The 56326-nt window shown below is 61.2% G+C and carries 54 protein-coding genes and 1 pseudogene (1 of these 55 cut by a window edge); 33 read left to right on the top strand and 22 right to left on the bottom strand.

Going from position 1 to position 56326, the window contains the following annotated elements:
* From PQQ52_RS26620 to PQQ52_RS26610, 3 genes are all read left to right on the top strand, one after another.
* Positions 1 to 87, top strand: the end of a protein-coding gene (locus PQQ52_RS26620) for an ABC transporter permease (protein ID WP_408217986.1). Its footprint begins 930 nt before the window's first position; 87 of the gene's 1017 nt are visible here — the last part of the coding sequence; the start codon falls outside the window, past its left edge; its stop codon occupies positions 85 to 87.
* 94 nt (positions 88 to 181) lie between these two features.
* A complete protein-coding gene (gene rhaS / locus PQQ52_RS26615; protein WP_408217983.1) occupies positions 182 to 1189 on the top strand; it encodes a rhamnose ABC transporter substrate-binding protein in 1008 nt (335 codons plus the stop codon).
* A 352-nt stretch (positions 1190 to 1541) separates the two neighbouring features.
* On the top strand, positions 1542 to 1901 hold the full coding sequence (locus tag PQQ52_RS26610; protein ID WP_408217980.1) for a host attachment protein: 360 nt from the start codon (positions 1542 to 1544) through the stop codon (positions 1899 to 1901).
* Between the two features lie 80 nt (positions 1902 to 1981).
* Here PQQ52_RS26610 and PQQ52_RS26605 read toward each other — a convergent pair whose 3' ends face one another.
* A complete protein-coding gene (locus PQQ52_RS26605) occupies positions 1982 to 2320 on the bottom strand; it encodes a DUF6566 family protein (protein WP_408217977.1) in 339 nt (112 codons plus the stop codon).
* 226 nt (positions 2321 to 2546) lie between these two features.
* On the opposite strand from PQQ52_RS26605, the gene PQQ52_RS26600 reads away from it, so the two are divergent.
* From PQQ52_RS26600 to moaA, 9 genes are all read left to right on the top strand, one after another.
* On the top strand, positions 2547 to 2798 hold the full coding sequence (locus PQQ52_RS26600) for a hypothetical protein (RefSeq protein ID WP_408217974.1): 252 nt from the start codon (positions 2547 to 2549) through the stop codon (positions 2796 to 2798).
* A 79-nt stretch (positions 2799 to 2877) separates the two neighbouring features.
* Positions 2878 to 3075: a hypothetical protein gene (locus tag PQQ52_RS26595; RefSeq protein WP_408217971.1), complete on the top strand. Its 198-nt coding sequence runs from the start codon at positions 2878 to 2880 to the stop codon at positions 3073 to 3075.
* A 137-nt stretch (positions 3076 to 3212) separates the two neighbouring features.
* On the top strand, positions 3213 to 3593 hold the full coding sequence (locus PQQ52_RS26590; protein ID WP_408217968.1) for a TraR/DksA family transcriptional regulator: 381 nt from the start codon (positions 3213 to 3215) through the stop codon (positions 3591 to 3593).
* Positions 3594 to 4039: 446 nt separating this feature from the next.
* Complete coding sequence (locus PQQ52_RS26585) at positions 4040 to 6838, top strand: ATP-dependent Clp protease ATP-binding subunit (RefSeq protein WP_408217965.1); 2799 nt, start codon at positions 4040 to 4042, stop codon at positions 6836 to 6838.
* A 247-nt stretch (positions 6839 to 7085) separates the two neighbouring features.
* Positions 7086 to 9359 (top strand): FdhF/YdeP family oxidoreductase, encoded by a 2274-nt coding sequence (locus PQQ52_RS26580; RefSeq protein ID WP_408217962.1) that lies wholly within the window; start codon positions 7086 to 7088, stop codon positions 9357 to 9359.
* 1 nt (position 9360) lies between these two features.
* On the top strand, positions 9361 to 10749 hold the full coding sequence (locus PQQ52_RS26575) for a cytochrome ubiquinol oxidase subunit I (RefSeq protein WP_408217959.1): 1389 nt from the start codon (positions 9361 to 9363) through the stop codon (positions 10747 to 10749).
* A 4-nt stretch (positions 10750 to 10753) separates the two neighbouring features.
* On the top strand, positions 10754 to 11761 hold the full coding sequence (cydB, locus tag PQQ52_RS26570) for a cytochrome d ubiquinol oxidase subunit II (RefSeq protein WP_408217956.1): 1008 nt from the start codon (positions 10754 to 10756) through the stop codon (positions 11759 to 11761).
* Positions 11762 to 11798: 37 nt separating this feature from the next.
* The gene (locus tag PQQ52_RS26565; RefSeq protein WP_408217954.1) at positions 11799 to 12710 is read left to right on the top strand and encodes a bestrophin family protein; all 912 of its coding nucleotides are present in this window, start codon (positions 11799 to 11801) and stop codon (positions 12708 to 12710) included.
* Positions 12711 to 12980: 270 nt separating this feature from the next.
* A complete protein-coding gene (gene moaA / locus PQQ52_RS26560; protein ID WP_408218144.1) occupies positions 12981 to 14063 on the top strand; it encodes a GTP 3',8-cyclase MoaA in 1083 nt (360 codons plus the stop codon).
* A gap of 78 nt (positions 14064 to 14141) precedes the next feature.
* On the opposite strand, the gene PQQ52_RS26555 is transcribed toward moaA, so the two are convergent.
* Positions 14142 to 15569, bottom strand: a complete 1428-nt coding sequence (locus tag PQQ52_RS26555) for an aminotransferase-like domain-containing protein (protein ID WP_408217951.1) — start codon at positions 15567 to 15569, stop codon at positions 14142 to 14144.
* A gap of 273 nt (positions 15570 to 15842) precedes the next feature.
* On the opposite strand from PQQ52_RS26555, the gene PQQ52_RS26550 reads away from it, so the two are divergent.
* Entirely contained in the window at positions 15843 to 16832 is a 990-nt protein-coding gene (locus tag PQQ52_RS26550; RefSeq protein WP_408218142.1) for a LysR family transcriptional regulator, read from the top strand.
* A gap of 74 nt (positions 16833 to 16906) precedes the next feature.
* On the opposite strand, the gene PQQ52_RS26545 is transcribed toward PQQ52_RS26550, so the two are convergent.
* Both PQQ52_RS26545 and PQQ52_RS26540 read right to left on the bottom strand, forming a co-directional pair.
* Positions 16907 to 17710: a family 1 encapsulin nanocompartment shell protein gene (locus PQQ52_RS26545; protein ID WP_408217948.1), complete on the bottom strand. Its 804-nt coding sequence runs from the start codon at positions 17708 to 17710 to the stop codon at positions 16907 to 16909.
* Positions 17703 to 18767, bottom strand: a complete 1065-nt coding sequence (locus tag PQQ52_RS26540) for a Dyp-type peroxidase (RefSeq protein ID WP_408217945.1) — start codon at positions 18765 to 18767, stop codon at positions 17703 to 17705. The genes PQQ52_RS26545 and PQQ52_RS26540 overlap by 8 nt, the downstream gene beginning before the upstream one ends.
* A gap of 638 nt (positions 18768 to 19405) precedes the next feature.
* On the opposite strand from PQQ52_RS26540, the pseudogene PQQ52_RS26535 reads away from it, so the two are divergent.
* Positions 19406 to 20296 (top strand): annotated as a pseudogene (locus PQQ52_RS26535) (LysR family transcriptional regulator); the annotation flags it as partial.
* A gap of 126 nt (positions 20297 to 20422) precedes the next feature.
* Positions 20423 to 20875: a DUF1269 domain-containing protein gene (locus tag PQQ52_RS26530; protein WP_408218139.1), complete on the top strand. Its 453-nt coding sequence runs from the start codon at positions 20423 to 20425 to the stop codon at positions 20873 to 20875.
* On the opposite strand, the gene PQQ52_RS34620 is transcribed toward PQQ52_RS26530, so the two are convergent.
* Positions 20839 to 20970 (bottom strand): WH2 domain-containing protein, encoded by a 132-nt coding sequence (locus PQQ52_RS34620; RefSeq protein ID WP_459252559.1) that lies wholly within the window; start codon positions 20968 to 20970, stop codon positions 20839 to 20841. The two genes, PQQ52_RS26530 and PQQ52_RS34620, sit on opposite strands and share 37 nt — an antisense overlap.
* A gap of 58 nt (positions 20971 to 21028) precedes the next feature.
* Here PQQ52_RS34620 and PQQ52_RS26525 point away from each other — a divergent pair, with 58 nt between their 5' ends.
* Entirely contained in the window at positions 21029 to 21469 is a 441-nt protein-coding gene (locus PQQ52_RS26525; protein WP_408217942.1) for an ester cyclase, read from the top strand.
* A gap of 457 nt (positions 21470 to 21926) precedes the next feature.
* On the top strand, positions 21927 to 22109 hold the full coding sequence (locus tag PQQ52_RS26520) for a hypothetical protein (protein ID WP_408217940.1): 183 nt from the start codon (positions 21927 to 21929) through the stop codon (positions 22107 to 22109).
* Positions 22110 to 22116: 7 nt separating this feature from the next.
* Here PQQ52_RS26520 and PQQ52_RS26515 read toward each other — a convergent pair whose 3' ends face one another.
* The 4 genes from PQQ52_RS26515 to PQQ52_RS26500 all read right to left on the bottom strand — a co-directional run bounded on the left by PQQ52_RS26515 (position 22117) and on the right by PQQ52_RS26500 (position 28093).
* A complete protein-coding gene (locus tag PQQ52_RS26515; protein ID WP_408217937.1) occupies positions 22117 to 23268 on the bottom strand; it encodes a CmpA/NrtA family ABC transporter substrate-binding protein in 1152 nt (383 codons plus the stop codon).
* 10 nt (positions 23269 to 23278) lie between these two features.
* Positions 23279 to 23854 (bottom strand): ANTAR domain-containing response regulator, encoded by a 576-nt coding sequence (locus tag PQQ52_RS26510; protein WP_408217935.1) that lies wholly within the window; start codon positions 23852 to 23854, stop codon positions 23279 to 23281.
* Positions 23855 to 24035: 181 nt separating this feature from the next.
* The gene (locus PQQ52_RS26505; protein WP_408217932.1) at positions 24036 to 25865 is read right to left on the bottom strand and encodes a tetratricopeptide repeat protein; all 1830 of its coding nucleotides are present in this window, start codon (positions 25863 to 25865) and stop codon (positions 24036 to 24038) included.
* 77 nt (positions 25866 to 25942) lie between these two features.
* A complete protein-coding gene (locus PQQ52_RS26500; RefSeq protein ID WP_408217929.1) occupies positions 25943 to 28093 on the bottom strand; it encodes a S8 family serine peptidase in 2151 nt (716 codons plus the stop codon).
* A 347-nt stretch (positions 28094 to 28440) separates the two neighbouring features.
* Between PQQ52_RS26500 and PQQ52_RS26495 the strand changes: the two genes are divergently transcribed.
* Positions 28441 to 28752, top strand: coding sequence for a hypothetical protein (locus tag PQQ52_RS26495; RefSeq protein WP_408217926.1), 312 nt, complete (start codon positions 28441 to 28443; stop codon positions 28750 to 28752).
* Here PQQ52_RS26495 and PQQ52_RS26490 read toward each other — a convergent pair.
* Positions 28734 to 29909, bottom strand: a complete 1176-nt coding sequence (locus PQQ52_RS26490; RefSeq protein WP_408218137.1) for a cyanate transporter — start codon at positions 29907 to 29909, stop codon at positions 28734 to 28736. The two genes, PQQ52_RS26495 and PQQ52_RS26490, sit on opposite strands and share 19 nt — an antisense overlap.
* Positions 29910 to 30228: 319 nt before the next feature.
* Here PQQ52_RS26490 and PQQ52_RS26485 point away from each other — a divergent pair, with 319 nt between their 5' ends.
* Positions 30229 to 30972 (top strand): GntR family transcriptional regulator, encoded by a 744-nt coding sequence (locus tag PQQ52_RS26485; RefSeq protein ID WP_408217923.1) that lies wholly within the window; start codon positions 30229 to 30231, stop codon positions 30970 to 30972.
* 330 nt (positions 30973 to 31302) lie between these two features.
* Here PQQ52_RS26485 and infA read toward each other — a convergent pair whose 3' ends face one another.
* The 3 genes from infA to PQQ52_RS26470 all read right to left on the bottom strand — a co-directional run bounded on the left by infA (position 31303) and on the right by PQQ52_RS26470 (position 32741).
* Entirely contained in the window at positions 31303 to 31575 is a 273-nt protein-coding gene (gene infA / locus PQQ52_RS26480) for a translation initiation factor IF-1 (RefSeq protein WP_007177610.1), read from the bottom strand.
* Positions 31576 to 31710: 135 nt separating this feature from the next.
* Entirely contained in the window at positions 31711 to 31992 is a 282-nt protein-coding gene (locus PQQ52_RS26475) for a hypothetical protein (RefSeq protein ID WP_035557986.1), read from the bottom strand.
* A gap of 530 nt (positions 31993 to 32522) precedes the next feature.
* Positions 32523 to 32741, bottom strand: a complete 219-nt coding sequence (locus PQQ52_RS26470) for a hypothetical protein (protein ID WP_028194708.1) — start codon at positions 32739 to 32741, stop codon at positions 32523 to 32525.
* Between the two features lie 384 nt (positions 32742 to 33125).
* Between PQQ52_RS26470 and PQQ52_RS26465 the strand changes: the two genes are divergently transcribed.
* Positions 33126 to 33770, top strand: coding sequence for a helix-turn-helix transcriptional regulator (locus PQQ52_RS26465; protein WP_325046830.1), 645 nt, complete (start codon positions 33126 to 33128; stop codon positions 33768 to 33770).
* A gap of 37 nt (positions 33771 to 33807) precedes the next feature.
* Here PQQ52_RS26465 and PQQ52_RS26460 read toward each other — a convergent pair whose 3' ends face one another.
* Positions 33808 to 34245 carry a YciI family protein gene (locus PQQ52_RS26460; RefSeq protein ID WP_408217919.1) on the bottom strand — a complete coding sequence of 146 codons (438 nt, stop codon included), beginning with the start codon at positions 34243 to 34245 and terminating at the stop codon, positions 33808 to 33810.
* Positions 34246 to 34557: 312 nt separating this feature from the next.
* On the opposite strand from PQQ52_RS26460, the gene PQQ52_RS26455 reads away from it, so the two are divergent.
* Both PQQ52_RS26455 and PQQ52_RS26450 read left to right on the top strand, forming a co-directional pair.
* A complete protein-coding gene (locus tag PQQ52_RS26455) occupies positions 34558 to 34752 on the top strand; it encodes a DUF1653 domain-containing protein (RefSeq protein WP_408217916.1) in 195 nt (64 codons plus the stop codon).
* 80 nt (positions 34753 to 34832) lie between these two features.
* On the top strand, positions 34833 to 35027 hold the full coding sequence (locus PQQ52_RS26450; protein ID WP_408217913.1) for a YqaE/Pmp3 family membrane protein: 195 nt from the start codon (positions 34833 to 34835) through the stop codon (positions 35025 to 35027).
* Here the strand turns inward: PQQ52_RS26450 and PQQ52_RS26445 are convergent.
* Both PQQ52_RS26445 and PQQ52_RS26440 read right to left on the bottom strand, forming a co-directional pair.
* Positions 35024 to 35356, bottom strand: a complete 333-nt coding sequence (locus PQQ52_RS26445; RefSeq protein ID WP_408217910.1) for a 2Fe-2S iron-sulfur cluster-binding protein — start codon at positions 35354 to 35356, stop codon at positions 35024 to 35026. The two genes, PQQ52_RS26450 and PQQ52_RS26445, sit on opposite strands and share 4 nt — an antisense overlap.
* A 79-nt stretch (positions 35357 to 35435) precedes the next feature.
* Positions 35436 to 37475: a sigma-54-dependent Fis family transcriptional regulator gene (locus tag PQQ52_RS26440; RefSeq protein WP_408217907.1), complete on the bottom strand. Its 2040-nt coding sequence runs from the start codon at positions 37473 to 37475 to the stop codon at positions 35436 to 35438.
* A gap of 425 nt (positions 37476 to 37900) precedes the next feature.
* On the opposite strand from PQQ52_RS26440, the gene PQQ52_RS26435 reads away from it, so the two are divergent.
* Positions 37901 to 38191, top strand: coding sequence for a DUF1488 family protein (locus tag PQQ52_RS26435; protein WP_325046338.1), 291 nt, complete (start codon positions 37901 to 37903; stop codon positions 38189 to 38191).
* A 111-nt stretch (positions 38192 to 38302) separates the two neighbouring features.
* Here the strand turns inward: PQQ52_RS26435 and PQQ52_RS26430 are convergent, their stop codons facing one another.
* The 6 genes from PQQ52_RS26430 to PQQ52_RS26405 all read right to left on the bottom strand — a co-directional run bounded on the left by PQQ52_RS26430 (position 38303) and on the right by PQQ52_RS26405 (position 44659).
* Positions 38303 to 38836, bottom strand: a complete 534-nt coding sequence (locus PQQ52_RS26430; RefSeq protein ID WP_408217904.1) for a cytochrome b — start codon at positions 38834 to 38836, stop codon at positions 38303 to 38305.
* A 232-nt stretch (positions 38837 to 39068) separates the two neighbouring features.
* Complete coding sequence (locus PQQ52_RS26425) at positions 39069 to 40370, bottom strand: NCS2 family permease (RefSeq protein WP_408217901.1); 1302 nt, start codon at positions 40368 to 40370, stop codon at positions 39069 to 39071.
* A gap of 320 nt (positions 40371 to 40690) precedes the next feature.
* Entirely contained in the window at positions 40691 to 40948 is a 258-nt protein-coding gene (locus tag PQQ52_RS26420; RefSeq protein WP_408217899.1) for a DUF4148 domain-containing protein, read from the bottom strand.
* 139 nt (positions 40949 to 41087) lie between these two features.
* Positions 41088 to 41861 (bottom strand): slipin family protein, encoded by a 774-nt coding sequence (locus PQQ52_RS26415; RefSeq protein WP_408217896.1) that lies wholly within the window; start codon positions 41859 to 41861, stop codon positions 41088 to 41090.
* Positions 41858 to 43528, bottom strand: a complete 1671-nt coding sequence (locus PQQ52_RS26410) for an NfeD family protein (RefSeq protein WP_408217893.1) — start codon at positions 43526 to 43528, stop codon at positions 41858 to 41860. The genes PQQ52_RS26415 and PQQ52_RS26410 overlap by 4 nt, the downstream gene beginning before the upstream one ends.
* Before the next feature lie 84 nt (positions 43529 to 43612).
* The gene (locus PQQ52_RS26405; RefSeq protein ID WP_408217890.1) at positions 43613 to 44659 is read right to left on the bottom strand and encodes an AraC family transcriptional regulator; all 1047 of its coding nucleotides are present in this window, start codon (positions 44657 to 44659) and stop codon (positions 43613 to 43615) included.
* Between the two features lie 296 nt (positions 44660 to 44955).
* Here PQQ52_RS26405 and PQQ52_RS26400 point away from each other — a divergent pair, with 296 nt between their 5' ends.
* From PQQ52_RS26400 to PQQ52_RS26355, 10 genes are all read left to right on the top strand, one after another.
* Positions 44956 to 46089, top strand: coding sequence for an acyl-CoA dehydrogenase (locus PQQ52_RS26400; protein ID WP_408217887.1), 1134 nt, complete (start codon positions 44956 to 44958; stop codon positions 46087 to 46089).
* Between the two features lie 192 nt (positions 46090 to 46281).
* On the top strand, positions 46282 to 47973 hold the full coding sequence (locus PQQ52_RS26395) for an AMP-binding protein (protein WP_408217884.1): 1692 nt from the start codon (positions 46282 to 46284) through the stop codon (positions 47971 to 47973).
* 59 nt (positions 47974 to 48032) lie between these two features.
* Positions 48033 to 49550 (top strand): CoA-acylating methylmalonate-semialdehyde dehydrogenase, encoded by a 1518-nt coding sequence (locus PQQ52_RS26390; protein WP_408217881.1) that lies wholly within the window; start codon positions 48033 to 48035, stop codon positions 49548 to 49550.
* A gap of 41 nt (positions 49551 to 49591) precedes the next feature.
* Positions 49592 to 50515 (top strand): 3-hydroxyisobutyrate dehydrogenase, encoded by a 924-nt coding sequence (gene mmsB, locus PQQ52_RS26385; RefSeq protein WP_408217879.1) that lies wholly within the window; start codon positions 49592 to 49594, stop codon positions 50513 to 50515.
* On the top strand, positions 50512 to 51327 hold the full coding sequence (locus PQQ52_RS26380) for an enoyl-CoA hydratase (protein WP_408217876.1): 816 nt from the start codon (positions 50512 to 50514) through the stop codon (positions 51325 to 51327). The genes mmsB and PQQ52_RS26380 overlap by 4 nt, the downstream gene beginning before the upstream one ends.
* Positions 51327 to 52475 (top strand): enoyl-CoA hydratase/isomerase family protein, encoded by a 1149-nt coding sequence (locus PQQ52_RS26375; protein ID WP_408217873.1) that lies wholly within the window; start codon positions 51327 to 51329, stop codon positions 52473 to 52475. Before PQQ52_RS26380 ends, PQQ52_RS26375 begins: the two co-directional genes overlap by 1 nt.
* Before the next feature lie 24 nt (positions 52476 to 52499).
* On the top strand, positions 52500 to 54239 hold the full coding sequence (locus tag PQQ52_RS26370; RefSeq protein WP_408217870.1) for a PAS domain S-box protein: 1740 nt from the start codon (positions 52500 to 52502) through the stop codon (positions 54237 to 54239).
* A 294-nt stretch (positions 54240 to 54533) separates the two neighbouring features.
* On the top strand, positions 54534 to 54716 hold the full coding sequence (locus tag PQQ52_RS26365; protein WP_408217867.1) for a CsbD family protein: 183 nt from the start codon (positions 54534 to 54536) through the stop codon (positions 54714 to 54716).
* 81 nt (positions 54717 to 54797) lie between these two features.
* Positions 54798 to 55040, top strand: coding sequence for a CsbD family protein (locus tag PQQ52_RS26360; RefSeq protein ID WP_105506373.1), 243 nt, complete (start codon positions 54798 to 54800; stop codon positions 55038 to 55040).
* 138 nt (positions 55041 to 55178) lie between these two features.
* On the top strand, positions 55179 to 56258 hold the full coding sequence (locus PQQ52_RS26355) for an AI-2E family transporter (RefSeq protein ID WP_408217864.1): 1080 nt from the start codon (positions 55179 to 55181) through the stop codon (positions 56256 to 56258).
* Positions 56259 to 56326 lie beyond the last annotated feature (68 nt).

Raw genomic sequence — 56326 nt, 5'->3', positions numbered from 1 at the left:
GCGTCCGTGCTGATTCCCAATCTGGTTGCCCGCTGGCGGGCGGCGCGTGACCGGCGTTTCATTGCGAAGTCCGCTTCTTCTTTATGAGGTTCTCTTTAAACCGGCTCCAAAAGAAATACTAAATACCAAATACCGACAACCCGGACAGCATGTCGTCCAACAACAAAGCAGGAGACGCCTTATGTTCAATCCTCTACGTCACACCGGCAAGACGGCGCTATGCATTGCGTTAGTCGCGATCAGTTGCGCCGCGTCCGCGGCCGGCTTGAAAAGCGGTCTGAAGATTGCTTTCGTGCCGAAGCAGATCAACAACCCCTATGAAGTGATTGCCGACGATGGCGGCATGGCCGCAATCAAGGAATTCGGCGGCGTGGGCAAGGTCGTTGGGCCCTCGGATGCCGGCGCGTCCTCGCAAGTGCAATACATCAACACGTTGATCACGCAGCGGCAGGACGCGATCGTCATCGCGGCCAACGACGCGAACGCGGTCGTACCGTATCTGAAGAAAGCGATGTCACAAGGCATCAAGGTCGTGACTTTCGACTCGGACACGGCGCCTGAAGGCCGCCAGCTCTTCGTGAATCAGGCAAATGCGGAAGGTATCGGCCGAGGTCAGATTCAGCTTGTGGCAAAGCTGATGGGAGGGGAGGGCGAGTTCGCGGTGCTGTCGGCGACGCCTAACGCGACCAATCAGAATACGTGGATCAAGTGGATGCAGGAGGAGTTGAAGAAGCCCGAGTACGCGAAGATCAAGCTCGTGAAGATCGCGTACGGCAACGACGACGACCAGAAGTCGTTCGTCGAAACGCAAGGCTTGCTGCAGGCCTATCCGAATCTGAAAGCGATCGTCGCGCCGACTACGGTTGGCATTGCGGCGGCGGCGCGTTATATCTCGTCGTCGTCAAGCAAGGGCAAAGTGCAGGTGACCGGATTGGGTACGCCGAACCAGATGCGCGCGTTCGTCAAGAACGGGACGGTTAAAGCGTTCCAGCTCTGGGATCCGAATCAGCTTGGATACCTGGCGGCTTATGCAGCGGCGGCACTGTCCTCGGGGACGATCACCGGCAAGGAAGGCGAGTCGTTTGATGCCGGCAAGCTCGGCAAGCGCACGATCGGACCGCAAGGCGAAATCATTCTCGGACCGCCGACCACGTTCGATGCGAGCAATATCGACAACTTCAATTTCTAACCAGCGAGCTTCACGCCGCGCCGGCGCGCGGCGTGAGGCAGACAGCAATCATCGTACTCAGATCTGCCGCGTGGTCTGGCATTCAGTGTGGTACGGGATATGCATACCGGCCGATCAAGCCAAAAGCCGCTGCGTATACGTGCAGGAGGCTTCGGCGCGAATTTAAGGACCTATACTAAGAATCGGTAAATCGACCGTGGGCGTAGTGGGCCCACACTGCTATCTTGAACGGGAGCCGTTCGGACAGCGGGTAATCATTGATCGAATTTGACGGTCACGGTTTTCAGCGAGGACGGAGGCGAGCAGTCAGAACGGATGCCGTACACGCAGACAAATCCCTGTTTGGAGGTGCATGATGATCGATGTGACGTGGCTTGTTGTGGCTGACGGAGGCCGTGCGCGTGTTTTCCAGGCGCCGGGACTCACGCTCGACTTGCAAGAAAAAGAAAGTCTCATCAACACTGAATATACCGGCACGATGCTGACGGAGAAGGACCGCGAGAAATTCGCAAAGCGCGTTGCCACTTATGTGGAAGACGGCCGGCTCCATCAACTCTACTCCCGGCTGAGACTCGCCATCGAGCCAAAATTTCTCGGCATGGTCAAAGCGAATCTCAGCGAGGAAACCCGTCGCTTGATATTCGAGCAGGTTAGCGAGGATCTGTCGACGCTCAACACCCGGCAGATTGAAGCGCACCTGCAGCGACACTGATCGCTGCCCTCGCTACTTTCACTGCCATAGCGTACTCACAGGTGAATCCGACCTTGCCGTCGATCCTGCTCGCGCAAGTCTTACACACTGGTTTCGGCGCTACCGGGTTCCTCGGTATCACGGAACCAGACTTCCGCGTGAGACCGCTCGACCACCCAGGAGCGAGACTGCGGCGTGTTGAACTCACGATCGACGAAGCGGCGTCCCCATTCGATCCCGTCTCTCACTGCCTCCTCTTCGGTTAGCCACTCGGGTTGGACGGTCATGGGACGAATATCGACGACTGTGCGAGCACCGTGACTCACACTCACACTTGCGATCCAGGCGCCAAGCTTGTTACGTTCAGGGCGCACGGCGATCTCAAACTCGCCGTAAGAAACAGTGCTGGCTGGCATCGTTTTCTCCTTTGCAGCGTTCATGATTGATATCTGTCCGCAATCCAGCGTACATGCTTCTCTCAAGCACCATCATGCCGCAATTCCAGCGTTCCGACACCCGGATATCGAGGTTGAATGGCAAACCGATAGACGTATTTGTCCAATAGCTAGCATCGGAGAAACCCATGTTCACAGGGTCATGACTTGCTCATAGACTTCAATAGGGAAGAATCTCGGGACTTCATTTCATCACGTGGTGGGAGGTTTCATGGCACAAAATGAATTTCCATATCGACGGTTTCTGATCTCCGCATCGATCTCAGCGCTGCAAGGTAACCGGGGGATCGTCACGGTGGATGTCACGACCTCAGATTCGGAGCGCATCGCCGATCTCGGAACGGAACGCTTTCTTCACGTGGAGCGCTGGGTGGAAAGAAATGATCCCGCTTTCCTTCAGGTCGTTGTGGATGAGTGCAAGGTCACTATCGACCATTACGCAGACAACGTTGACGATAGTTGATTCCGCCGTATTCCGTATCCCGTATCCCGTATCCCGTATCCCGTATCCCGTATCCCGTATCTCGCATGAGAGGTTGCAAATGCAGGAATTCGATTTCTACCTCAACCTGAAGAAACCGACACTCGGGCTCTATGTGCGTAAGGGAGCCGGCCTTCCCGACCTCGTCGACACAAGTCAGTGGCAGTTCGACGGACATGTGTGGCAAAGCGAGCTCACGCCGGACATCCTGAAGGGGCTTGAGGCCAATGGCCATGCATTTCAGGAGTTGGGTGCGTGACTTTGATGTAACGGCGGGTGGTGCGCGGTAGTCTGACTATCAGGCTGTCGCATCGACACGCGCTTGTCATTCGACCTCGACAACGAGGTGCTACTGTATCGAATCACATGTCGGCCACGGCGGCGAGGGAGAGAACCATGTCGGAGCAACAGGTCAAGTTGAGCGATGAGTTCATCGCGCAGCAGCGCAAGCGCCTTGAGGCGTTGCGCCAGCAACTGCTGGGCGGAGAGGAGAATACGACCGCAGACGAGCGGACGGCCGAGGAGGAGCATGGCGACGAGGCCGAAGAGTTCGAGGACGCGGCGCAGGGAATGGCACAGAATGAGGTCAACCAGGCGTTACATGACGTGAACGACCAGCGCATCAGCGATATCGAGCGCGCACTGCAGAAGATCGACGAGGGTACCTACGGTATTTCCGATGCAAGTGGTGAGCCGATACCGAAAGCACGGCTCGAGGTCGCCCCGGAGGCTATCCTGACTGTTGAAGAGCAGAGTCGCCGTGAGGCCGGCAAATGACAGCTTCCAACGCCTCAGTGGCGTCGGTAAAGGAGCAGTAAGGGGGCAGTGTGGTCGCTGGGCGACGAGCACGTCAAAGACCCCTATCTTCAGGTTGAGGTGCGTCGGGCAGATGCCGCCAATGCCTATCATCGGAAAAACCAATGTTCCCTTATGCACTGGCCACTCTTAGAATCCATGTGCGGATTCAGGGTTTCGTTATGCTAATCGTGCAGAAGCCGACCTCGTAAACGATCCGTATTTTTCAGTCAGCACTCGTCAAAAACGGACAGGATAGAGAGCCTCGCAACATGCGGCGCTCGATGCGCCGTCGCTATCACGGTTCTCCGCTTATTGAACGAGACAAACGGACCGTGGAGGGCGGGTCCGGAGTGTTCGCTATTCACATGGACGCGTCCTATAACCTTTGAAACAGCGCATGTTTTAACCGAAAAGGTGACTCTACGATGCCAGCCCTCTGCGAAATCTGTAATTCCCGTCCCGCTGTCGCCCGTGTGACCGTTGTGCAAAACGGCGAGCGCAAATCCATGTCGATCTGCGACTACGACTACCGGCAGTTGATGCGACACCAAAGCATGCTCAACCCGTTCGATTCACTGCTGGGCGGAGGCGGTCTGTCGCGCTTCTTCGGCGGCCTGGAGGATGGCGCCGAGGACGAAGACGACGATGCCGGGTACGCCGCCGAGGTGCCGCGTGAATCCGTCGATGCAACCGATGCTTTCAGTGAGCAGACACTCGAATTGCTGCAACGCGCCGCGGAGAAGGCACACGAGCTTGGCCGTACCGAACTCGATACCGAACATCTGCTGTACGTGCTCGCGGACACCGACGTGTGCGCCGCGTTGCTAAAGGAGCTCAAGCTCTCGCCGCAGGACATCAAGGGATATATCGACCAGCATGCGCAAAAGGGAACCGCCGATCCCGATGCGCCGGTCGAGAAAATGACCGTCTCGCCTCGCCTGAAAAAGGCATTCCAGTATGCGTTCCAGGCATCGCGAGATCTGGGGCACTCTTACGTCGGGCCGGAGCATCTGCTCATCGGACTGGCGGCGGTGCCGGACAGCATTGCGGGCGCGCTGCTCAAGAAATACGGCGTCACGCCGGAGGCGTTGCGGCAGAAGGTCGTGAAAGTCGTGGGTAAAGGCGCGGAGGACGGTCGCGTCGATACGCCAACCGGCACGCCCACGCTCGACAAGTTCGGGCGCGACCTCACGGCCATGGCGCGTCAGGGCAAGCTCGACCCGGTGCTTGGCCGCGCACAGGAAATCGAGAGCACGATCGAAGTGCTCGCGCGGCGCAAGAAGAACAATCCGGTGCTGATCGGCGAGCCTGGTGTCGGCAAGACTGCGATCGTCGAAGGGCTGGCGCAGCGCATCATCAATGGTGACGTGCCTGAGGTGCTACGCGGCAAGCGGCTCGTCGAGGTTAACATCAACTCGATGGTGGCGGGCGCGAAGTATCGCGGCGAATTCGAGGAGCGTGCCAAGCAGCTGATCGATGAAGTGACGGCCAAGAAGGACGAACTGATCCTGTTTATCGACGAACTGCACACGATCGTGGGCGCGGGACAAGGCGGGGGAGAAGGCGGCCTCGATATCGCGAATGTGCTCAAGCCCGCGCTTGCGCGTGGCGAGCTCAGTCTGATTGGCGCCACGACACTCAACGAATATCAGAAGTACATCGAAAAGGATGCAGCGCTCGAGCGGCGCTTCCAGCCGGTGTTGGTGCCGGAACCGACGGTCGATCAGACCATCGTCATTCTGCGCGGCCTTCGCGACAAACTCGAGGCGCACCACCAGGTAACCTTTGCTGACGATGCGTTCGTAGCCGCGGCAGAACTTTCTGATCGCTACATTACTTCACGCTTTTTGCCCGACAAGGCCATCGATCTGATCGACCAGGCGGCGGCACGCGTGCGCATCGGCGCGACCTCGCGTCCGGCGGCTATTCAGGAGCTCGAAGCCGAGATCGCCCAGCTCAAGCGCGAGCAGGACTATGCATCTTCGCGTAAGCGCTTCGATGAGGCGAAAGCCTTCGAGGCACGGATCGGTGAGAAGCAGGAGAAACTCGACGAGCAGATGGAGGCATGGCAGCGCAAGACCGGCTCGGAAACGCTCGAAGTGACCGTGCAGTCAATCGCCGAAGTGGTATCGCGTCTCACCGGCATTCCGGTCACGGAGCTCACGCAGGAAGAGCGGCAAAAGCTTCTGGACATGGAGAAGAAGCTGCGCGAGCGGGTGGTTGGCCAGGACGACGCGGTGATTGCGGTGAGCGATGCCGTGCGCCTGTCGCGTGCGGGACTCGGCGAGGCAAACCGGCCAATCGCGACCTTCCTGTTCCTCGGGCCGACCGGCGTCGGCAAGACCGAACTCGCGAAGGCGCTGGCAGAAACGGTGTTCGGCGACGAGCAGGCGGTTATCCGTATCGACATGTCCGAGTATATGGAACGGCATGCAGTCGCACGGCTGATCGGCGCCCCTCCGGGCTACGTCGGGTACGACGAGGGCGGGCAGCTGACCGAGCGCGTCCGGCGGCGGCCGTACAGCGTGATCCTGCTTGACGAGATCGAGAAGGCTCACCCCGACGTGTACAACGTGCTGCTGCAGGTGTTCGACGACGGGCGGCTGACCGACGGCAAGGGCCGGGTGGTGGACTTCAGCAACACGATCATCATTGCGACGAGCAACCTCGGCGCATCGATCATCATGGACAACCTCGAGAAGCCCGAGGCGGATCGCCAGGCTGAGAAAGCGATTCGCGAGGAGCTGATGGGAGTGCTCAAGGGCCATTTCCGTCCTGAATTCCTCAACCGGATCGACGAGATCATCGTCTTCCATGGGCTCTCGCGCGACAACATCCGATCGATCGTGCAGATTCAGCTCGAACGGGTCGTGCGCACCGCGGACGCGCAGGACATTACGCTCAAGATCGACGAATCGGTCGTTGATCACCTCGCTGAGGCCGGCTATCGGCCGGAGTTCGGTGCACGCGAGTTGAAGCGCCAGATTCGCCAGGAACTGGAAACGCGGCTTGCGAAAGAGATTCTCGGCGGCGCGCTGAAGTCTGGCGACAGCGTTGAGGCCAGTTATGACAAGGAAAGCGGCGAGGTGAAATTCACCAGGAGCGAGGCGGCTTCTGCTCCCAAGGCAACGGCCGGGAAGGGGGCGAGCGGGCGCGCAAAGAAAAAGCCGTCCAAAGAGGCCAGCAGCGCCGAGCCAACTGAAAGCGCCACGTCGAAGGAGTGATGTCTGCAACAAGCTTGGAGGCGCCGCCGCGTCATTGCCGACGATGTGCGGACTCCCAGCCCTGGTCGAAATGGCTGGCGGTGTCACTGTACTTGAACTGTGCATGCCTGCCACGGGCCGATCTGTACCTTTCGCAGTGCGTCAACCCACCTAGACTGAACCCGCATCCAGGCTTTATGCCGTGATGCGGCGTAACCCCATACTACAAAGCCCTCAGGTCTCCTGAGGCAGTTCATGGAGTCTCATCATGACCACGCGACGCGAAGTGCCCGGTATCCGGGAATATGACCACCCAGCTGGTGGTTGGGGAGCGCTCAAAGCGACATCGCAAGCCATCCGGCTGCAAATGGAGAGCATCAAGGCGCCACTCACGTTGCTTCGGACCAATCAGCCTGACGGTTTTGATTGTCCCGGGTGCGCATGGCCCGACAAGGAGCACAAGTCCACGTTCCAGTTCTGCGAAAACGGCGCCAAAGCCGTCACCTGGGAAGCAACGACCAAGCGCGTACACCCGGAATTCTTCGCGGCCAACACAGTGTCGTCATTGCTGGAACGATCGGATTTCGAGCTGGAGGATATGGGCCGACTCACGCATCCGCTTGTCTACGACCGCGCCACCGACACGTTCCGGGCCGTCGAATGGGAGGTGGCGTTCGGCCGGATCGGTGAGATCCTGCGTGGTTTGCCGCCCGACCAGGTCGACTTCTATACGTCCGGCCGGGCATCTAATGAGGCCGCGTACCTTTATCAGTTGTTCGCACGGGAATTTGGCACGAACAATTTCCCGGATTGCTCCAACATGTGCCATGAACCGACCAGCGTCGGCTTGCCGCAATCGATCGGCATTGGCAAAGGTACGGTGTCGCTCGACGACTTCGAGAAGACCGACCTGATCATCTCGATCGGGCACAACCCTGGCACCAACCACCCGCGGATGATGGGCACGCTGTGGGAAGCCTCGCGTCGCGGCGTCCCGATCATCGTGTTCAATCCGCTTCGCGAGCGCGCGCTGGAACGCTTCCAGGATCCGCAGTCCATGCTGCAGATGGCGACGTTCGGCTCAACCCGGATCGCGTCGACCTATCATCAGGTGAGAGCGGGCGGCGACGCGGCCGCTCTCAAGGGCGTTATCAAGGCGGTACTCGCACTCGACGCCGAGCGCGGCGACGTGCTCGACCGCGAGTTCATCAACACATACACGGAAGGCCTTGACGCGCTCGTCGCGGATATCGAGGCCACTTCCTGGGAAGACATCGAAGCGGAAAGCGGCCTGACCCGCGAGGAGCTCGCGGACGTCGCCGACGCGTACGCGAAGGCGAAGTCGACGATCATCACGTACGGAATGGGCGTCACGCAGCATAACAAGGGCACCGCGAACGTGCGCCTGATCTGCGACCTGTTGCTGCTGCGCGGCAACATGGGCAGAGAAGGCGGCGGTATCTGTCCGCTGCGTGGCCACTCGAACGTGCAAGGCAACCGCACGGTCGGCATCACCGAGAAGCCGTCGGCGCAATTCCTCGCGAAGATCGAGGAGGTATTCGGCTTCAAACCACCCGCCGAGCACGGCCGCGATGCAGTCGCGACCATGCAGGCGATGATTGCGGGCGAGTCGAAGGCGCTGGTTTGCCTGGGCGGCAACTTCGCGGTCGCGCTGCCGGATTCGGACCAGTGCTTTCCGGCGATGAAGGCGCTCGATCTGAGCGTGCATCTCGGCACCAAGCTCAACCGCTCGCACCTGCTGGTCGCGAAGGAAACGTACATTCTGCCGGTGATCGGCCGCACCGAACTCGATGTGCAGAACGGCATGGGCCAGTCGATCACCGTCGAAGATTCGATGTCGATGGTTCATGCGTCGGCCGGCAAGCTCACGCCCGCGTCCGAGTTCCTGCGCTCCGAGCCCGCCATTGTGGCCGGCATCGCCAAGGCGACGCTCCCGGACAGCAAGGTCAACTGGATGGAGCTGGTTGCCGATTACGACAAGATCCGCGACCTGATCGAAAAGACGATTCCGGGTTTCGAGGACTACAACGCACGCATCCGCGTGCCGGGCGGCTTCCGCATGCCGCTGCCGCCGACCGAGCGCGTGTTCCCGACGCCGACCGGCAAGGCAATGTTCTCGGTGTACCACGGTGTGACGGAAGACGCGCAGGTGGAGGGCGACGAGGTGCTGCGTCTCGTGACGCTGCGCAGCCACGATCAGTACAACACCACCATCTATGCACTGGACGATCGTTACCGAGGCGTGTTCGGCCGGCGTGACGTGCTGTTCATGAACGAAGACGATCTTGCCGAGCGCGGACTCGAACATGGCGATCTGGTCGACATCGAGACAGCCGTAGCGGGCAGGCAGCTTCGTTTGGAGAAGATCACGGCGATCGCCTACGATATCGCACCAGGGTCGGTGGGTGCTTATTACCCGGAGGCAAACGTTCTGGTGCCGCTCGACTACATTGACAAGGAAAGCGGCACGCCGTCATACAAGTCCGCGCCAGTTCGTGTGGTCCGCTCGGTGGTAGTCTGATATGGAAATCTTCGATGCATTCCACCTTGCCAGGCTGCAGTTTGCGTTCACGGTGTCGTTTCATATTGTTTTTCCCGCGATCAGCATCGGCATGGCCAGTTTCCTCGCGGTGCTGGAATGGCGCTGGCTGCTGACTGGCGACGTCGCCTACAAGGACATGTTTCTGTTCTGGTCGAGGATCTTCGCGGTCGGTTTCGGCATGGGGGTGGTCTCGGGTGTGGTGATGGCCTACGAGTTCGGCACCAACTGGAGTGGTTTTTCCAGCGTTGCCGGCAACATCACGGGGCCGCTCCTGACTTATGAAGTGCTGACGGCGTTCTTTCTTGAGGCCGGTTTTCTCGGCGTCATGCTGTTCGGCTGGCAACGCGTCAGTCCACGCGCGCACTTCTTCGCCACGCTCATGGTGGCGGCGGGCACGCTCATTTCCACGTTCTGGATTCTCGCGTCGAACAGCTTCATGCAGACGCCGCAGGGATTCGCCATTGAGAATGGCCGGATCGTGCCGGTCGACTGGATGAAAGTGATTTTTAACCCGTCGTTCCCGTATCGACTCGCGCATATGACCATTGCCGCATTTATCGTCGCGGGCTTCATCGTTGCCGCCTGCGGCGCGTGGCATCTGTTGCAGGGCCGGCGCGACAAACCCGTCAAGCGCAGTTTTTCAATGGCGCTGTGGATTCTGCTTTTCCTGACGCCGATCCAGATTTTCGTTGGCGATGCACACGGACTCAACACGCGCAAATATCAGCCGGCCAAGATCGCGGCAATCGAGGGCCTCTGGGAAACCGAGCACGGTGGCACCGCGCTCAACCTGGTCGGCCTGCCCGACATGAATGCAGAAGTAACGCGATACACGATCCAGATACCGCATCTGGGCAGCTTGATCCTGACGCACAGTTGGGATGGCGAGATTCGCGGCCTGAAAGAGTTTCCACCCGAGGACCGTCCGTATTCGCCGATCGTGTTCTGGACCTTCCGGATCATGGCGGGCCTCGGCATGTTGATGCTATTGACGGCGCTGCTTGGTTTACTGCTCAGAGTGCGCGGCCGCCTCTACGAGACGCGGTGGTTTCAGGGTTTTGTCCTGTGCATGGGGCCTTCTGGAATTGTGGCGCTATTGGCGGGGTGGATCACGACGGAGGTCGGCCGCCAACCGTGGACGGTCTACGGCGTTTTGCGTACCGCGGACTCCCTCTCGCCGATCAGTGCCCAGCAAGCAGGCGTTTCATTACTGATCTTTGTATTGGTGTATTTCCTCGTGTTTGGCATGGGCGTCTATTACATGCTGAAGATGATGAAGCGTGGACCGGAGGAGCATGTCGAACGCCGCGAGTCACGCAGGCATCCGGTCTTGCGGAATCGCCCGTTGGACGCACTGGAAGGAGAGTGACACCATGCAAATCGATCTTCCTGTCGTGTGGGCCGCGATCATTGGACTCGGCGTTTTCATCTACGTGATGCTGGACGGCTTCGATCTCGGCATCGGCCTGCTGTTTCCGTTTTTCGAAGAGAAGGGCGATCGGCAAGTCATGCTCAATACCATCGCGCCGGTCTGGGATGGAAACGAGACGTTCCTCGTGCTTGGCGGCGCCGGGCTTTATGGCGCGTTCCCCGTGGTCTATTCGACGCTCCTGCCAGCGAACTATCTTCCGTTGATCCTGATGGTCGTGGGCCTGATCTTCCGCGGGGCGGCCTTCGAATTGCGTGCAAAGGCCGTCAGGACCCAGCACGCGTGGGACCTCGCCTTCATAGGCGGCTCCGCGCTTGCGGGGCTCTGCCAGGGGATCGTGCTGGGGTCGCTGCTGCAAGGCATCAAGATCGTCGACGGCCGTTTCGCCGGCAACCCGTTCGACTGGCTCTCGCCGTTCAGCCTGTTTTGCGGAATCGGTGTGCTCTTCACGTATGCGACGCTCGGCTGCGGTTGGCTCATCCTGAAGACGGATGGCGAACTGCAGCGCAAGATGCGCGAGGTGATGAGACCGCTTGTGAGCGTCCTGCTCGGTGTGATGGCCATCGTGAGTCTATGGACGGTAATCGGATTGCCGGCGGTTGCACATCGCTGGTTCGGAAGCGGCAATCTCGGCTGGTTCCTGCCGGTGCCGATCCTGGTGATTGCCTGTGTGTGGGGCATCTTCCGCACGCTGCGATCGCTGCACGAAGCGACCCCGTTCCTTCTCACGCTCGCGTTGTGCTTTCTCGGCTATAGCGGCTTGCTCATCAGCATCTGGCCGAACATTGTTCCGCCGTCACTGACGATCTGGGAAGCCTCGTCGAGCCACTCGAGCCAGCTGTTCGCGCTGGTCGGAACAGTGATCGTGCTGCCTGTCATCCTCGTCTACAACGCCATGCAGTATCGCGTATTCCGGGGCAAGGTGCGGGAAGGGGACGCCGGCTACCACTGAGGTTGACGGCGCAGTCAGACCATTAGAAGAGCACATTATGATTGTGAGGCCAGGGCAAAACTGGTTCCGGCTGCTGTTTGTCTGGAACGGTTCCGTGTTGCAGTCGATTATTCCCCAGCTGGCCTTCATGGCGGCTGTCAGCAGTCTCGCTGTGGTGACGCAGGGGCGCATTTTCGGCGAAAAGATCCCACTTAATACGGCGCCGTTCACCTTGTTTGGTCTGGCGCTCGCGATCTTCCTTGCGTTCCGCAATAACGCAAGCTACGAGCGCTTCAATGAGGCACGCCATCTGTGGGGCAGCATCCTGATCTCGGCGCGCGCGCTGACCTCGCAGATGCTGTGTTACGTACCGCGGGGCGATCACAACGTTCAAATGGCCCATACACTGATTGCGACTGTATACGCGTTGAAGCACCAGTTGCGTGGAACCGACCCGACGGCCGATCTCGTTCGCTTTCTCGGACGCACGCGAACCGAGGCGTTGCAGCACACCTGCTACAAACCGACGGCGCTGCTCAACGACATTCGCCGCGACTTCGCCGATCTGCAAGTTCGGGCATTGATATCGGATACCAAGCTCTGGATGTTAGACGCGCAGATCGACGAACTGGGAAGGACCGTTGGGGGGTGTGAACGGATCGCATCCACGCCCATTCCGTTTGCCTACAGTGTGTTGCTTCACCGTACCGTCTACGCCTATTGCGTTTTGCTGCCGTTCGGTCTTGTCGATTCGACCGAGTTCTTTACGCCGCTTCTTTGCGTCTTTATTTCTTACACGCTAATTGCGCTTGAAGCGATTGCCAGCGAAGTCGCCGACCCTTTTACGCTCGCGCCGAATGCGCTGGCGCTTGACGCCATGACCCGCAACATCGAACGGTCGATTCTCGAACTGTGTGGTTGTGAACTTCCCGACGAGGTCGTACCGGTGCGCGCCTACCAGCTGACCTAGCGTGGGTTCATCGGCGCATCCGGTCGGCTTGCCCAGCAGGACGCGCGTCCGCTTCGCCGTGACACCCGATACGGCGCACAAACTGTGCTCCTGGAATTCCGCACGGACTGTGCGTCCCCTATGCGGGGCCGACGCACTATCCTGTCAGAAGATCATGCACAGGCCGGCGACTCCTCCGATCTGAAAGATCGCCTGCCGTTGCCCCCTTGCTCTGTTTGCCGCCGCACGCTGCCTACCTTCGGATAGATCGTGAACATCCTCGACCAGCCCATAACCGCCGATACGGTGTCCCACCCTGGCGTATTCGCTGGCGGTGCCACGTCCACGCTCGACAGGCTTGATCGCCCACTGCGGGATTTACGTCTGTCCGTCATCGATCAATGCAATTTCCGCTGTACGTACTGCATGCCGCGTGACACCTTCGGCGCGGACTACCGGTTCCTGCCGTCTTCGGAGCGCCTGTCGTTTGAACAGCTTCTTAAGCTCGCGAAAGCGTTCGCCCTGCTCGGGGTGGAGAAGATACGCATCACCGGCGGTGAGCCGCTCCTGCGACGTGGACTCGAATCCCTGATCGAACAGCTCGCGAAACTGACCACCGAAAGCGGGAAACCGATGGAACTCGCGTTGACGACAAACGGCTCCCTGCTCGCGGCGAAGGCGCGCTCACTGCGCGACGCCGGCCTCGGTCGCGTGACAGTGAGCCTCGACGCCGTGGACGACGCGGTATTCCGCCGGATGAGTGACGTCGACATGCCCGTGTCGCGGATCCTGGATGGGATCGAGGCGGCGCGCGCGGTGGGACTCGCGCCGGTCAAGGTCAACGCGGTGATCGAGCGAGGCGTCAACGACAGCCAGATCCTGCCGCTCGTGCGCTTGTTCAAAGGCACAGGCGTGGCTGTGCGCTTCATCGAATATATGGATGTTGGCGGCGCGGGCGGATGGTCGAATACGAAGGTGATCACGGCTCGCGAGACGCGCGACATCGTCGAATCGGCGTTTCCTCTGGTGCCCGTCTTCGTGCACGAACATACGGGCACCGCCGTCAACTATCGCCATGCCGACGGCGCAGGCGAAGTCGGATTCATCGCGAGCGTATCGCAACCGTTCTGCGGGTCGTGCTCGCGGGCCCGCGTATCCGCCGACGGCCAGCTTTATTCCTGCCTGTTCGCCACACATGGCACGGACCTCAGGCCCTGGCTCACGGACGCCGCCTCAGTCGAGCAACTGGCCGGGGTCGTCCGCAGCCGATGGAACCAACGCGACGACCGCTACTCCGAGCTTCGCTCGACGCCGCGCAGGCCAGGACCGGGGAAGGCCTATCCCACAGTTCGCATGTCGCTGGTCGGCGGTTGACCCGTAAGGATGCGCTGGTACTTGCCGTAGTCGACCCGCGCATGCACTTAGCTGGTTGCGGTCATCGTGTCAGTGTCACTACCGGGCGCACATCGCGACGAGCTTGCCGACGGTAATCACCGCCTGTTCGATTTCGCTCGTCCAGGGGCTGCTGTAATTGAGGCGAATGAAGTTGCGATAGGTCGTCTCCGAGACCGAGAACATATAGCCTGGTCCGATGGTGATGCCCTGGTCGAGCGCGAGCGTATAGAGTCGCATCGCGTCGACCTTGGGGGGCAGTTCGATCCACAGCACGTATCCGCCCGCCGGGTTGGACATGCGCGTACCTTCCGGGAAGAAACGCGAGACAGTGGCCTTCATCAGATTGGCCTGCTGCGCATACATCTTCCGAACCCTTCGCAGATGATGTTCATAACCATCGCGTTCAAGGAATTCCGCAATCGCCATTTGCGGAATCGCTGGAGAGGTCAGCGTATTCAAGAACTTGAGTTTCTCGACCTGATCGCGATATCGGCCCGGTAACGCCCAACCAATCCGGTAGGCCGCCGTGAGCGTTTTCGAGAACGATCCGCAGTGAAGGACGAGTCCTTTCGTGTCGAAGGATTTCAATGTGCTCGGGTGCGTGCTGTCAAAGTGCAATTCGTTGTAGACGCCGTTCTCAATGACCGGAATGTCCCGCTTCGTCAGGAGTTCCACGAGTTCGCGCTTGCGATCGTCGGGCATCAGAAAACCCAGCGGGTTCTGGAAGTTCGGCATGACCATGCAGGCTGTGATGGTCTGCGAGTCCACGATTGCGGCAAGCGCCTCAATATCGATGCCGTGCTCCGGATGCGTCGACACTTCAATTGCTCTCATGCCCATCCGTTCGATCGCATGGAGCATCGCGTAGAAGGTCGGTGACTCGACAGCGATCACGTCGCCGGGTTTCGCGACCGCCTGAAGGCACAGATTGATCGCTTCAGTCGCGCCGACCGTGATGATGATCTCGTTCGGATCGACGGCCATGCCGTTTTCGAGGTAACGACGCGCGATCTGGCGCACGAGTGCGGCGTTGCCGGGGGGCAGCGCGTCCGTCACACCCCATCGTGTTGTGCCTCGCCCTGCGTCGTAAGCGTAGCGGTTGAGCTTTTCAAACGGAAACAGACTGGCGTCGGGATAGGGCGAACCGAGCGGCACCGCATGGTCGACACCGATTGAACGCAAGGTGGAAAGCACCAACCGGCTGACGTCAACCGGCGACGAAATCGGAATCGGTTTCGATGGCCGGAGTTCGAGCGTTTTCCGCTCGCCTCCGTCGCCCTGGAAGTTGACGAAATAGCCCGACTGAGGCCTGGCCGTGACGAGGCCACGGCTTTCGAGCAGCAAATAGGCGCGGATGGCCGTAGTAACACTGATCCGGTGCTGCTGGCTGGTTTGCCGCACGGACGGGAGGCGCTCGCCGTGACCGTACACGCCTTGCCGGATCAGCTTCTCGATGTCGTCTGCAAGCTTCTCATAGAGATTCATCGGACGATTCCCTTTGCGTTTCGCTGCGCCACGTTGTGTCGGCCTCTCCCCCCGGTTACACGCGCCCCCATCGCCATGCCGCCGCCCGGTCCGGGGATCGTAGCAGAACTGTACTGGCTCGAATCGGCCCGATTTGTGCACTCTGCGGCTGATGTCCCGGCCTTACGCTGTTCTCCATCGAATACGCATTGCCTGGTTGCCACGTTGGGGCCTTTCGATGCGCAAGGATGGGTTCGAATTACACGAGATCGGCACACAGGGAGGTTGGGCATTATGAATCTGCTAGAAGCCATGCGGATTTACGTCAGGGTGGTTGAACGAGAGAGTATCTCCGGCGCGGCAAGGGACCTCAATATTGGCCAGCCGGCCGCAAGCGAGCGCATCGAGCGGCTTGAGAAGTACCTCGGCTGCCGGCTCCTGCTTCGTAGTGCGCGCGCTTTCAATTGCACGCCCGAAGGCGTCACCTTTTACGAGCGTAGCAAGAGAATTCTGCACGCCGTGGAACAGGCGATCGCCGAGGTATCGAACGACGATCAGGATCTCAAGGGAACGATACGTATTGCGGCGCCTCACTGTTTCGGTGAGACAGTCGTGCCGGAGGCGTTGGCGCTGGTGCGTGCAACCTATCCACAACTGGATCTGGAGCTGGTCCTGAACGACAGGATCGTCGATCTCGTGACGGAGGGTGTGGACATTTCGTTCCGCCTTGGGCAGCTTGGAGAAGGGGCCTTCATTGCCCGTCAGCTCGGTCAGGTTGGGCGTGTGCTTGTTGCCGCGCCAGGCTATCTGAGCCAGCATGGTTCAATTGCCGAGCCGTCTGATCTGGCAAAACATCCGTTCATTCGGGTCCAGGGCATGTTCGGCACGGACCAGTTGCCGCTCAGACACGGGGTGGCCGTGGTGGAGAGCGCGCCGATTCGTACCGCGGTCAAGACCAGTCATTGGCGGCCTATGTATGAAATGATTCTCTCGGGTGTCGGCATCGGGGTACTCGAAGAGCCGGCGTGTGTCGATGCGTTAGCAGACGGCCGGCTGGTTCGCATACTGCCGGAATTCGAGGTGCTGCCTTTCGATGTGAATGTACTGATCCAGGCGCAACGTCCGATGCCGCCACGCGTACGGATGATTGTGACGATGTTGAGAAAGTGCGCGTCGGAAATTCTGGAGAGAGTGCAAGTCGACGGCGGTGGAGCGACAAGTCGCTCTGACGTACTTCCAGACGGGAATGTGTCCGCACTGCTCAAGCCATCGCTGCGGGCCTGAGCCCGCAGCGTTAGAGACTCACGAAAATCAACGCATATTCAGGCGCTTATTCGGCTTGCCTTATTCTGCTTGGGTTATTCGGCTTGCGTGAGCGACACCGACGCTTCGCTCGTCAGCATCAGGAATGTCAGCGTCTCGCGCAGATAAAGGCGCACTACCGTGTCCGTGTGGCTCACATAGCCGATCGACAGCTCTTCGCCAAGATGTAACTCGAAGTCGCCGCCACGCGTGGATACCACGCTGCCGCCCGCGAGCGCGGGCGCCCAGATGATGTCGCCATTCACGATCCGCTTGATGTGCTCGATAACCGGGTAACCCTGATCGCGAGCCTCGCCGAGCGCCGTATAAGCGTCGGCGCCGAGCAGCACGGAGTACGGGCCGTCCACGCCGGCAAGCCGCAGTTGTTCGAGCGCGTTACTGATCGCGTTCGGATAATCGGCGATGTCAGCCGGCAGCGCGAGCGGCGGATTCGACGAGTCTTCGCGAATCCCACCGATGTCCGCCGCCTTATATCCATCGAAGATCGCACGGTCTTCGGCATAGGCGAGTTGCTTTGCCGCTTCCTTCGCGGGCTGCCAGTCCGCATCTTTCGCGCCGCGTACCACGCTGTCGATCGCTTCGCGCTGCAGCTCAAACGGCACGGTCAACTCGACGAGGCGCTTTACCTCGGACAGTTTTGCCGCGACACCCTGCTGTGGCGAGGCGATCGCGATCTGGTGCCCCGTGCCGACGCCGGACAGTTCTGTCCCGCCAGGACCCTTGACGTCAACCACACGACGGCCGGCGACACTGCGCTTGAAAGTGCGAGCTACTTCATCTTCAATCTGCGACCAGGCCGCGCGGGAGATGGGGGCAAGCTCGCGATGCAAGTTATTCATGTTGAGAAATTCCCTTGAGAGAGCCAATATTCAGCGAGCCGTCGTGACGCGGCTCGTTGGACGAAGAGGGTTCGGGCTGTGGCTCCGCGGCGGGAGCAGCTTGCGGATCGCGATCCGCGAGCGCTTCGAGCAACGTGGCCGATGGGACGAAGAAGAGGCTGCCCGTGACCGCGCGACTGTAGTCGAGCAGCCGGTCGTAGTTGCCCGGCGGCCGGCCGACGAACATGTTCTCCATCATCAGCTCGATCGGCTGGGGCGAACGGGCATAACCGATGAAGTAGGTGCCGAACTCGCCCATACCCGGGCGGCCGAATGGCATGTTGTCGCGGAGGATTTTTACTTCCTCGCCGTTCTCGGTGATCGTGGTGAGCGAGCTGTGCGAACAGGACGGTTTGACTGCCTCGTCGAGCTCGATGTCGGCCAGTTTCGTGCGGCCGATAATGCGCTCCTGGGTCTCGACGGAAAGCGCGTTCCAGCCTGTCATGTCGTGCAGATACTTCTGCACGATGACATAGGTGCCAGCCTCGAACGCCGGATCCTCATCACCGATGAGAGTCGACTCGACGGCCTTGCGACCCGACGGATTCTCGGTACCGTCGACGAAGCCCACCATGCTGCGCAGATCGAAGTTGCGAAAGCCGTGCACTTCGTCGAGCACCGTGATTGCATCGCCGAGACGTCCCACGAGTTGCGTGGCGAGCTCGAAACACAGGTCCATATGATCCGCGCGGATATGCAGCAGGATATCCCCGGGGGTGCTCACCGCGCGGCGTTCGCCCGTACCGAATTCGCGAAACGGGTGAAGGCTCGCCGGGCGCGGGGCACCGAACAGCGTGTCCCACACGTCGGAGCCGAAGCCGACCACGCACGACAGGTGGCGTGAGGGCGAGCGCCTGCCGACCGAACGCACCAGGGCGGCAATGTCACCACACCACGCCCGCACTTTTTCAGCTGAGTCGTGGCCGGCCTCGACCGTCGCGACGATGAAGATCGCGCTAGGGGTGATGTCATTACAGATGGCTTGCGGTTCTGGGGCGTCTGGGGTCTCTTTGGGCATCGGATTGGATATTGATAAGCCGTTACTGATTCCGGGAATGAAACGAATGTCGCACCGCCTTCGTGATCACCTGCTTGAGGCGGGCGCAAATATTTCGTCCGAATGACATGAAGCACGTTTGCTGCTGCGGCAGCCATACGCACCCGTAGCGTGCTGCTTGCCATCGGGAGAAGCGCAAATGCACATGGCATGGTTGGCGTTCGCTACATCGGCAGATGTTATACCGCCCGGGCACTTTATGGAAAGTGTACGAGCGTGCAAAGGTTAATTCGCATACGGCGTTCGAGGCCGGGCTGGCGACCGGTTGAGCTTCGCGTGCCTGCGGGTCGGCACCGTGTCAGGCAAGCGCCGCTGGGACTGTGTGGCGATCACGTTCGACATGATTCTGTCGCAAATGTCTACCTCACCTTCGATACTTCGTATCGGGTCTGGCCGCTTCCTATTCTCCTGTCACGTCGCTACCATCCGGTTATCCGGAGGCGCTCACCGGATTGTCCTCATTCCCGTTTTTTCACGCGACGGTGTACTCAGTGACTTATCGTAGCCGGTAGACGCAAGGTCCTTTCCGTTCAGGCCTCGATATCGCTGCGACAAAGGCGGTGCTGATTAATTCGCATTGCGAATGGAGGTGAGATGCTGTGAATCTGCTTGAAGCCATGCGCATCTACGTCAGGGTGGTTGAGCGAGGGAGCATCTCGGGCGCCGCAAGGGACCTCAATATCGGCCAGCCGGCCGCGAGCGAGCGCATCGAGCGGCTTGAGAAATACCTCGGCTGCCGGCTCCTGCTTCGTAGTGCGCGCGCTTTCAAACGCACACCCGAAGGCGTCACCTTCTACGCGTGCAGCAAGAGGATTCTGCACGCCGTGGAGCAGGCGGTCGCGGAGGTGTCGAACGATGAGCAGGGTATCAAGGGAACGATTCGCATCGCGGCACCTCACTGTTTTGGCGAGACGGTCGTGCCGGAGGCGTTAGCGCTGGTGCGCGCAGCGTATCCACAGGTGGATCTGGAGCTGGTCCTGAACGACAGGATCGTCGATCTCGCGACGGAGGGTGTGGATATTTCGTTTCGTCTTGGGCAGCTTGGCGAAGGGGTCTTCATGGCCCGTCAGCTCGGTCAGGTTAGGCGTGTGCTTGTTGCCGCGCCAGGCTATCTGAGCCAGCACGGTTCAATTGCTGAGCCGTCTGATCTGGCAAAACATCCGTTCATTCGGGTCCATGGCATGTTCGGCACAGACCAGTTGCCGCTGAGGCACGGGGTGAGCGTGGTGGAGAGCGCGCCGATCCGTACCGCGGTCAAGACCAGTCATTGGCGGCCTATGTATGAAATGATTCTCTCGGGTGTCGGCATCGGGGTACTCGAAGAGCCGGCGTGTGTCGATGCATTAGCAGACGGCCGGCTGGTTCGCATACTGCCGGAATTCGAGGTGCTGCCCTTCGAGCTCAATCTCCTGAGTCAGACACAACGCCAGGTACCCGCACGGGTACGGCTGATTGCGACAATGCTGAACAATTGCACGCCGGCAATTCTCGGCAGGGCGCGCGCGGAGCTCGATTCCCACTTCGACCAATTCCATGAATCGGAAATAAACAAATGGCATGCGCTGCGAAAATCACTATCTTTGATAGATACCGTTAGCGATACGAGGAGCGATCAAATGGCACAACAGTTGGTTGTCGCGATTTTCGACAGTGTCGACGTCGCCGAAAGAGCCGGTCGGGACTTCAGGAATTTCGAGGAAAAAGACCTGGGTTTCAAAATCGAAAGCGGCGTGCTGGTTCAAAAGGACGCCACAGGCAAACTGATCCTGCTCGACAAGCAGACCCGCCCGTTTTGGGGGACCGTGCTCGGCGCGCTGACGGGCGGTTTGATCGGGATGCTTGGCGGACCGGCGGGTGCGCTAATTGGCTTCACGATAGGGGCAGGCGGTGGACTGGCTGGGCATGCGATCAAGGACACGCTCGACAGCGAACTGGTCGCGTCGATATCCAGCAAGCTGAGCTCCGGCAGCGTTGCGTTCATTCTTGAGGCGCAGGAGGCGTCACCGTTTGAAGTCGACAATATCGTGCTCGGTTATGGCGGGCACGTTTTTCGCAGACCGCTTCCCTGATTGCGCGTGCGAAGCGCGCGGATGCTCGTCGATGTAGACTTCAGAACAAACCGCGTACCATCCCGGATGTCCGCTAGCAACCTTGATGCCGGCACGCCTGCAGGATGGTTCGGTCCAGGCTTTTCTGTGAGCGTTCTTCAGGAGTAACCGAACATGACCGCAACGCCCAACGAAGATATAACGCGTCAAGCGATTGAAGAGTTCTATCGTGCCATCGAGCAGCGAAGCGTCGAGTCGTTACGAAAGGTCGTCACCCCCGATTGGGAATATATTCCAGAGCCCGCCGGGGCGGCTCCGGGACCTGACCAGATGATTCAGGTGTTCGCCGACATTGCGAGCGCGCTTCCCGATATGAAAGTCACCATTCTCGACTTGCTGATTCATGGCGATCGAGCGGGCGTTCGCGCGGAGATCAGCGGCACTCAAACGGGGAAACTGCTTGGTATCGATGCTAGTTCCAAACACATTAGTTTCGCGATTCACTCTTTCCACCAGATGCGCGGAAGTTTGATTGCGAAAACCTGGCACCTCGAGGACTGGCTATCGGTGTTCCGGCAACTTGGGCAGTTGCCCAAAACGCTTGAGCAGCGCTAACTGCGCCTGATGCACGCACGCGTAGACGTCAGGGACGGTGCTGACGCTAGTGATGCATGGCTGCAGCGATTAGAAGATGAAACGGAAGCACGAGGAGCGCCGTTCCGGTGACACCGAGCAGCCACAGTCCAATGAACCAAAGCAGGCGTTGGCGAAACGTCTTACTGGCATCACGGCTTGGTTGTGACATGGCATTTCTCACGATCGGCTGGTCTGATTCATTCTAGGCTACTGGATGGCCTGGAGCTATCAAAAAGCAAACGAGCGATGCGCGACGAAGGATTGACCTTCGCCGTGCATCGCTCCGCTTTGGACGCTTGAAAAGTTTTCGCGCTTTCAGATGCGTTGTCCGTTCCAGACGCTTCAGAAACGGTGTTGAATCCCCGCCGTCACACTCGTTTGCGTATCCGCCGCACCGGTCAGGTCACGCGACAAATACATTGGCCGCACGCAGTTGATGCAGTTGTCGCGCCGGCGATTTTTTAACGACACCGCGCATCAGTCGATCGTGCGGGAAATCGCGCGTGTAGATGGCGCGCTGATCGCATTGAGCGACGCGGCCGGTGGCGGACTCGTGGTCAGCGTGCTGTTTTCCCGCGTTAAAAGCGGTGTGATGCCGCCTCCGGTAAGCGTGATCTGAGTACGCTTTATCCGCGAATGGTGAAACTCTGCGCATAAGCCGCGGATGGCGTGTTGCTGCCCCACTCTTTGCCGTCGACCAACACCTGCGAAATGTCGTCGCCCGGCACCGCGATGCCGACGCGTGCCGCGGCGTCACGATACAACTGCGTCTGATTGATTTGTGCGGCGATTTCCGCGTAATCCGTGCGTGCGTCGAGCATGCCCCAGCGTTCGAACTGCGTGAGGAACCAGGCCCCCTCGGCTGCTCGCGGATAATTCACAGCCCCGTTGTCGAAGAACCGCATGGGCAGGCCGCGCGGCGCCGAAGCCGCGATCTCGTCGCCGAGCCGCTCCGCAATGAATGCTTCATCAATGCCGATGAATTCGGGCCGTGCGAGCCAGCGCGCAATCTCTTTGCGGTGTCCGGCGCCATCGAGCCATCGGCAGGCTTCCAGCATCGTTTGCACGAGTGCACGCGCTGCATTCGGATTGGCGCTGACGAAATCACGCCGGCACGCCAGCACTTTCTCGGCGTGATCGGGCCACACCTCGCTCGTATACGCGACAGTGCGGCCGACGCCTTCCGCTTCCGCCATTGCATTCCATGGCTCGCCGACGCAAAAACCATCGAGCCTGTCTTTCGCGAGCGCAGCCACCATTTCCGGCGGCGGAATCGCGACGCTCTCGATATCGCGCAACGGATGCACGCCTTGCGACGCAAGCCAGTAGTACAGCCACATCGCATGCGTGCCGGTGGGGAAGGTCTGCGCGAACACCGGTTTACGGCCCAGCGTAGCCAGAGCCTTGGTCAGGGTGCCGTGTTCGGCCAATGCATCCGCGAGACGGCTCGACAGCGTGATAGCCTGGCCGTTGCGATTGAGCACCATCAGCACGGCCATATCGGTTTGCGGACCGCCCAGGCCCAACTGCACGCCGTAGACGAGACCGTAGAGCACGTGCGCCGCATCGAGATCGCCCGACAGCAGCTTGTCACGCACGGCAGCCCATGAAGGCTGTCGGCACAGTTCCAGCGTTAAACCATGTGCATGGCCGAATTCGAGCAGCTTCGCGACGACGAGCGGCGCGACATCGGACAGCGCCACGAATCCGAGTCTCAGATGGGTTTTCTCGAGCGGCGCGGGCGCGGACGATGAGGTGAGGGAGGCGGGAGAGTTCATGATCTGCGCTTCATTTGAGCGAGTCTGCTGACGCGACGACGACGCGCGCGACTTCGGCGAGTTTGACACCCTGATTCATCGCGCGCTTACGCAGGATCGCATACGCAGCGTGTTCGGTGATCTTCTGCTGATCCATCAGCAGGCGTTTGGCGCGATCGATCAGCTTGCGTTCGGCGAGTTCGCTTTCGACTTGCGCGAGGCGTTCCCGTAACTGCGATTCCTGCGCAAACCGTGCAAGCGCGACTTCGAGTATCGGTGCGAGCCGTTCCGTTGAGAGACCTTCGGCGAGATAGGCGGTGACGCCGGCGCCGACCGCGTCGCGGATCAGTTGCTGGTTCGCGTCATGGCTGAACATCAGCACGGGACGTGGCGCTGTGGCGTTCATTACCGCGAGCTGTTCGAGCGTGTCGCGCGATGGCGATTCCGTGTCGATGATGATGACGTCCGGCCGTTCGCTCTGAACCACGCGATGCAGCGCTTGCGGTGTCGCCGTACCGGCCAGCATCTCGTAGCCGAGGCGTGAGAGGGCATCGCGCAGATCGCCAATGGGTTTGTCGGTATCGGTAACGAGCAGGACGCGCAGCATGGAGTGTGTTTTATCGACGGCTGACTATGGATAAAGCAACAGATATGCCATGCTATGACGATCATGCCGAAAGCAGCACAATCACAGACTTACGAACGGTCTGGACAACGGTCTGGACAACAGGGGCTGCACTCGCACGGGGCATGCGCGCGGCATGCACCGAAGCGGCGCATGATGCGGGCTAGTGAGCGTGCTGGCGTTGGCGAAGCTGGACCGCGGGCGCGGCGCGCCACTCGCACAGCGCTCTGCGCACTTCTTCGATCACCGGGCCCCATTCGCCTAACTTGCGTTGCCGGAACAGGCGCATCGACGGGTACCACGGGCTATCCGTCCTGTCGGTCAACCATCGCCACTCCGGGCAGGCAGGCACGAGTACCCAAACAGGCAGCCCCGCTGCGCCCGCAAGATGAGCGACGGACGTGTCGACCGTAATGAGCAGGTCGAGCGTATTCAGTATCGCTAGCGTGTCGGCAAAGTCGTCAATCACGGGTCCCAGTGTGTGCAGGTCATAGTGATTCGCGAGGTCTTTGCTCTCATTTTCGCGGTCGCCTTTCTGCACCGAATACCAGGTCGTCGCCGCAAGCGAAAAGAGGGGCTTTAACGCGTCAAGCCGGACTGACCGGAAACGGTCGAGAGCGTGGTGCGGGCTACCTGCCCAGACGACACCGATGTGTTTGTTTTTCGCTTGGGTCTTGCTTCGTGAAATAGCGTCGATATGAGTCTGCCAACGCCGTACCTTTCCCGGCGTTGCCGTGAGGTAAGGCATTGCAATAGGGAGCATGGGTAAATCGAGTTTCATATGCTCCGGCATCCTTAACATATGGCACCAGTATTCATAGGGGCCGCGCGGCAAGGTGGTGAATACTGTCCTCACGCGCTTCATGCTGGTCGCCAGTTCCGCGATTGGCGGACTAACCAGTACATCGACGGTTGCCCCTTGCCGATGCAGCCATTCGGCGAATCTGAGGAACTGGATTTCGTCGCCACGTCCCTGTTCGCCAACAAGCAGGAACTGACACCCTGCGACCGGCTCTCCGTTCCACTTAGGGAAGGCGAGTCGAATCTGTTCTTCTGCCTTGCCGGGGAGTGCGTAGAACCATCGGTACCGCTGCCAGCCTTCTTCAAATTCGCCCAGGCCAAGCTGCACGCCGGCAAGATGAAACTGCAGGTAGGGGCTGTCCGGCAGGAGTCGCGCCGCTTCCATACTATGCTGGCGGCTTGCCGCGAGATTGCCTTGTATGCTGAGTGCGCGCGCCGCGTTGTGATGCAGGAGCGGGTGGTGCGGATCGAGCGCGAGCCCCTGTCTGGCTACGCTAAGTGCGTCGCTGAAGCGGTCGTTGGTGTTTAACACGTACGCTAGCGACTTTAGCGCTTCGACATCGCCGGCAAAGCGGGTTCTTGTTTGCCTGATCACGTCGTCAAGCTCGCGCGTGCGGTTGGCGGTTGCCAGGGCCTTCACCAGATCGAGCGCATCTTGCAGGCTGGCAGGGTCGAGCGCCCACGCGCGTAGCCAGTAGTGCGCGGCGTCGTCGATTCTCCCGATTTGAGCACTGATCCTGGCCAAGGCGCGAGCGGCGTGATGCGAACGCGGTTCGATTTCAAGGGACGTCTGGTAGTGGGCGATTGCCTCACTCAGACGGTTGGTCAATCGCAGGCAGTCGGCCAGATTCCTGTGAAGACTGGCGGTATCTCCGCTCAAATGCAGCGCGCGACGATAGAACGCTTCAGCCGATGTGTAGTCACGCTTCAATGCCGCCAGCAGGCCCGCGTGTTCCCACAACTCGGCCCGCTCAGGGGCGGCTTGCAGCGCCCGCTTCAGATAGTCGCACGCCCGATCCATCTCATTCACATGAACACAGGAAAGTCCCATGCGGTGCAACGCATGGGCATCGCGCGGGCGCCGGGTTAGCACTTCCTGATAAGCGTCCATCGCATCAGTCATACGACGCGCGGAAAAAGCTGCATCCGCACGTGCGACGAGAACGTCCACAGCTGTGTCATTGTCATTCATCGTTTGCCCATGAATTGTGGGAAGTACGCCCCTGTTGCATTGCTGCGGTACAGGGGCGTTATTCGTGTGCAGCCGACTTATGGAGAATAGTAAGTAGCAACAGACTGGATGCGGATATCGTCGATTGGTTTGGTGGCGCTCACCATGACGTAATACGTCCCTGCTGGCACCGGGCCGGAGAATGTGCAGGTGGCGGGCTTACCGCCTGACATGACGGATGTGCAGTCTGGATTGACCATTGAAGCCGTCAATTGCCTGGCGTAAAGCGTTGCGACGTCACCGGATGCCGCTGGCAGGAGGTTGAATGCGAGGCTCTTCATTCCCACCGGAACCAGCAGGCTTCTTGCACCCGGCGGGACGGTCACCGAGAAATACAGCTTGTCAGAAGGTTGGAGCGGAAATCTGACACCGTAGTCGTCGCCGGTGATATCCGTGACGAGCATCGGGGCGACGTCGAAGCGTCGAGTCAACCTGCTGACGGCGCCGTTGATGTCGGTCACTGCCAACGTGATTTCGTAAGTGCCGGGCTGCTCGAAGTCGATCTCCGGATTGACGGATTGCGTGGATACAGCATCAGCGCCACCCGTGCCGAAATTCCAGCTCCATGACTTGATCGGTAAACCTCTGGCGGTAGACAGGTCCGTACATGACACGTGCATGAGCTGGTCACTTTGTGAGCACGTAAAATTCGCCGCTGCTGGAATCTTTCCGGACCTGGCGGCTATGACGGCTGCCGTCGCATCCAGAATGCCCGCCCCGATCGGCTGATCTGGCTTGCCGTTGGGAAACGGTTGAACATTCTGCGTGAGCACGGTTCGTATTTCCGCCGGGGTTAAGGGCGTAGGCGCCACCGACTGGATAAGCGCGACAACTCCGCTAACCATTGGCGCTGCCATCGACGTGCCGGAACTGTATCCATACCCTTCGGTGCCTGGGGCGGCGGTCCCGTTGTTGTACGTAGACCAGATCGAGTCGCCGGGTGCAGCAAGATCGACTGCCGGCCCGAAGTTCGACTCCACATACCTTAAGCCAGGGCGGTTAATTGCACCGACGCTGATCACGTTCCGGCAGTTCGCCGGCGAGAATTTCGTCGCGCTAAAGCTATTGTTGCCGGCTGCTGCGACGACTACGGCACCTCGACTGGTGGCGTAATCAATGGCGTTCTGAAAAGTCGTGCCGCAGGAACCGCCGCCGCCGAGACTCACATTGATCACCTTCGCCGGGTAGGGGTTACCGGGCACGCCCGCCACGCTCCCGCCGGCTGCCCACACAATGCCGTCAGTGATGTCGGAGGTATAGCCGGTTCCGCACGCGTTCATTACCCGGACCGGGACGACCTTGGTCGCAGGCGCAACCCCGGCTATGCCGTTGCCGTTGTTGGTCAGCGCAGCCGCGATGCCCGCGACGTGCGTGCCATGCCACTGAACCGAACATTTCTCCGTGGTGATACCTGGATTGGTGCCGTTGCCACCCCGGTTGTTTGCAGTGAAATCGTAACCGGGCAGGATGTTGGCATTCAGATCGCTGTGACTGGTGACACCGTTATCCACCACTGCGATCACGGCGCCCGCGCCGTTTGCCATATCCCACGCGCCTTCTGCCCGTATACCCGCTGTCGCGATGCCGGGTTTCTGGTTGGAGGTTAGGCCCCATTGCTTGCTATATTCCGGGTCGTTCGGAACCATCGCCGCGGACATTTCCGTATCGGCTTCTATGTATTCGACGTCGGGATCCGAGGCAATGGCGCGCATGAACGTCCTGGCGTCTTTGCCGTTCAGTTTTCTGGCAGTGGTCACCACGTCGGAACCGATACTCATGCGGCGCAAATGGCGTGCTTTTGCAGGAAATGCACCTGCGAGCCGGTCCAGTCTCGACTGGACCGCAGAGGCTGATCCACCTTCTGCGGTGCCGGTTCTGTATTTGATAATGAAGCGATCGTTGGACGCTTCTGATGACAGACCGCTCGCGTTCATTTTCAACGACATCTGCAGTGGAACGCTACTGGATGAAGCTGCCAATGCTGCTGTCTTCTCAAGCGTCGGCGTTGTTGTGGTTGCGGTCGTATCGCTGCCGCTGTTGCCGCCACACGCTGCGAGCGCCAGCGAAAAGGGTAAACAGGCCGCAGCGCCACGCAGGCGGCGCGTTTTAATGTGTGGCCACAGCGCGCCGATATCTGTTACGGCATTGAGGGCACCGTTCCGCTTGCCCCCGCGTCTCTCTTTCTGCATCTCTTTTCTACCTCGTACGACATATAGAAATGATTGCCCCTGTTTTTATGAAGTAGTCGTACTGCGGACATAAGCCGGATCCACGAACCACGCGCCATCTGTGCTCTTCTCGCACCGGCTATGTTTCGACTGTATTAAGATTCCTAACTAATCAATGTGGACAGCGCTTTTATGCTGTGCGCCACCTTCCGACGTTGTCAGTTAGCTCCCTGATTTCTTGTAGTTGCGCTCGGTGAATGGCGTGAGCAGGATAATAAATAGCCTGATTGATATAAGCCATCAGGCTTGGCTGTTTGTTCGTCGGATAAGTTACTTGACGCGTAAGACTGTGGACGTGGTTTAGCCGCGTGGCCGCGCGAGTCGTGCAGGAGGTGCAGGAGGTGCAGGAGGTGCAGGAGGTGCAGGAGGTGCGGGAGGTGCGGGAGGTGCGGGAGGTGCGGGAGGTGCGGGAGGTGCAGGAGGTACAGGAGGTACAGGAGGTACAGGAGGTGCAGAAGGTGCAGAAGGTGCAGCAGGTGCAGCAGGTGCAGCAGGCACAGCCAGGCCCAAGTCACGCGGGCGAACGGATCGGACTCAGCCGGTCTCGTAGAGCGTGCTACGCCCGGTCAGGCAGGGTGATGGGAGGAAAGAAGCGCGGCAATCAATACCACTTCCCATAACTCCGGGGCGAAAACAGACGGCTGACTGCAATCATGGCGGCCACGCTCGCTGCCAGCATGATCCATGCGACCCCGAACCCGCCGCTCCAACCCCGAACGATCCCGGCAAAAACGGGCGCGACTGCGGCCACGATAAATCCGACGCCCTGGGTAAACGCAACCAGCCTTCCCGCGACGCGATGATCGGCCGAATGATCCATGGCCGTTACGAGCGTCAACGAAAACGTCCCGCCAAGTCCGGCGCCGGCAACAGCGACCCAGACCAATGGTGCTGCGTCGGGCCACAGGATCAAGCCAAGCAAGCCAGCTAGTTGAGCGGACAAACCCAGAACCAGCCACGGCCGCCGATCGCGGAACGACGCCGCGGCTAGCGGAAGCAATAGAGCGGACACAGCCTGAAACACAGTCATGCTGGCAAGCAACGACCCGCTATCCGCGACGCTCACGCCACGCTGCTGGTAAAACGCCGGCAGCCACGCGACGAGTGTCGTATATCCGCCATTGACGATGCCGAAGTAGAGGCCAAGCGTCCACGCGCGCCGCTTACGCCACAGCGGAAGCGCCACGGGGCTGGCAGGAGCGGCGTGTGCCGCAGCGCCGGTCGAAGGCTGAAGATTCAAGCCCAACCAGCAGATCAGTGCAATCAGAGCAGGAATGGCCCACACCGCGAGGCCCGCATGCCACGACCCCATCGCGTTGCTCACCCACGGACTCAAGCTTGCCCCCAAGCCACCGCCGCCCATGATCGACGCCGAGAAGACCCCCATCGCCAGCGGCACCCGTGCGTGGAAGCGTTGCTTCATGACTGCGGGCAGCAGAGCCTGAATTGCCGCGACGCCGACGCCCGCCAGCGTCGCCGTCAGCAGCAGGGCGGCACCGCTTCCGGTCGCCCAGCGCGCGCCGCACGCCAGCGCGATCGCCAGCAAACCGAGCGCGACGCCGCGCGTTTCGCCGATCGTGCGGGTCAACGCGCCGGCACCGAATGCGCCGATGCCCATCGCGACGACCGGCAAGCTGGTCAGCAACGAAGCGCCATAAAAGCTCAGGCCGGTTGCCGCGCGGATCGTCGTCATCAAAGGACTGATCGACGTCAGCAGGGGCCGCAGATTGATACCGATCACCACGATGACGCACAGCCATAAGGCATCCCGCCACATCAACGCATGGGATGTGGCGTTGGCGTCGGTACGGGCGGGAGTGGCGCTGGGGTGCGAATTCACGATGGACCTGAGTGTGAGAGATGGCCGCCGCCCGCAAGCGCGAAAGAAGCTGCGCGACCGTGGTGGCATGCCTGGACAAGAACGTCGAACGAGGTGAAAAATCTATTCTCGACTCGGTTTGGTCAACCATAATAACCTAAAATGGTTAACCATTTAACTGATGTCCGGTATAGGTGGCGTCATACGCGCATGGCATTTGCCGTCCGCCGCCGCTAGAATGCCGGGCGATATCGCTCCGTTCCCGTTACTGAGTTCCATGGCCCCACGTTCCCGAAGTGCATCGTCTGCCGATACAGAAACGCCGCTTCACACCACGATCGGCGACGACTCGATCAGCGTCGAAGAGCGTATTTACGCGTCGATCAGCGCGGCGTTGTTGCAAGGCCGTCTGCGGCCGGGTGCGCAACTGGTCGAGCGCGATCTTGCCGCGGCGTTCGGTTGTACGCGCGGCGCATTGCGCAAGGTGCTCGCCCGGCTGGGCTTTGAGGGCAAGCTGGTGCTCGCGGCGAATCGGGGCGCGTTTGTGCCGTCGCCGTCGGAAGAGGATATTCGGCAGGTGTATCGCGCCCGGCAGATTGTCGAGGCGGGCATTGTCGCGGCTTTGTGCGGGAGTTTGAGCGCGGCCCACAAGCGCCGCCTGCGTGCCCACGTGCGTGGCGAAGAGAAGGCGTCACGCGCCGGTGCAATCGAGGAATCCGTCCGGCTCGCGGGCCAGTTTCATGTGTTGTTGACGGAACTCGCAGGCGGGACGGAATTGCTCGGCCTGGTTGGGCAGCTCGTCGCGAAGACTGAGCTGTACAAGGCGTTGTTCGACCCGTCAAAGGGTTCGACTTGTTCCGCGGACGAGCACATGCAGATCATCGAAGCACTCGATGCGGGAGACCTGCATGCGGCACTGGCGGCGATGCGCGAGCATCTGTCGGAACTGGAGGAGCGGGTGGTCGAGCAGGTGCGCAGGAGCGCCGCCGGAGAGGATCTCGGTGCGGTGTTCGGCGGGTAAAAAAGAAGCAGCGCAGTATGTAAGAGTGGGAGACACCCGACTGCGGAAAGACGGCGCCAGCCGCTGGGGCGGGCGCTAGTTGCGGCTATGCGCAAGACGACTCAGCAAAACGGTCGGCCAGACACAGCGCAGAAGAGGGTGGTGCAAAGGGTGGTGCAAAGCGGATGCGAACGCGGTTGCAAAGCATGCAACTCATGCGACGCCGCAGCGCGCCGCTCAGGCCCGAGTCAAGGAAATCAAGCCGGAGAAGGCGCGCGAAAGGCTTCGCGAACAACGAACAGCAAAGGGCCACGCAACAACCGTTAACAAACGGTCAGCGTGCCGCCGGCCTTAACGGCGACGGAATTGCGAATTACGTGCGCCGCCGCCACCGGTGGCGCGCTCGTCTTTGTGACGGAAGTTGATCCGGCCTTTGGTCAGATCGTAAACCGACAGTTCCAGCGTCACGCGGTCGCCCGCGAGAATACGGATATGGTTCTTGCGCATGCGCCCGGACGCGTAAGCGCCAACCACGACGCCGTTGTCGAGCGTCACGCGGTAACGGCTATCCGGAAGTACTTCGTCGACGATACCGTCAAGTTCAAGCAGTTCTTCTTTCGCCATGCATAACTCCTGGTCGATGGGATAAGTGGGTGTTGGCCGCGCGGCTAAGCCGCCTGGCGCAACATCTGATACGGTTGACAGTTGGCTTACAGGCCAGCTGCGCTGCGGCACCAGCTGATTCGCTGATAGTACCGCTCAAAGATCGGCGACGGACTGGCCGTCTACACGGCCGTCAATCAATTGCTCGGCGTGGGCCATGCACGCAATGCGCGCCTTGCCCGTGCCGTCGAACGGAAACAGATACTGCAGACGGAACACACGGCCGTCGGCTGCCGGATTGGCGCCCACGCGGCAGATGCGCACCGACGCGTCGTAACCTGCGTCCGGATTCCGGCTCGTCTGACCGTCCGCCGGACGGCGCGGGTAGACGAGCGGGTGAATTTCGTAACCCTTGTACGTCTTGACAACTGAATTCATGAAGCATGGTCCTGTATTACGTGGCCCCCGTGTCACGCGTGTTACGCGCGGCACAACGGGCCCGGCTGCGCAGCACCTTGGGGCGCGCAGCCATGGAAAAAGATTGGCACAGGCCCGACGGCAAGGGCATGAGCGCGACCGCGCAAAATCGCGGATTCGATGGAGAAGAAACACGCTGATGTCGCGCAGACACCGGGCGCGTAAATGAACAACTCAGCTGCACAACTCGCGACGGCGAATGCAGGCGGCGCATTGCCAGAGTGACGGGATCGCCGACAGGCAGCGGTCGAACAGTCGGGGGTGGTGCGGAGACGCCGATTGATACTGCTTTGTGCTGCCGCTTGTATTACCGTTAGTGCGGATGCGGAATACAGCTATTCCAATATGATGCACTAAATGGGGCTAATTGGATAGCAAAAACTTCCGCGCGCGGGCAAATCGCCCAACCGGTGGGGCTTTGAGCAAGAAAGGGCTGCCGCGAACGGCGCGCCGCGTCTGACGGAGGGTCTGACGGCGAAGGCGGCTGAGCTTCAGCGGGTGGTTTCGGCGACGCGCTTCTGCAGTTCGCGTGAAGCGGCGAGCGGAATGCGCGCATCATCCCAGCCGGCAAGCCATTCGACTTCCTTCGACGTAAAAATCTGCCCGTGATTGCGCAGGGTGTATTGCAACGAATCGATGATGTGATTGCGAATGATTTCCGGCGTGCCTTCGTCATCGAGCACGGCGCGAAACGCTTCGAGCGTGGCCATCTGTTGCTCCGTGGAATAGTTGCTTCTTTTATCGCACGAAAAAAAAGCGCTCGCCAAGCGGACAAAATTCGTTGTGTGCGGATGCAACAACCGGAATATCTGGGCAGCATGCCGGCGAGCGCCCGTCAAAGCCCTGCGCGTGATGCGGCCCCGCAATAAAATGGCCGCTGTGCTGTCGCCGTGCGGTCGCGGTCGCCGCCACCGATTGAGGGTCGTTACAATGGCGAGTTGCAGCGCATGGCTACCCGGCATCGTTATGCCTTGCCGGCCATACCCCAGGCACCGCCTTCTGGCCTATTCAGGCTGACCCGCTGGGTTGACCCGTTTGGGCTGGCCCATATGGGCGAGAGCGGCGCCGCATTCCTCGAACACAGCGATTTCTCAATGCGCAAGACAACCGTCTCTCCCGTGAAAGACCTGCTGCTGGACCGCTACGCACCCATTGCAGACGGCATCGCTGCGCTGTTCTATCCGTGTGCCGAAGTCGTGATTCACGACCTGCGCGATCAAACCATCGCATATCTCGTGAACAACCTGTCGAAGCTCGAAGTCGGCGGCCCCTCGGTGCTCGACGAAGTCCACTACGCGGCGCGCGGGCAGACGATCGGGCCGTACGAGAAGCTCAATTGGGACGGCCGTCGCATGCGCTGCGTGAGCAACATCCTGTTTGACGACGAGGGCAAGCCGGCCGGCATGCTGTGCATCAACTTCAACATTGCGGTGTTCGAAGATGTGCGCTCCACGCTCGATCTGTTCATCAAAGGCGGCAATCTGACCGACGCGCCGGCGGAGGAACTTTTCCGCGACGATTGGCAGGACCGCATCAATACGTTCCTGCACACCTGGCTGCGTGAACGGCAAATCGGCATCAATGCGCTCACGCGCGAACACAAGCGGGAAATCGTCGAGGCGCTGCACGCGCAAGGCGCGTTTCGCGGCCGTAGTTCCGCGAACTATGTGGCCGCGGTACTGACGATGGGGCGCGCCACCGTCTATAAGATTCTGAAGCAGATGAAAGAGGGGGGCTGACGGCCCTTAACTCGCCGTGGAGCCCCAGCACCCTGTATCAGAGCGGCCTGTTCGCCGCGCCTTCGGCCTCGGCGCGCAGGCGCTCATCCTGGGCCCGCAACTCGGGTGTCAGTTCCGCGCCGAAATCATCGGCTTCGAATAGGGGGCGAATTTCGATCTCGGAGTCGCCGATCATGGGATTTGGACAGCGCTTGACCCATTCGACGGCTTCTTCCATCGACTTGACTTGCCACAGCCAGAACCCCGCGACCAGTTCCTTGGTCTCCGTGAACGGACCATCGATCACGGCCCGCTGGCTGCCCGAGAAGTGCACCCGCTTGCCTCTCGCGCTCGGGTGCAAGCCCTCACCCGCGAGCATCACGCCTGCCTTCACGAGCTCCTCATTGAAGTTGCCCATTGCCGCAAGCAGTTCCGTGCTGGGCATTGTGCCGGCCTCTGAATCGCTTGTCGCTTTCACCATTACCATGACGCGCATTGTCCTTCTCCTTGATTGAGTTGTTGGAGCCGCACGGCCCCGAAGCCGGTTCAGTATCCACGGGGCTCTTACCACGACGACGAATCGGAATGCCCGAAATCGACACTGCCGTCAGAAAATTTAGCGTACTTACATGCCACCGTTCAGGCACGAGGCGAAAGGACGGCCGATGGCGACAGCGTAGCCTGCGCCAGCGATCGTTCGCGCGCCGGCAGGCGTTTAAAATGACGGTCGCAACACAAGCACGTGCTCTGTTTCGGAGTGCGTCGGCCCGCTTATAAAAATTCCGTCGATCGGAACAGGAGTAGTTGAATGGTGCGTTATCGACACTACAAAGGCGGTATTTACGAGCTGGTTTGCGAGGCCACGCTGGAGTCCGATCCGACGGTTACGATGATCGTCTACAAAGCCAGCAATGGTACGATCCGGACGCGTCCGGCCTCGGTGTTTTTCGAGCTGATCGAACTCGACGGCATCAAGGTGCCGCGCTTCGCGCCGATCAACTAGGCGGGCCCGTTCAAGCGATCGCAAGCGCGACCGCCTCCGCTGAACGTGTACTGCGAGGCTAATACAAACAGGAAATCTGAATGCGTCTATTGCTTGCCATCATTCTGCCGTGGTTTCAGTTTTTCACGATCGGCCGGCCGTTTGCCGGGATCATCTGCCTGATCTTGCAGATCACGCTGATCGGCTGGATTCCGGCCGCGATCTGGTCGGTGTATGCATTGAGTCAGTACACCACCGATAAGAAAATCGCCCGGGCAATGGGCAACGGCCGTTAAGGCTGAATGCGAGGTCGTGCGCCGGGCTGCGGCAACTCAAGCGCGTCCGGCGCTTCGATCACCACGTCGGTTTCCGCGATCGCCACGCACGGCAGGATGTAGCCTTCCGCTTTTTCTTCCCGGCTGAGACCCGGCCACTCGATTGTGTAGCGCACACGTCCCGCCGTCATTTTGCATAGGCAAGTGCGGCACGTACCGTTGCGGCACGAGCGTGGCAGGCGCAGATTCGCAAAGCCGGCGGCTTCGAGAATCGTGAGCGAAGCGGGCGCTGCGAAGCTTTGGCCGAGCGGCTCGATGCGGACGAGAGGCGGGCGGGTGGAGTCGGACATCGTGTGAGCGTGTGACGGATTGCGCCACACTTTACACGTTGCGCAACGCGCTCACAGCACGCCGCCGAATGCTTGGGCCTCAGCGTTGCCCGGTTGATACGTTGTGCGTCAATGTGTTGTGCCCCCCACGCCGCAGATACCGATACACCGTATTTCGCGCCAGCCCCAACTCGCGTGCCGCCGCCGACACATTCCCGTCGAGTCGCGCGAGCGTTTGCGCGATCAGCGTGGCCTGCCAATCTTCCATCCGGGCGGGCGACCCATTCACCGTCGCGGCCGGTTTTTCGCGCCCGTCACCAGCATTGCCGTTGCCTGAAAGGCCTGAAAGCGCCACAGCCCGTTGGGCCCTTTCGTCGGCCGGCGCATCCTCGCAGTCCTGCAGAAAATCCTCCGGCAAATCCTCGAGTTCGATCTGTTCAGCGCCTTCGGCCATGATGCTTGCGGTGCGCAGCACGTTAGCCAGTTGCCGCAGATTGCCGGGCCAGCGGCATTGCGCAAACCGTTCCAGCACCTCATCGGACACGCGCCGTGGCAGGCGCTCGCCATCCGGCTGCAACGCCAGCATGCGCTCGACGAGCGCCGCCAGGTCGCTACGCTGGCGCAGCGCCGGCAAGGTGACGACGAGGCCGTTGATCCGGTAATAGAGGTCTTCGCGGAAGGTGCCGGCTTCGATCATCGCGCGCAGATTGCGGTGGGTCGCGCAGACGATGCGCAGATCGACCGGAATCCCTCGCGTGCCACCGAGCGGTACGACAGTGCGTTCCTGCAGCACGCGCATCAGGCGCACTTGCTGCGCAAGCGGCATATCGCCGATTTCGTCGAGAAAAAGCGTACCGCCGTCGGCCTGCACGATCTTGCCGACGCTGCCGCGTTTCTTCGCGCCGGTGAACGCGCCGTCTTCATAACCGAACAACTCTGCCTCGATCAGCGTATCGGGCAACGACGCGCAATTCAGCGCGATAAAGGGCGCGGCCCGTCGCGGCGAATCGTGATGGATCGCGCGGGCGAGCCACTCCTTGCCGGTGCCGGTTTTGCCGAGTACGAGAATGGGAATATCGCGTCCGCGCAGCTTGGCGACACGCCGCAGGATCGCGGAGACTTGCGCGTCGCCCGTATCGAGCGTTTCGAGTGTGGCGAGGGGCGCTGCTTCGCAGGGCCGAGCCGCGGCACGCGAGCCGCTGGACGTAGCTGTGCGCGCCGCGTCAAAAAAGCCTTCTGCTGAAGCCGCTGAAGCAACATAACGCGGCGCCGCAAACTCGCCGCGTGCCACCACGCGCACGCCGCTTGGCAGCGTCAGCACGATGCTTTCGCCGGGTGCGCGCGCGATCTGCTGCAATACCCTGGCAAAGGCGGTGCCGAACAGGGCGTCGAATGGTTGCCGGAGCAGATCGGCGAGTGGTTGACCGAATTGGAACAGCGCGCTGCGATTCGCGGACAGGAACGTGCCGTCCGGCGCAAACGCAGCGAGCCCTTCGTACAGCGTGCCGATGAATTCCGCGCGCGCGTGGAAGTGGATGCGAATGGCGTCGACGAATTGATTGGAGAACAGATGATTCTCGATCATCTGCGCCGACATGCGCACGAGCGCGAGCGTGTGCTTGTGGAAGCCGCGTGTGTCGCCGCTGACGTCGAGCGCCCCGATGGTGCGCCCGAACGGATCCGCGATCGGCGCGCACGAACAGGTGAGGATCCGGTTCGCATGCAGGAAGTGCTCGCCGGCGTGCACGACGGTCGGCTGCCCGTCGATCAGGGCCGTGCCGATCGCGTTCGTGCCGCGATCCGCTTCGGCCCACGACACGCCCGGACACAACGCGACACGATTGGCTTTTTCGACGAAATCGCTGTCACCGAGACTGTGGAGAATCACGCCGTGATCGTCGGTGAGCAGCACCATGCTTTGCGTGTCGACAATCTGCGCGTGCAACGTCTCCATGACAGGAAGCGCGTGGGTATAGAGCGACTGATTACGATCGACGAGCTCACGCAGCGCGAGGCGGCGCAGCGGATGAAAGTCCGGCGTTTCCGACGCACGCAGGCCGACTTCGAGCGAGCGGGCATGAGCTTGCGCGATGACATCTGGCCGACCGATGGTGGGCGGCGAGGCAGGACGATGGATCAAGGCATGTCTCCGGTTATCGGACCCGGCGGGTGCGTTGCCCGCCGTTGCGTTCCGCAGCGCAACATAGACGTCTGCAGCCGAACACCGATATTACAGGACGAAACAGGACCCCGGCGAAAGCCGCTCGGCAGCGAAAAACGGGGTCGCGTTGGCGCGGAAAATGAAGCGGAAAATGCCCAAAAATACCGCGTCGGGCACCAGAATCGCGCAAACAAAAAGGAAAACTTGCGCAGCGCCCGAACTCGTCTACAGTAAATCAAATCACCTCCGCGCGACGCGAACCATACCGTCGACCGCGGCAGGTGACGACCCCGCGCTACCAGCATCCGACAAGGAGGGAGAAGCGCTGCGAGTGCGACCAGACTCAACCAGCGTGCGCAGTACCAATCCACCATGCGCAGCACCCAACCTTTAGGTGAACTCCCATGCAGATCCTATTCCCGAACGAAACTCCTGAATATTCAGGTCGCGAACTTACCTTGGCGTTCCCGGCAATGGTTGATGGGCTAAGGGTGGAGTGCATGATCACGGCCGAGGCGCTGGAAGATCACTTTGGCGCCGCATCGCCGCGTCTGGAGGACATGGTCGGCGCGTTCGACGCGCACCGGACCCGGATCGAAGCAGCGACGCGGCGTCTGCTATCGGAAACGCGGGCGCAATGTCTGGTACTGAGGAGCGGCTACGTGCGTTTCTATGAAGCGAACTGGCGCAACTGAGCGTACCCCGCGCGGTTGAGTGAATCCGCGCGGCTCTGTCAGTTCAAGGTGCTGCGAGCGCAAGCGCCGATGCCGCATGCGTTAGAGACTGGAAGTGGGTCGGATAGCGGATCAAATCATGCGCCGCAGCGTCCGATCCTTGAACACCACGTGATGCGCAATCGCCGCAAGCGCGTGCAATCCGATTACCCAGTAAAACGCATTGCCAAGCCACTCATGCACCGTCTTGAGCAATGGCCGCGCAATCGGATCCGCGCCGATCAGGGTGTAATTGAGGTTGACCCAGGCCAGCGTCACGGGATGCCCGCCGGCATTGACCATCAGAATGCCGAGCAGCGGCTGCGCGAAGATAAAGATGTACAAGGCAAGATGGGCGGCCCGCGCCAGAAACGCGAATAGCCGATTGCCTTCGATTTCCGCGGGCGCGCCGGCCCAGAGCCGCCACAGCAGGCGCAGAACCGACAGTGCCAGCACGAGGGTGCCGGCCCAGAAGTGCACGCTGCTCCAGAAGGCCCGGCTGTCGGAACCTTTCGGTCCGCGTATTTCGATTGCCAGATAAGCGAGCGCGACCAGCAGAAAGATCGCCCAGTGGAAGAAGATGGCGGGCGTCGTATAACGGTCCGAGGCGCGGCTGTAGGGCGACATGCAGGGAACTCCTGTGACCAGTTCGTTGGTTTTTATCAATCATCGGATGATAAAGGGTGCCCGACCGGAACGGGCGCCTTCAATAAACGATTGTTGATTCAGACCGAAACATGGCCAGACACGGCGACGCTGCCACCGTGCTTTCAGCCGGGCTGGGACGCGAGGCGTGACGCGGCGATCACGCATCGCCACGCCGCGTCTTGTTCCGTGCTTTCGCGTCAGGCCAGTGTGCTTATTCGCTGCCGAGGTAGAAATACCGGAACAGAAAAATCGCTGCGATGATCCATACCACCAGTTTCACTTTGCGCGCCTGCCCGGTCAGCAGTTTCAGGCCGGCATACGAGATGAAGCCGAACGCGACGCCATTGGCGATCGAGTAGGTGAACGGCATCAACAGCGCGGTCAGCGCGGCCGGTACGACTTCGGTGGCGTCGTCCCACGGCAGATCGAGCATTTCGCGCAGCATCAGACACGATACGTACAGCAGGGCCGGCGCCGTCGCATAGCCGGGCACCACGCCTGCCAGCGGCGCGAAAAACAGCGCCAGGAGGAACAGCACGGCGACGGTGATCGCTGTCACGCCGGTGCGGCCGCCGGCCTGCACGCCCGACGCGCTTTCGATATACGCCGTGGTCGACGACGTGCCCAGCATCGAGCCGGCGAGAATCGCCGTGCTGTCGGCGAGCAGCGCGCGGTTCAGCCGAAACAGCTTGCCTTCGACCAGCAGCCCGGCGCGATTGGCCACGCCCATCAGCGTGCCGGTCGCGTCGAACAGTTCGACGAGGAAGAACACCAGGATCACGTTCAGCACGCCGCCGGAGAGCGCGCCGCGAATGTCGAGCTGGAACAGCGTCGGTGCAATCGACGGCGGCGCGGAGACGATGCCGTGAAACTGATTGCCGCCGAAGAAAAAGCTCAGCACCGTCACGCCGACAATGCCGATCAGGATCGCGCCGCGCACCCGCAGATAGTCGAGCGCGACGATCGCGAAGAAGCCGATCACGGCGAGGACCACATGCGGGTTGTGCAGGTCGCCGAGCGTGACGAGCGTGGCGGGATTGCCGACCACCACGCCGGCCGATTTGAGCGAAATGATCGCGAGAAAGAGGCCGATGCCTCCGGTAATCGCGATGCGTATCGAATGAGGAATACCGTTCACGATCACTTCGCGCACGCGAAACAGCGTGACGATCAGGAACAGGCAGCCGGAGATGAACACCGCGCCAAGCGCGGCTTGCCATGTGAAGCCCATGCCCTTCACAACGGTGTACGCGAAGTACGCATTCAGGCCCATGCCGGGCGCGAGCGCGATGGGGTAGTTGGCGTAGAGACCCATGATCAGCGAGGCCAGCGCGGCCACGATGCAGGTCGCGACGAACACCGCGTCTTTCGGCATGCCGGCGTCGCCGAGAATCGCCGGGTTGACGAAGATGATGTAGGCCATCGTCAGGAAGGTGGTGAGCCCGGCGAGCACCTCGGTGCGCAGGTTGGTGCCGGCGGCTTCGAAGCCGAAGTATCGTTTTATGGAGTCCATGAGGCGGGTCTCTCGTTGTTCAAAAAGCGTTTCTTGTGGTTGATACGGGCTATGCGCAGCAAATAAAAGGGCGACTGTGCCGTCCGACACGGCACCCGTCCGCCACGCGGCCAGGCCTACCGGCGGATTGTAATCATGATTGGTGGCGGCGAACCAACCGTATTGCGTGACTGTGGGGTTTGCTGAAGGGGCGAGATGATACCTTGCCTGCGCGCGCGGCGGAGCGGCAAGTGAATTTACGATGTTGTGGCGGGGGACGGTGGACTTTCGGGGGAGTGGGGAAAGACGGGGCCTGGCGCACCAGGCCCGAACGGGACTGATTACTGCGTCATGCTTGCGCCCATCTGCTGCGCCCGCCGCGCGGCGACGATGCGGCCCGCGCGTTGCGCGTTGTCCGGATAGTCGATCCAGTCGAGCGGATCGTAGCCGGCGGCGCGCCATTCGGCCAGATCGGCTTTCACCTGGGCACGCGTTAGCGGCGCCGATGGGTCGTAAGGCCGCGACGTCTGTGCAAACGCGGTGCTCATGCTCACGGCGGCTAACAGCGCGCCGAGTCCAACTAAAGAAGCGATTTTCATGATTGGCTCCCATGGAGCGGTTAAAAACGACCCCTAGATTTTAATTTTCGTAAGCATTTCGAGTAAGTCGATGAAAGGCAATGCACCGTTTCATCCTGTGATCCAAAGCGCCCCCAATTGAACCGGCACGATCCCCGGTTCAGGAGGCCGACGGCTTGCTGAAGCGGTCCAGCACCGCGCTCAGCAGATCGATCGGCAGCGGAAATACGATCGTCGAATTCTTGTCGGCGGCAATCGTCGTGAGGGTTTGCAGGTACCGCAACTGCATCGCCTGCGGTTGTTTCGAGAGCGTCTGCGCCGCTTCCAGCAGATGCTGCGAGGCCTGCAATTCGCCTTGTGCGTGAATCACCTTGGCGCGCCGTTCGCGCTCGGCCTCGGCCTGACGGGCGATCGCGCGGATCATCGTCTCGTTGATGTCAACATGCTTGATCTCGACGATCGACACCTTGATGCCCCACGCGTCGGTCTGCGAGTCCAGCACTTTCTGGATATCGGCGTTCAGCTGCTCGCGGTCGGCGAGCAGTTCGTCGAGTTCGTGCTTGCCGAGCACCGAGCGCAACGTGGTTTGCGACAACTGGCTGGTCGCATCGAAATAACGCGCCACCTGAATCACGGCTTTTTCCGGATCGACCACACGGAAGTACACCACCGCGTTGACCTTCACCGAAACGTTGTCGCGCGTAATCACGTCTTGCGGCGGCACGTCGAACACAACGGTGCGCAAATCCATGCGCACCGCCTGTTGCACGATCGGGATGATCAGAACCAAGCCCGGCCCCTTGACCTTCCAGAAGCGCCCGAGCATGAACACCACGCCGCGTTCGTACTCACGAAAAATCCGTATCGACGAAGCAATCAGTGCAGCCACCAGCAGAATCAGAATGCTGCTGAAACCAAATGTGAAGCCGATCATGAGCGTTCTCCTTGTTGTAGTGCTTCCGCGGGCACCACGGTCAGCGTCAGTCCGCGCCGCGCCGTGACGCGCACCGCGTGACCGGCCGCGACCGGAGCCGTGCTGGACACCCGCCAGCGTTCCCCCTGCACCTGAGCCCAGCCCGCCAGCGTGCCGCCCGCAGCCGCATTTCCTGGCAGCGGGCCATCGTCCGGCAACAGGCCACCGTCGAGCACGACGCCGAGACTGCCGATCAGCCCTTCCGAGCCGGTCACCACGGGCCGGCGTCGTGCCCGCAAGGCGAGTCTCGACACGCCGAATACAAACACCACACTGAACACGACCACGGCCGCGATCAGGGGGAGCGGAATGCCGTAGCCAGGCACGTCGGTATCGATCAGCATCAGTGCGCCGATCACGAACGCGACCACCCCGCCGAAGCCGAGCGAGCCGAAGGTCGGCAGAAACGCCTCGCCGATCAGGAATGCGATGCCGAGAAAGATCAGGCCGAGCCCGACGTAATTGACCGGCAGCATCTGCATCGCGAAGAGTCCCATCAGCAGACTGATGGCGCCGACCACGCCCGGCAGCACGAAGCCCGGATTGGCGAACTCGAAGAAGAGGCCGTACATGCCGATCATCAGCAGCACCAGCGCGACGTTCGGATCGGTGATGACCGCGAGGAACTGGCTGCGCCAGTCGGGTTCGAGCGTGACCACCGGTGCGTTCGCGGTGCTGAGCTTGACGTCGCCGCGGCTCGTGCTGATCGTGCGGCCGTCCACCTGGCGCAACAGGTCCGGAATGTCGCGCGCATTCAGATCGACCACGTGCTGCGCGAACGCTTCGCTGGCCGACAGGCTGACGGCCTCGCGCACGGCGCGCTCGGCCCAGTCGGCGTTGCGTCCGCGCATTTGCGCGAGGCCGCGGATGTAGGCGGCGGCGTCATGGACCTGCTTGCGCATTTCGGTGGATTGGGTGTCGAGCGGAAGGGCGGCGCTGGGCGCGCTGGCGGCGGGCGAACTGGCTGCGTTCGTCGTCGAGGGGGCTGAACGCGTCGAACTGGCTGAGTTCACCGAGCCGGCTGAGGCAGGCATTGCCGGTTCGCTCTTTTGGCCGCCAGCGCCGCCTCCGCCTCCCGTGCCCGGCAGGCCCGGCATACCGCCGCCGCCCGCAGGCGGCTCCGCACCGCCGATGCCCATCTGGATCGGCGTCGCCGCGCCGAGATTGGTGCCCGGGGCCATCGCCGCAATATGGCTGGCGTAGACGATATAGGTGCCGGCGCTCGCCGCCCGCGCGCCACTCGGGGCGATAAAGGTGGCGACCGGCACCGGCGAGCCGAGAATCGCCTTGATGATCTGCCGCATCGACGTATCCAGCCCGCCGGGCGTATCGAGTTGCAGCACCGCGAGTTGGGCACGATCGTCGGCGGCACGCTGCAGGCTGCGCACGATGAAGTCGGCGCTGGCCGGACTGATCGCTCCGCTCACGGGAATGACGACAACGCTATTCGGCGCGACGGCGGCCTCGGCGACCCACGCCCGCGGCGTGGTTTCGCACAACGCGAATCCAAATGCCAAAAGCACGCCGAACGCGGTCATGCCGCGCATCAACCGGCCCACGCCTGGGCTACGGATAAGCGCAGGGCGCGGACCAGACTGCCGGAACGGGAGACGTAAAAACGTGCTCATCGCTAACGGCTGCCGCGCCATGCCGACGGGTATCGGCGGGCGCGGGCCGATACCCCAAAAAAAGGCTGGCCTGCTCCTTACAGCTTAGTCCGATTCCGTGCGACGCGTGAAATCCGCACGCGCCGGCCGGTAATCGCTCGGCCGCATGCCGGTCCATTTGCGAAACGCGCGATGAAACGCGCTCGGTTCGGCGAAACCCACGGCGGTGGCGATGTCGGCGATCGTGCGGTCGGTATCCTGCAGTTCGCCGATGGCGATATCGCGCCGCAAGTCGTCCTTGATCGACTGATACGTATAGCCTTCCTGCTTCAGACGCCGCCGCATCGTCGCTTCAGCGACGTGCAGGCGCAGCGCCATCTGGTCGGCGGCGGGCCAGCCGGCCATTGGCAGCGCACGCAGCATCTTGCGCACGCGCGCGGCAAGCGAGCCGGGATTGCGGTACTTGACGATGAAGCTGCCGGGCGCATCGCGCAGGAACGGCTTGACCGACTTCGTGGTCTGGATCACCGGCAGCTCGAGAAACGCCGGCGACAGATCGACGTACGACCCGGCTTGATCGAACGTCATGTCGTCGCAGAACATCAGACGGTATTCATGCGCGGCGGGCGGTTCGGCGCAGCGAAAGCGCGCCTCGATCAATGGAATGCGCCGCCCGACCAGCCAGCACAGCAGCCCGTAGACGACGATGAAGTAGGTCGCATAAGCGAACATGGCCGGCGGCTTTGTGCCCTCACGTTCGACGAACCTGAGTCGCACCCGCTGCGCATCCGTCTCGATCTGCGCGCCAAGATCGTCCAGCACGAGCCGCATGAAGCCGACGGCCCGGGCGAGCGCCTGCGCGCCGTTACGCGCGCTCAGCGCCATCTGCGTCATCGCGATGAAGCTGCCGCTTTTCATACGATGCGAGTCCTGGCCGAAGAACTCGTCGTCCAACGCGCGGGCGATGCCGGCCCACAGCGCGCCATACTGCGCCGACGAGACCCGGCTTTTCGGTGACGCCAGCATCGTTGCCGCGATGCCGGCGGCTTCGGCGAGCGGCAGCGCCTCGAAACCGCGTGCCCGCGCCAAGGCCAGGGCCTCTTCGACCAGGCTGACGGAAATCGTGCCTCTGTCGTTCTTGAGGTTCTTCATGTTTTTAATGGCTGTCTGGCAAACGCGCTCAACATTTTCCTTGTGGCGATTCGCTAAGCCTTTGAAAACGCGGCTTGAGCGAAGGCTTCATGATACCGGTATGGCAAATGCGCTCAACCAGAATGATCGGGCTGAGCATCGAACCGGTCCGGCAGCTTCCCTACACTTGGCCTGAACCGATCGCGGGACACATCGCCCGGAGACACCACGGCGAGGCCGACCCTCCCCCGCGATGAGTCGCAGATAACGAGGCCGCGCCTCGCCGCCGCGACTCTGTGCACATAACAGGATCAAGCATGGACAGCTTCTACACCGACGAACAGCGGATGATCCGCGACGCCGCCCGCGACTTCGCCACGGAGCGCCTCGCGCCATACGCCGGGCAGTGGGATCGCGACGCCAGGCTGCCGGCGGAAGTCGTGACGCAAATGGGCGAGCTGGGTTTTCTCGGCATGATCGTGCCGTCCGAGTGGGGCGGCACCTATACCGACTACGTGGCCTATGCGCTCGCGCTCGAAGAGATCGCCGCGGGCTGCGCCGCCTGCGCCACGCTGATGAGCGTGCATAACTCGGTCGGCTGCGGGCCGATCCTGAACTTCGGCACCGACGCGCAAAAAGACCGCTATCTGCAAGACCTCGCCACGGGACGCCGCATCGGCGCGTTCTGCCTGACCGAGCCGCAAGCCGGCTCCGAGGCGAACAATCTGCGCACCCGCGCGGTGCTGCGCGATGGCAAGTGGATTCTCAACGGCAACAAGCAGTTCGTGACCAACGGGGCGCGTGCCAGCATCGCGATCGTGTTTGCTGTTACCGATCCTGATCGTGGCAAGCGCGGCCTGTCGGCTTTTATCGTGCCGACCGATACGCCGGGCTTTAACGTCGGCAAGCCCGAGCACAAGCTCGGCATTCGCGCATCGGACACCTGCCCGATCTCGCTTGACGATTGTACGGTGCCCGAAGCCAATCTGCTCGGCGAACCGGGCGAAGGCCTGCGTATCGCATTGTCGAATCTTGAGGGCGGCCGCATCGGTATAGCGGCGCAGGCGGTCGGTATCGCGCGAGCCGCGTTCGACGCCGCGCGTCTCTACGCGAACGAACGCATCCAGTTCGGCAAGGCGCTGAAGGACCATCAAACGATTGCCAACATGCTCGCCGACATGGCGACCCGTCTGAACGCCGCGCGTCTGCTCGTGCATCACGCGGCGCGGCTGCGCACGGCGGGCAGGCCGTGTTTGTCCGAGGCGTCGCAGGCCAAGCTGTTTGCCTCGGAACTCGCCGAGGAAATCTGCTCGAATGCGATCCAGATTCACGGCGGCTATGGCTATCTCGAGGACTATGCGGTGGAGCGCCATTATCGCGACGCCCGCATCACGCAGATTTACGAAGGAACCAGCGAAGTGCAGCGGATGGTTATCGCACGCCACGTTTAAACGCAAGTTAGACGGCGTTTGAGCGCAAAATAGCCTGCCGGTCAGGCAAAAGCAGAGGCAAAAAACAGAGCGCGTACCGCGCCATTAGCATGGGATCGAAGTAAGCGCTAAAGCGCCAACTCCGATCGACTGCGGTGCATGGGATCGAAGTAAGCGCTAAAGCGCCAACTCCGATCGACATAGGAGACGACAATGACTGTAGCGAAGGGCTTTCTCGAAGCGCGTGACCTGTTATTGCGCCATCGAACCGATTACGACCGCGCTTACCGCGAATTCGTGTGGCCGGCGCCAGGGGAGTTCAACTGGGCGCTCGATTACTTCGACGTGATCGCGCGAGATAACGACAACCCGGCGTTGTGGATCGTCGACGATCCGGCAAGCGACGGTTTGCGCCTCTCCTACGCGCAAATGTCAGAGCGCTCGTCGCGCATGGCGAACTTCCTGCGCAGCCTCGGGGTGGGGCGCGGCGACCGTTTATTGCTGATGCTGCCGAACCGCGTCGAACTGTGGGACGTGATGCTCGCGGCCATGAAGCTCGGTGCAATCGTCCTGCCGGCCACTACCCAGCTTTCCGCCGACGACGTGCGCGACCGCGTGCAGATCGGTGGCGCGACTTTCGTCGTGGTCGATAGCGCGGAGCTGGCCAAGTTCGACGCACTCGACGTGCCGCTCACACGCATCTCGGTCGGCGCACCGCGCGACGGCTGGATCGATCTTGCCGCAGGCTATGACGCTTCGCCGCAATTCACGTCGGACGGCGTCACCCAGTCCACCGATCCACTGCTGCTGTATTTCACATCGGGCACCACGTCCAAGCCGAAGCTGGTCGAGCACACGCACCAGAGTTACCCGGTCGGCCATCTGTCGACGATGTACTGGATCGGTCTTCAACCCAACGACATCCATTGGAACATCAGTTCGCCGGGCTGGGCCAAGCACGCATGGAGTTGCTTCTACGCGCCGTGGAATGCGCAGGCCTGCGTGTTCGTTTTCAACTTTCCGCGCTTCGTGCCGAAAGACACGCTCGATGTGCTGGTGCGTTTCAACGTCACTACACTATGCGCACCGCCGACCGTCTGGCGCATGCTCGTGCAGGAGCATCTCACCGACTATCCAGTGAAGCTGCGCGAGATCGTTGGCGCGGGCGAGCCGTTGAATCCGGAGATTATCGAACGCGTCAAGCATGCGTGGGGTATCACGATTCGTGACGGGTTCGGCCAGACCGAAACGACCTGCCAGATCGGCAACCCGCCGGGGCAACCGGTGGTGCCGGGTTCAATGGGCCGGCCGCTACCGGGCTACACAATCGCGCTCCTCGATGCCGACGATCAACCCGTCACCGAAGGCGAAATCTCGCTGCCTTTAGCCGAACGCCCGCTCGGCCTGATGACCGGCTACGCGAACAACGCCAATGCCACCGCACAAGCCATGCGCAACGGGTTCTACCACACCTCGGATGTCGCGCTGCGCCGAGATGACGGCTACTACGTCTACGTGGGCCGCGCCGACGACGTTTTCAAATCGTCCGATTACCGGCTGAGTCCATTCGAACTCGAAAGCGTGCTGATCGAACACGAAGCGATCGGCGAAGCAGCCGTGGTGCCGAGTGCCGATGCGCTGCGTTTGTCCGTGCCCAAAGCATTCGTCACGGTGCGCCAGGGTTACGAAGCGGGCCCCGAACTCGCTCGCGCGGTCTTCGCGTTCTCGCGCGAAAAACTCGCACCGTACAAGCGGATTCGCCGCCTGCAATTCAGCGAATTACCGAAAACCATCTCCGGCAAGATTCGCCGCGTTGAATTGCGACGCCGCGAAATGGAACGCGAGGCTGAGCCCGCGCGTCTGCCCGGCGAGTATTGGGAAGAGGACTTCCCCGATCTGCGTTGATTATTTTTATTCCCAGTCACTGTCCGGCCGCCACGCGCGACCACTACAGGAGTTCCAGCATGAACGCAATTGCTTCGAACAATGCCGCCACCGTCAAACTGCTGATCAATGGCGAGTTCGTCGAATCCAAAACCACCGAATGGCGCGACATCGTCAACCCGGCGACGCAAGAAGTGCTCGCACGCGTGCCGTTCGCCACCGCCGATGAAGTGAACGAAGCGATCCGCTCGGCACACACCGCGTTCAAGACGTGGAAGGACACGCCGATCGGCGCGCGCATGCGCATCATGCTGAAGTACCAGGCGCTGATTCGCGAGCATTCGCCGCGCATCGCAAAAACCTTGAGCGCCGAGCAAGGCAAGACGATTCCTGACGCGGAAGGCGATATCTTCCGCGGCCTCGAAGTGGTCGAGCACGCGTGTTCGATCGGTACCCTGCAGCAGGGGGAATTCGCCGAGAACGTCGCAGGCGGCGTGGATACCTACACGCTGCGTCAGCCGATCGGTGTATGCGCCGGCATCACGCCGTTCAATTTTCCCGCGATGATCCCGCTGTGGATGTTCCCGATGGCGATCGTCTGCGGCAATACGTTCGTGCTGAAGCCTTCCGAGCAGGATCCGCTGTCGACCATGCAACTGGTCGAACTGGCGCTTGAAGCCGGCGTGCCGAAGGGCGTGCTGAATGTCGTGCACGGCGGCAAGGACGTGGTCGACGCGCTCTGCACACACGATCTGGTGAAAGCGATTTCGTTCGTTGGCTCGACGGCGGTCGGCACGCATGTTTATCGCCTCGGCAGTGAACACGGCAAGCGCGTGCAATCGATGATGGGCGCCAAGAATCACGCGGTCGTGCTGCCCGATGCGAATCGCGAGCAGACTTTGAATGCGCTGGCGGGTGCCGGTTTCGGCGCAGCAGGACAGCGTTGCATGGCGACTTCCGTGGTTGTGCTGGTCGGCGCGGCGCAGCAATGGCTGCCTGATCTGGTCGCAAAGGCCAGGACGCTCAAGGTCAACGCGGGTAACGAACCGAAAACGGATATCGGCCCGGTGGTCTCACGCGCGGCGAAGCAGCGCATTCTCGGCCTGATCGAAACAGGCGTGAAAGAGGGCGCCACGCTGGCGCTCGATGGCCGCGACGTGAAGGTTCCAGGCTATGAGCAAGGCAACTTCATCGGCCCGACGGTCTTCACCGACGTCACCACCGAGATGGAAATCTACCGCCAGGAAATCTTCGGCCCGGTACTGGTGGTGCTGAATGTCGCGACACTCGATGATGCGATCGCGCTCGTCAACAGCAACCCGTTCGGCAACGGCGTGGGTCTCTTCACGCAAAGCGGCGCCGCGGCACGCAAATTCCAGAGCGAGATCGACATCGGCCAGGTCGGCATTAACATTCCGATTCCGGTGCCTGTGCCGTCCTTCAGCTTTACCGGTTCGCGCGGCTCGAAACTCGGCGACCTCGGCCCTTATGGCAAACAGGTCGTGCAGTTCTACACGCAGACCAAAACCGTTACCGCGCGCTGGTTCGACGACGACACCGTCAATGACGGCGTCAACACGACCATCAGCCTGCGCTGAGTCCACGGTGTATTGCTTTGCATGGGATAGGAGACGACATCATGAAAATTGGCTTTATCGGACTCGGCAATATGGGCGCGCCGATGGCGCTCAACCTGCTCAAGGCGGGCCACGCGGTCAACGTATTCGACCTCAACGCGCAGGCCGTGCAGTCACTCGTCGACGCGGGTGCCAAAGCGGCAGCTTCGCCGAAAGCCGCGGTGACCGATGTCGAATGTGTGGTGACGATGCTGCCCGCCGCCGCGCACGTGCGCAGCGTGCTGACCGCGGATGACGGTGTTTTCGCCGGCATCGCGAAAGGCGTGACGATCATCGATTCGAGCACGATCGACCCGGCAAGCGTGAAGGCATTCGCTGAGCTTGCTTTGCAACACGGCAACACCTTCGTCGACGCACCCGTCTCGGGCGGCACCGGCGGCGCGGCGGCGGGCACGCTGACCTTCATGGTCGGCGGCAGCGCGAGCGCGTACGAGCAGGTCAAGCCGGTGTTGTCGGCGATGGGCAAGAACATCGTGCATTGCGGCGAGACCGGCACCGGTCAGGTCGCGAAGATCTGCAACAACCTCGTGCTCGGCATCACGATGGCGGGCGTGGCCGAGGCGATGTCGTTGGGTGAGGCGCTCGGCATCGACCCGAAAGTGCTGGGCGGCATCATCAATACGTCGACGGGCCGTTGCTGGAGTTCGGACACGTATAACCCGATGCCTGGCGTGATCGAAACCGCGCCGTCCACGCGCGGTTATACCGGCGGCTTCGGCACCGATCTGATGCTCAAGGACCTGGGCCTCGCCACCGACGCCGCGAAATTCGCGCGTCAACCGGTGTATCTCGGCGCCTTGGCCCAGCAGCTTTATCAGACGATGAGCACGAAGGGCGCGGGACGTCTGGACTTCTCGGCGGTGATCAAGCTCTATCGTCAGGACAGCAAGGACAGCAAAGACGCCAAGGGCGGAGACGCGTCATGATCGAACTCGACTACGCACACGACGGCGCCGTCGCGCTGCTGACGCTCAAGCGGCCGCCTGCAAATGCGTTCACCCCGGATGGCTTGCTGATGTTGCAGGAGACCGTCGAAAGTCTGAACGGCGAAGCGCGCGTGCGGGCCATCGTGATCACGGGCGACGGCCCCAAGTTCTTCAGTGCGGGCGCCGACCTGAATACATTCGCCGACGGCAACCGCGAAGTCGCGCGCACGGCGGCGACGCGCTTTGGCACGGCCTTCGAGACCTTGCAGAACGCGCGGCCGGTGGTGATCGCCGCGATCAACGGCTATGCGATGGGGGGTGGGCTCGAATGCGCGCTGGCCTGCGATATCCGCATTGCCGAGCAACACGCATTGATGGCTCTGCCTGAAACGGCGGTGGGCTTGCTGCCGTGCGGCTGCGGCACGCAGACGTTGCCGTGGCTGGTCGGCGAAGGCTGGGCCAAGCGAATGATTCTGACCGGTGAACGCGTCGATGCAGCGACCGCATTGCGTATCGGTCTGGTCGAAGAGGTGGTGGAAAAAGGCGCGGCGCGCGAGGCAGCACTGACGATGGCGGCGCGCGTCGCGACATTGAGCCCACAAGCGGTTGGTTTCAGCAAGACGCTGATTCACCAGGGCCGCAACGGCGTGCCGCGCGCGGCGGCCCTGGCGGTGGAGCGGGAACGCTTTGTCGATCTGTTCGACGGCGCCGATCAGCGCGAAGGCGTCAATGCATTCCTCGAGAAGCGGGCGCCTCGCTGGCAGGTGACGCAAGCTGGACAGGCAGGGAACGCTGAGCAGGAGACCCGTTGATGAGCGCCTTGCAGAGCGTCCGACTCGATGCGAGCGTGGAAGCGGAGCGCGAGATTCTGTTTCGCGTCGTCAACCGTGTGGCGATCATCACGCTGAACCGGCCGGCCGCGCTCAATGCGCTATCGCATGCGATGGTGCGTGAGCTTGCCATACTGGTCGAACACTGCCGTACCGATGACGGCATCGTCGCCCTCGTGCTGAAAGGCGCGGGCACCAAGGGTTTTTGCGCCGGCGGCGACGTACGCGAAGTGCACCGGCTCGTGAAAAATGGCGACAACCGGTGGCTGGCATTCTTCGTCGACGAATACCGGCTCGACTATGCGCTGCACACGTTTCCGAAGCCGGTGGTCGCCTTGCTCGACGGCATCTCGATGGGCGGCGGCATGGGGCTCGGTCAGGCGGCGCGGCTGCGCATCGTCACGGAACGCAGCAAGATCGCGATGCCGGAGACGCGTATCGGTTTTCTGCCGGACGTCGGCGCAACGCGTTTCCTGAGCGTGATGCCGACGGAGATCGAACTGTACGTCGGGCTCACGGGCGTGACCTTATCCGGCGCCGATGCGCTGCGCCTGCTACTGGCGGACGTGTGTGTGCCGGCGGAGTGGCTTGCCACGTTCGAGGAGCGCCTGCAGCGCATGTCGCATGCGGGGGACCTGATGGCGGCATTGCGCGGGGTGTTCGAACCGCCGTGCAACATCATTCCGCATGCTGCATTGGGGCCGTATACCCAGTTGATCCTGAGACATTTCGACCGGCGCTCGAGCATCGAGCGGATCGTCGCAACATTGCGCCACGATCTGGAGCGCGAGCCGCCGCGCGAGGTGAAGCAATGGCTGCAAGCCGCCTACGACGCGATGACCGGGCACTCGCCCACGATGCTGTACGTCACGCGCGAGGCGCTGCTGCGCGGCCGGCAGATGACCTTGGCCGAGTGCTTCCGGATGGAGTTGGGCATCGTCAAGCGGGTGATCGAGGAGGGCGATTTCTGCGAAGGCGTGCGGGCGCAGCTGATCGACAAGGATCGCAAAAGCCGGTGGGCGCCCGCGGCGCTCGCGGAAGTGCGGCCGGAGCGCGTCCGGCATTTTCTGGTGTCGCCGTGGAAGAGGGAAACACATCCGCTGTCCGCATTGGGCGCCGAAGCAGGCTGATGTAACCCGCGCCTGCCACGCCGTATGACGCGGCGGCGGGCGCTTGTCGCCGCCAGGGCCCCTGCACCTGGTGCAAGTGCACCAGAACGCCTGGTGCATTGGCTATTGGCGCGGCGGCGCGATTTGGTCCATTCTGCGGTCTGGACAGGCTCTCGTGTGCGCCCCTCGCGCGCCAATATAATAATGACCGCAACAGCTCCCGCCGCCCCCTCGCCACCGGTGCAATCCAACGGTTCAGACGATCCCCAGCCGCCCGTCGACGACAAGGTGCTGCGTACGCAGACTGACCGTCGCCAGTTACAGCAGATCATCACAGGGCTGACCGAGGGCGTGATCCTCATCGAGCCGGACCAGACCATCGTCTGGGCGAACCAGGCCGCGTTGGAGATGCACGGCATTGCCGAAGTCGCGCAACTGGGTGCGGATGTCACTGAATATCGCGAGCGCTTCCGGCTGCGTTACCGCAACAACCATCCGCTGCCCGAAGGCAGTTATCCGATTGAACGTGTGGTGGCGGGCGAGTGTTTCAGCGACGTGGTGGTCGAGGTCTTCCCGGCCCATGACGAAGAGGTGAACTGGGTGCATCGTGTGCGCAGCCTCGTGCTGACTAACGCCCGCGGCGAGCCCGATTGTCTTGCGCTGATCCTGCACGACGCGAGCGAGTGGGCGAGCGCCGAGAAGCGCTTCGAAAAGACCTTCAACGCCAATCCCGCGCCGGCCGTCATCTGCCGCCTCAGCGATCAGCGCTATATCAAGGTCAATCAGGGCTTTCTGGAGATGACCGGCTATGTGCGCGAGGACGTGATCGGCCGCTCAGTGTACGAGCTCGACGTTTTTGAAGGCGCGGAGAAGCGTGAACTCGCCATCGAACGGCTCAGCGAAGGTTCGACCATTCCGCAGATGGAAGCGCTGCTGCGCCTCCCCGAAGGCGGCAATAAGTTCGTGGTGGTGGCGGGCCAGCCGATCGATATCGGCGAAGAAGCCTGCATGCTGTTCACCTTCATGGACCTCGAACCGCGCAAACGCGCCGAGAGCGCGCTGCGGCAGAGCGAGGAGCGTTTCGCGAAGTCGTTCCGGATGACGCCGGTGCCCACCGCGCTGTTCGTCGCCGGCGATTACATGACGCTCGATATCAACGACGCCTTCACTGCGACCACCGGTTTCTCCTCCGAAGAGCTGCTGGGCAAGCAGCTCGATCAGAGCGGCCTGTGGCACGGCGACGCGTGCGCGCGGATCAGCGAAGCGCTGGCCGGCTCCGGCAGTCTGCGTAACGTCGAATTCCAGGTGAACAATCACGCGGGCGACGTGCTGAACTGTTTGGTGTCGGCCGAAGCGGTCAGCATCCACGGCAAGGACTGCGTGCTGATGACCCTGCTCGACATTACCGAGCGCAAGCGCTCCGAAATGGAACTGGTGACGGCGATCGAAACCGTCATGCAGGACGCCTCCTGGTTCAGCCAGACACTGATCGAAAAGCTCGTCAACGTGCGGCGCGCGAACGCGCCCGACGTCGGGGGCCATTTCGCGGATCTGACCGCGCGTGAGCGGGATGTGTTTTCCTGCCTGTGCGCCGGCCTCGCGGACAAGGAGATCGCCAGAGAGCTGGGCCTCGCGCCGAACACGGTGCGTAATCACGTCGCTACGATCTACGCCAAGCTCGATGTGCATAGCCGGAGCGAGGCGATCGTGTGGGCGCAGACGCGTGGTCATTTTGGCCTCACACCCGCCAAAGCGCCGCGCCGCAAGGGTTCCAGGACGCCCTAGGCGGTTTTGTCCCGCATGTTCCCGACGGGGCGCGCGGCCGGGAACGAACCGTGCTGCAGAGCTTCGGCCGAGCCGGCGCGACAGGCATCGAAGCCGGCTGATCCGCCGGTTCAGACGCGGTGACGTGCGGTTCAAATGCACCAGGCGATCCGGTGCATTCGCGCCTGTCGGCGGGGACGGTGAACCGGGACACTGAAATCCTGCGTCGAGTGTCGGTATGAAAGGGCTCAGGCCCCTCAGGCATTGCGCGCTCGACGTCTTTTGTGTGCAACTCCAGCTTTCAAGGAAATCATCATGGACAAGAATCGGGTCGAAGGTGCAGCGAAACAGGTCAAGGGCTCCGTGAAGGAAGCGATCGGCAAGGTCACCGGCAATCGGACGACTCAGGTCGAGGGCGCGGCCGAAAAGCTGGCTGGCAAGGTGCAGTCTAAAGTCGGCGAAACGGCGGATGCGGTCCGCGATCGCGTGAAGCGCTAACGGATCAGCCACGAAGCAACAGCCGCAAGACGCCGGCTACGGCCGGCGACCGCTTGCTCATTCTGTTCAAGGAGAACATCGATGAATTCAAATCAGCTCGAAGGAACCGTGAAAGATGCGGCAGGCAAGGTGCAGGACGCCGTCGGTGGCTTGACGGGCGACGTCGACCTTCAGGCCGAGGGCAAGGTCCGTCAGCTTGCCGGCAAGGCGCAGGCGAAGTACGGCGATAGCGTCGACCACGTCGCCGAGACTGCCCGCAACAATCCCATCGGCGCGCTGTTGATCGCGGTCGGCGTCGGATTTCTGCTGGGCAAGCTGATGTAAGTCCGCGGCGCCAGGACGCCTGGTGCATCGCCTACCGGTGCGTGAGGCGCGTCTCTTTAGCCCTGCGGGCGCCTTAGTTGTCCGATGATCCCGGCGCGTCCGAAGCGCCGGATCTCATCGTCTGTTCGAGGAAAGTTCATGCTGGGATTCGACGTCTCTACAGCCCGGAAAGTCTGGACTGCGTTTCTGATTGCACTTCTGCTGTTCATTCTCTATACCGCGTCGTCCACCTTGCTGGTGGTCGTGTTCGCGGTCTTCTTCAGCTATCTGATTTACCCGATGGTCGATCTTGTCGACCGCTTCCGGCCGCGCCGCGTGCCGCGGGTTGCATCGATTGCGCTGGTGTTCGTCGTGGTGGTCGCGGTGATCGCAGTGGCGGGGTCGCTATTCGGCGTGCAATTGCAGGATCAGGCTACGCATCTGTTCGCGCAGCTGCCTGAATTGATGAAGTCCGACGTGCCCAATCGCTTTCCGCTGCCGCATTTTCTTGAGCCGTTGCGCGAAAGGATTGTGGATTTCGTGCGCGGCCAGATTGAGACGGGTTCCGATAAGGCCGTGCCGATGGCGCGCAGTGTCGGGCTCGGCGTGATGCATGCCGCGAGCAATCTGATTTACCTCGTGCTGATTCCGATTTTGAGCTTCATGCTGATCAAGGAAGGTCCGCGGATGCGCGATGCGTTTCTTGATGTGCTGACGGACCGGCATCGCGTGTTGTGGGCCGGGATCGTCACGGATCTGAATGTGCTTTTGTCCAAGTATGTGCGGGCGTTGCTGTTTTTGTCGCTTGCGACGTTGATCTGTTATGGGGTGGTTTTTTCGTTGCTTGGCGTGCCGTATGCGTTTTTGCTGGCGGTGAGCACAGCGCTGCTGGAGTTTGTGCCGTTTGCCGGGCCCTTGGGCGCCATTGCTATTACGCTTGTGGTGGCTGTTTTTAGTGGCTATTCACATCTGCTTTGGCTGGTGATTTTTATCGCGCTGTATCGGTTGTTTCAGGATTATGTGTTGAATCCTTATCTGATGAGTGAAGGTGTTGAGGTGAGTCCTTTTCTTGTTATTGTGGGGTTGCTGGCTGGGGATCAGATTGGGGGTGTGGTGGGGATTTTTCTGGCCGTGCCGGTGATTGCTATGTTGAAGGTTATTATTGGCCGGGCCAGGGGGTTTTATGCGTCTTCGCGGGGGGACGGTGCGCGGCGGGCTTTGACTGCGGATGCTGATTAGGGTGGGTTTTGGGTTTTCTTCTATGGGTATCGAGGGTGGCTTTTTCTATTTTTATCGGTCTATTCGTG

Origin of the sequence: Paraburkholderia sediminicola (assembly GCF_046030555.1) — a bacterium.
GTDB classification, from domain to species: Bacteria; Pseudomonadota; Gammaproteobacteria; order Burkholderiales; family Burkholderiaceae; genus Paraburkholderia; species Paraburkholderia sediminicola_E.
Note: the sequence above shows the minus strand (reverse complement) of the source record. Positions and strands in the feature narration are given on the sequence as shown.

Excerpts from the sequence above, each read along its gene's own strand:
- PQQ52_RS26600 (WP_408217974.1), top strand. The coding sequence starts at position 2,547 with ATGGCACAAAATGAATTTCCATATCGACGGTTTCTGATCTCCGCATCG.
- mmsB (WP_408217879.1), top strand. The coding sequence starts at position 49,592 with ATGAAAATTGGCTTTATCGGACTCGGCAATATGGGCGCGCCGATGGCG.
- PQQ52_RS26465 (WP_325046830.1), top strand. The coding sequence starts at position 33,126 with ATGCGCAAGACAACCGTCTCTCCCGTGAAAGACCTGCTGCTGGACCGC.
- PQQ52_RS26355 (WP_408217864.1), top strand. The coding sequence starts at position 55,179 with ATGCTGGGATTCGACGTCTCTACAGCCCGGAAAGTCTGGACTGCGTTT.
- PQQ52_RS26360 (WP_105506373.1), top strand. The coding sequence starts at position 54,798 with ATGAATTCAAATCAGCTCGAAGGAACCGTGAAAGATGCGGCAGGCAAG.
- PQQ52_RS26505 (WP_408217932.1), bottom strand. The coding sequence starts at position 25,865 with ATGAATGACAATGACACAGCTGTGGACGTTCTCGTCGCACGTGCGGAT.
- PQQ52_RS26430 (WP_408217904.1), bottom strand. The coding sequence starts at position 38,836 with ATGTCGCCCTACAGCCGCGCCTCGGACCGTTATACGACGCCCGCCATC.
- PQQ52_RS26490 (WP_408218137.1), bottom strand. The coding sequence starts at position 29,909 with ATGTGGCGGGATGCCTTATGGCTGTGCGTCATCGTGGTGATCGGTATC.
- PQQ52_RS26475 (WP_035557986.1), bottom strand. The coding sequence starts at position 31,992 with ATGAATTCAGTTGTCAAGACGTACAAGGGTTACGAAATTCACCCGCTC.
- PQQ52_RS26395 (WP_408217884.1), top strand. The coding sequence starts at position 46,282 with ATGACTGTAGCGAAGGGCTTTCTCGAAGCGCGTGACCTGTTATTGCGC.
- PQQ52_RS26400 (WP_408217887.1), top strand. The coding sequence starts at position 44,956 with ATGGACAGCTTCTACACCGACGAACAGCGGATGATCCGCGACGCCGCC.
- cydB (WP_408217956.1), top strand. The coding sequence starts at position 10,754 with ATGCAAATCGATCTTCCTGTCGTGTGGGCCGCGATCATTGGACTCGGC.
- PQQ52_RS26460 (WP_408217919.1), bottom strand. The coding sequence starts at position 34,245 with ATGCGCGTCATGGTAATGGTGAAAGCGACAAGCGATTCAGAGGCCGGC.
- PQQ52_RS26500 (WP_408217929.1), bottom strand. The coding sequence starts at position 28,093 with ATGCAGAAAGAGAGACGCGGGGGCAAGCGGAACGGTGCCCTCAATGCC.
- PQQ52_RS26605 (WP_408217977.1), bottom strand. The coding sequence starts at position 2,320 with ATGAACGCTGCAAAGGAGAAAACGATGCCAGCCAGCACTGTTTCTTAC.
- PQQ52_RS26555 (WP_408217951.1), bottom strand. The coding sequence starts at position 15,569 with ATGAATCTCTATGAGAAGCTTGCAGACGACATCGAGAAGCTGATCCGG.
- PQQ52_RS26510 (WP_408217935.1), bottom strand. The coding sequence starts at position 23,854 with ATGCTGCGCGTCCTGCTCGTTACCGATACCGACAAACCCATTGGCGAT.
- PQQ52_RS26540 (WP_408217945.1), bottom strand. The coding sequence starts at position 18,767 with ATGCCCAAAGAGACCCCAGACGCCCCAGAACCGCAAGCCATCTGTAAT.
- rhaS (WP_408217983.1), top strand. The coding sequence starts at position 182 with ATGTTCAATCCTCTACGTCACACCGGCAAGACGGCGCTATGCATTGCG.
- PQQ52_RS26375 (WP_408217873.1), top strand. The coding sequence starts at position 51,327 with ATGAGCGCCTTGCAGAGCGTCCGACTCGATGCGAGCGTGGAAGCGGAG.
- PQQ52_RS26410 (WP_408217893.1), bottom strand. The coding sequence starts at position 43,528 with ATGAGCACGTTTTTACGTCTCCCGTTCCGGCAGTCTGGTCCGCGCCCT.
- PQQ52_RS26530 (WP_408218139.1), top strand. The coding sequence starts at position 20,423 with ATGGCACAACAGTTGGTTGTCGCGATTTTCGACAGTGTCGACGTCGCC.
- PQQ52_RS26365 (WP_408217867.1), top strand. The coding sequence starts at position 54,534 with ATGGACAAGAATCGGGTCGAAGGTGCAGCGAAACAGGTCAAGGGCTCC.
- PQQ52_RS26585 (WP_408217965.1), top strand. The coding sequence starts at position 4,040 with ATGCCAGCCCTCTGCGAAATCTGTAATTCCCGTCCCGCTGTCGCCCGT.
- PQQ52_RS26415 (WP_408217896.1), bottom strand. The coding sequence starts at position 41,861 with ATGATCGGCTTCACATTTGGTTTCAGCAGCATTCTGATTCTGCTGGTG.
- PQQ52_RS26580 (WP_408217962.1), top strand. The coding sequence starts at position 7,086 with ATGACCACGCGACGCGAAGTGCCCGGTATCCGGGAATATGACCACCCA.
- PQQ52_RS26485 (WP_408217923.1), top strand. The coding sequence starts at position 30,229 with ATGGCCCCACGTTCCCGAAGTGCATCGTCTGCCGATACAGAAACGCCG.
- PQQ52_RS26370 (WP_408217870.1), top strand. The coding sequence starts at position 52,500 with ATGACGCGGCGGCGGGCGCTTGTCGCCGCCAGGGCCCCTGCACCTGGT.
- PQQ52_RS26515 (WP_408217937.1), bottom strand. The coding sequence starts at position 23,268 with ATGAACTCTCCCGCCTCCCTCACCTCATCGTCCGCGCCCGCGCCGCTC.
- PQQ52_RS26525 (WP_408217942.1), top strand. The coding sequence starts at position 21,029 with ATGACCGCAACGCCCAACGAAGATATAACGCGTCAAGCGATTGAAGAG.
- PQQ52_RS26455 (WP_408217916.1), top strand. The coding sequence starts at position 34,558 with ATGGTGCGTTATCGACACTACAAAGGCGGTATTTACGAGCTGGTTTGC.
- PQQ52_RS26550 (WP_408218142.1), top strand. The coding sequence starts at position 15,843 with ATGAATCTGCTAGAAGCCATGCGGATTTACGTCAGGGTGGTTGAACGA.
- infA (WP_007177610.1), bottom strand. The coding sequence starts at position 31,575 with ATGGCGAAAGAAGAACTGCTTGAACTTGACGGTATCGTCGACGAAGTA.
- PQQ52_RS26405 (WP_408217890.1), bottom strand. The coding sequence starts at position 44,659 with ATGAAGAACCTCAAGAACGACAGAGGCACGATTTCCGTCAGCCTGGTC.
- PQQ52_RS26390 (WP_408217881.1), top strand. The coding sequence starts at position 48,033 with ATGAACGCAATTGCTTCGAACAATGCCGCCACCGTCAAACTGCTGATC.
- PQQ52_RS26435 (WP_325046338.1), top strand. The coding sequence starts at position 37,901 with ATGCAGATCCTATTCCCGAACGAAACTCCTGAATATTCAGGTCGCGAA.
- PQQ52_RS26545 (WP_408217948.1), bottom strand. The coding sequence starts at position 17,710 with ATGAATAACTTGCATCGCGAGCTTGCCCCCATCTCCCGCGCGGCCTGG.
- PQQ52_RS26520 (WP_408217940.1), top strand. The coding sequence starts at position 21,927 with ATGCAGTTGTCGCGCCGGCGATTTTTTAACGACACCGCGCATCAGTCG.
- PQQ52_RS26590 (WP_408217968.1), top strand. The coding sequence starts at position 3,213 with ATGTCGGAGCAACAGGTCAAGTTGAGCGATGAGTTCATCGCGCAGCAG.
- PQQ52_RS26425 (WP_408217901.1), bottom strand. The coding sequence starts at position 40,370 with ATGGACTCCATAAAACGATACTTCGGCTTCGAAGCCGCCGGCACCAAC.
- PQQ52_RS26450 (WP_408217913.1), top strand. The coding sequence starts at position 34,833 with ATGCGTCTATTGCTTGCCATCATTCTGCCGTGGTTTCAGTTTTTCACG.
- PQQ52_RS26420 (WP_408217899.1), bottom strand. The coding sequence starts at position 40,948 with ATGAAAATCGCTTCTTTAGTTGGACTCGGCGCGCTGTTAGCCGCCGTG.
- PQQ52_RS26575 (WP_408217959.1), top strand. The coding sequence starts at position 9,361 with ATGGAAATCTTCGATGCATTCCACCTTGCCAGGCTGCAGTTTGCGTTC.
- PQQ52_RS26470 (WP_028194708.1), bottom strand. The coding sequence starts at position 32,741 with ATGGCCACGCTCGAAGCGTTTCGCGCCGTGCTCGATGACGAAGGCACG.
- PQQ52_RS26595 (WP_408217971.1), top strand. The coding sequence starts at position 2,878 with ATGCAGGAATTCGATTTCTACCTCAACCTGAAGAAACCGACACTCGGG.
- PQQ52_RS26445 (WP_408217910.1), bottom strand. The coding sequence starts at position 35,356 with ATGTCCGACTCCACCCGCCCGCCTCTCGTCCGCATCGAGCCGCTCGGC.
- PQQ52_RS26610 (WP_408217980.1), top strand. The coding sequence starts at position 1,542 with ATGATGATCGATGTGACGTGGCTTGTTGTGGCTGACGGAGGCCGTGCG.
- PQQ52_RS26380 (WP_408217876.1), top strand. The coding sequence starts at position 50,512 with ATGATCGAACTCGACTACGCACACGACGGCGCCGTCGCGCTGCTGACG.
- PQQ52_RS26565 (WP_408217954.1), top strand. The coding sequence starts at position 11,799 with ATGATTGTGAGGCCAGGGCAAAACTGGTTCCGGCTGCTGTTTGTCTGG.